The following is a 55,638-nucleotide window of genomic DNA, read 5'->3' on the forward strand; positions in this document are numbered from 1 at the left end:
GTGCTGCTGGCGGAGGCGAACCAGTGGCCGGAGGACGTGGTCGACTACTTCGGCGACTACGCCGCCGGCGGCGACGAGTGCCACATGGCCTTCCACTTCCCCGTCATGCCCCGCATCTTCATGGCGGTCCGCAGGGAGAGCCGCTACCCCGTCTCCGAGATCCTCGCCAAGACCCCCGCCATCCCCGCCACCTGCCAGTGGGGCGTCTTCCTGCGCAACCACGACGAGCTCACCCTCGAAATGGTCACCGACGAGGAACGCGACTACATGTGGGCCGAATACGCCAAAGACCCCCGCATGCGCGCCAACATCGGCATCCGCCGCCGCCTCGCCCCCCTGCTCGACAACGACCGCAACCAGATCGAACTCTTCACCGCCCTGCTGCTCTCCCTGCCCGGCAGCCCCATCCTCTACTACGGCGACGAGATCGGCATGGGCGACAACATCTGGCTCGGCGACCGCGACGCCGTGCGCACCCCCATGCAGTGGACCCCCGACCGCAACGCCGGCTTCTCCTCCTGCGACCCCGGCCGCCTCTACCTGCCCACGATCATGGACCCCGTCTACGGCTACCAGGTCACCAACGTCGAGGCGTCGATGTCCTCCCCCTCGTCGCTGCTGCACTGGACCCGCCGCATGATCGAGATCCGCAAGCAGAACCCCGCCTTCGGACTCGGCTCCTTCACCGAACAGCCCTCCTCCAACCCCGCGGTCATCGCCTTCCTGCGCGAGCACGAGGACGACCTGGTGCTGTGCGTCCACAACTTCTCCCGCTTCGCCCAGCCCACCGAACTCGACCTGCGGGCCTTCCAGGGACGCCACCCGGTCGAACTCATCGGCGGAGTCCGCTTCCCCGCGATCGGGGAACTCCCCTATCTGTTGACCCTGGCGGGCCACGGCTTCTACTGGTTCCGGCTCACCGCCAACGTCGCATCCCGGACCGGCCGACGCGGGTGAGCGTGCGGCCGACGAAAGGAGGCGTGACCATGCCGAAGACCGCGTCGCTGACGCCGAGTGCCAAGAGCCCGGCCGGGCCCTTGGCCTCGCTCGGCTCACTGCTGCGCGATTGGCTGCCGCGGCAACGCTGGTTCGCCGGCAAGGACCGGCCCGTCACCGATCTGCGCCTGCTGTCGATGACGGAACTGTTCCCGGGCTGTCTGCACCTGCTGGTCCACGCCGAGCACGCGGACGTCCACTCCGGTCCCGGCACGGTCCCCTCCCCCACCGGCACGCCCGCCGCGCCGCCCGCCGACTGCTACCAACTGCTGCTCGGCGTACGGCAACAGCTGGCCCCGCGCCTGCACCGGGCGTTCATCGGCCGTCCCGAGGACGGTCCGCTGGCCGGACTCGCGGTCTACGACGCGCTGTGCGACCCGCGTTCGGCACAGCTGCTCCTGGAGCGGATGCGCCACCCCGGCGCCTTCGGCCCGCTGCACTTCGAGGCGGACCCGTCCGTACCGATCCCCGGCGGCCTGGTGCCCAGGCTGCTGGACGCCGAGCAGTCCAACTCCTCGATCATCTACGGGGACGAGTTCATCCTGAAGGTGTTCCGCCGCATCCAGCCGGGCGTCAACCCGGACCTGGAGGTGCCGTGGGCCCTGGCCGGACAGGACTGCACCCGGGTCCCCGCTCCGGTGGCCTGGTTCCGCACCACGCAACCGGAACCGGCGACGCTCGGGGTGCTCCAGCCGTTCCTGCGCGACGCCGCCGACGGCTGGACGCTGGCCCTGCGGGCACTGGCCACCGGTGACGACTTCACCGCCCAGGCGCACCAGTTGGGGCAGGCGACCGCGGAGGTCCACCTGGCGCTGGCCGGCGCCTTCCCCACCGGCGCCCACCAGGACATCGCGCGCACCGCCACGACGATGACCGAACACCTGGAGGCCGCCGCGCACAGCGTCCCCGCGCTGCGGCCCTACGCGCCCCGGCTGCGCACCGCGTTCGCCGCGCTGGCCAGCTGCGACGCCGGGCCGCCCGCCCAGCGCGTGCACGGCGACCTGCACCTCGGCCAGGTGCTGCGGGCCGGGCGGGACTGGTTCGTCATCGACTTCGAGGGCGAACCGTCGCGTCCGCTCGCCGAGCGCCGCATCCCCGAGTCCCCGGTGCGGGACGTGGCGGGCATGCTGCGCTCCTTCGACTACGCCGCCCGCCAGCGCCGCCCCTGGCGCCCGGAGTGGGCGCGCCGCTGCCGGGAGGCGTACTGCGCCGGCTACGCCTCCCGGGCCGGCTGGGACCCCCGCAAGAAACACGCCCTGCTGCGGGCCTACGAGACGGACCGTGCCGTGTACGAAGTGCTGTACGAGGCCCGGCACCGCCCCAACTGGCTCGCCGTACCGATGGCGGCGATCGAACGTCTCGCCGTGAGAGGAGGCTGAACCGGTGGCACTGCGCGACACGTCACTTCCCGAGCCGTCCGGCCCCGTCCTGCCCGCCGCGGTACAGGGCCGAACGGCCCCGCCGCCGGCCCCCGCCGACCGTGAGCGCCTGCTGTCCGGCGCCCACCACGACCCGCACGCGCTGCTCGGCGCGCATCCGGTGCCGGGCGGCATCGCCCTGCGGGTGCTGCGCCCCTTCGCCCGCGCGGTCGACGTGGTCGTGGACGGCGAGCGCACCCCGCTCGCCTCCGAGGGCGACGGGCTGTTCTCGGCCGTACTGCCCCAGGCGGCGATCCCCGCCTACACCCTGGTGGTCGGCTACGAGCAGGACGAGTACGAGGTCCACGACCCCTACCGCTTCCTGCCGGCCCTCGGCGAGCTGGACCTGCACCTGATCCGGGAGGGCCGGCACGAGCAGCTGTGGCGGGCGCTCGGCGCGGAGCCGATGACCCACCAGGGCGTGACCGGCACCCGGTTCACGGTGTGGGCGCCCAACGCCCGGGGCGTGCGGGTGGCCGGCGACTTCAGCCACTGGGACGGGACCGCCTTCCCGATGCGCTCGCTGGGCGCGGCCGGCGTGTGGGAGCTGTTCCTGCCCGGGATCGGGGAGGGCGCGAGGTACAAGTTCGAGATCACCTCGCAGTACGGCGGCCGGTTCCTCAAGGCCGACCCGATGGCCCGCCGCACCGAGGTGCCGCCCGCCACCGCGTCCGTCGTGACGGCGGCGCACCACGAGTGGGACGACGCGGAGTGGATGGCCCACCGGGCGGACACCCCGGTGCACGAGGCGCCGTTCTCGGTGTACGAGGTCCACCTGCCGTCCTGGCGCCCTGGCCTGACCTACCGCCAGCTCGCCGAGCAGCTCCCGGCGTACGTCAAGGACCTTGGCTTCACCCATGTGGAACTGATGCCGGTCGCCGAGCACCCCTACGGCCCCTCCTGGGGCTACCAGGTCACCTCCTACTACGCCCCGACCGCGCGCCTCGGCTCGCCGGACGACTTCCGCTTCTTCGTCGACGCCTGCCACCGGGCCGGGATCGGCGTGATCATGGACTGGGTGCCGGCCCACTTCCCCAAGGACGACTGGGCGCTGGCCCGCTTCGACGGGGACCCGCTGTACGAGCCGGGGAACGCGCAGCGCGCCGAGCACCCCGACTGGGGGACGTACGAGTTCGACTTCGCCCGTACGGAGGTGCGCAACTTCCTGGTCGCGAACGCCGTGTACTGGTGTGAGGAGTTCCATGTCGACGGCCTGCGGGTGGACGCGGTCGCCTCCATGCTCTACCTGGACTACTCGCGCGACTCCGGTCAGTGGACGCCCAACGCGTACGGCGGCCGGGAGGACCTGGACGCGGTGGCGTTCCTCCAGGAGATGAACGCCACCGTGTACCGCAGGACGCCGGGTGTGGTCACCATCGCCGAGGAGTCGACCGCGTGGGGCGGGGTGACCGCGCCGACCGACCGCGGCGGCCTGGGCTTCGGGCTGAAGTGGAACATGGGCTGGATGCACGACTCGCTCCAGTACATGAGCAAGGAGCCGGTGCACCGCAAGTACCACCACCACGAGCTGACCTTCTCGATGGTGTACGCGTACAGCGAGAACTACGTGCTGCCGATCTCGCACGACGAGGTGGTGCACGGCAAGCAGGCTCTGGTGTCGAAGATGCCCGGCGACTGGTGGCAGCGACGCGCGAACCACCGCGCCTACCTGGGCTTCATGTGGGCGCACCCGGGCAAGCAACTGCTGTTCATGGGGCAGGAGTTCGCCCAGGGCGGCGAGTTCTCCGAGGAGCTCGGGCCCGAGTGGTGGCTGCTCGACGACGACTACTGCGCGGCGGGCGACCACCGCGGGGTGCGGGACCTGGTCCGCGACCTCAACAGGTGCTACCGGGCCACACCGGCCCTGTGGCAGCGCGACACCCGGCCCGAGGGCTTTCGCTGGGTGGCCGTGGACGCCACCGACGACAACGTCTACGCGTTCCTGCGCCACGACGCGGCCGGCGCCCCGCTGCTCGCGGTGTCGAACTTCTCCCCCGTGGTGCGCGAGGGCTACCGCCTGGACGTGCCGGGCGAGGTCACCGTGTGGCGCGAGGTCCTCAACACCGACGCCGCCCGCTACGGCGGCGGTGACGTCGGCAACCCCGATCCGCTCGTACCGGGGGGCCGGGCCGGGGACAGGCACCTCCGCCTCACCCTGCCACCGCTCGCGACGCTCTGGCTGACTCCGCACCCCGCCTGAGCGGACCGGGGCGGGGGAACCGGGGCCACTTCCCGGTTCGGGGCCCGTGCCGCGCTGACCTGGGCTACATTCGATCCGCGCCGACCGCGTCCCTCATCGGCGCGGTCACCTCCGTGCACCCCAGGAGCAGCGCATGCGCGACCTCGCCCTCGCTCCGTCCACGGTCGCCCCGCTGACCGGCGGGCTCGCCGACAGCGTCTTCGAGACCGCGAGGACCCGTCCCACCCTGCCGGTGCTCGCGCGCCGCGCCGATCCCTCCTCGCCGGTGTGGGAGGAGGTGACCGCCGCGCAGCTGCGGGACCAGGTGACCGACCTGGCGCGGGGACTGGTCACCGCCGGGATCGCGCCCGGCCACCGGGTGGCGGTCATGGCCCGCACCCGCTACGAGTGGACGGTCCTCGCGTACACGCTGTGGGCGGTCGGCGCCGAGGTCGTCCCGATCCACCCGACCTCCTCACGGGAACAGGTCGAGTGGATCCTGCGTGACTCCGAGTGCGTGGCCGTCGTCGTCGAGGACGAGCAGGGCGTGATGACGGTCGGCCCGATGTGCGCGACGCTGCCCCGGCTCCGGCACGTGTGGCAGCTGGACGCGGGGGCGCTGGAGCAGCTGGTGGAACGGGGAGCGCTGATACCGCCGGCCACGGTGGACTCGCTGCGCCGGATCGTACTGCCAGACGCACCCGCGGTGATCGCCTACACCTCCGGCACCACGGGCCGCGCCCTGGGCTGCGTGCTGAGCCACCGCGCGCTGGCGAGCCCCTGCGACACGCTGCTGGCCGGCTGGGGCCATACCGCCGCGCCACCCGGCGAGCAGGCGTCGGTGCTCGCCTTCCTGCCCTTCTCGCACGTGTACGGGCTGATGGTTCAGGGCCTGTGCGTCCGCGGCGGCATCCTGATGGGCCACGAGCCGGAGCTGGGCGAGGAGGCGCTGGCGTCGGCGCTGCGCACGTTCCGGCCGACGTACCTCCACGCCGTGCCCTCCGTCTTCGAGAAGGTCTACAAGAACTTCCTGCGCGCGGCCCAGCAGGCGAACCGCGGCACGTTGTTCGAGCGTGCGGCCGACACGGCCCGTGACTTCGCCGCGGCGCTGGAGCGGCAGCGGCTCGGCCGGGGTCCGGGCCCCGGCCTCGACCTGCGGCTGCAACACGCCCTGTACGAACGGACGGTGTACCGCGGGCTGCGGACCGCGCTGGGCGGCAGGGTGACCCGCGCCACCTCCGGCGGCTCCCCGCTCAGCCGCGAACTCTCCCTGTTCTACGAGGGCATCGGCATCCCCGTGCACGACGGATACGGCCTCACGGAGACCGGGGGCGGCATCACCATGCAGCCGCTGGGCCGGGAGAAGTCGGGGACCGTCGGCAAGGCCCTGCCGGGCACGGAGATCGAGGTGGCTCAGGACGGGGAGATCCTGGTGCGGGGGCCGTCGCTGTTCCAGGGCTACGTGGGCGACGAGGCCGCGACCCGGGCCGCGCTGCGTGGCGGCCTGCTGGCCACGGGGGACATCGGGAAGCTGGACGCCGAGGGGTATCTGACGATCACCGGGCGCAAGAAGGACGTCATCATCACCAGCGGCGGCAGGAGCGTGGCTCCGGCCCCGCTGGAGCAGCGGCTGCGGACGCACCCACTGGTCCACCAGGCGGTGGTCGTGGGCGACAACCGGCCGTGCGTGGGCGCGCTGATCATCCTGGACCCGGAGTTCCTGGCCCACTGGCGTGCCGCGACTGCGTCGCAGGGCGACGCGCCGGGACGCGAGGCACGCGAGGAGCACGCGTTGCGGGAGGAGATCGGGAGGGCGGTCGCCGCCGCGAACAGCGCCGTCTCCCGCTCGGAGTCCATCCGGGTCTTCCGGGTGCTGCCCGCGCCCTTCGACGTGGCCGGTGGGCTGCTCACACCGTCGATGAAGCCGCGCAGGGACGCCATCGTGCGGCACTACGCGGTCGAGATCGACGCCATGTACCGGGCGCGGAGCCACTCCCCGCGCCGGGACGGCCCGAGCGACCCGACGCCCGACCGGAACGACCGGGACGACCGGGATGACTCGGACAACGTGTTCCGCTGACGCGGGCCAGAGCGCCTTGGCCGGCCCTCCGCCGCCGCGCCGACCGCGCGTAGGGTCCGCGCCGCTGGGAACAAGAGAGTGGGACGCGAGGAAAGGCAAGGAAAGGACGGGAGCCCGGCCGACGGGGCCGGGCCGGAAGGCGAGATGGCATCCGAGCCGCGTGGGGACGACGCACTGGCCACCGAGGGCATTCCGAGCCGCACCGCCCGTTTCGCGGGCGCGTTGCACCATGTCACGGGTGCGCGACTCGCGGCGGAGGAGTTCCTCGACGAGGTCGCACGGCACGCGCGGCCGGCGGCGTCCGAGTACTGGGACGACATCCTGCTGGTCGTCACGGAACTCGCGGCGAACGCGGTGCAGTACGCGCCGGGGCCGTTCGAGCTACGGCTGCGGCGCACCTTCGACGGGGTGCACGTGACGCTCAGCGACACCAGCACCACCCGGCCGGCCCCGCGACCGTTCCGCCCCAGCCGGGGCGGCGGCGGCATCGGCTGGCACCTGATCCACACCTTGTGCGACCAGGTGAGCGTGGTGGTCAACGACCACGGCAAGGACGTGCACGCCTTCCTGCCGTGGTGAGCCCGGATCACCCGGAGCCCCGGCTGCGGACGGGGTCCGGGCTCGGTTCCGGTGTCAGGCCCCGCCGCGGGGGCCGCACCGGTTCACGCGCTGGTCGCCGCCCGCGGCGGAAGCCCGTCGTAGTAGGCACCCACCCGGGTCAGATAGGCCGGGTCCCTGGTCTCGCTGTCGGTCCTGAACGGCGGCGCCGCCTTGATCTGCCCGCGCGAACAGTCCACCGTGACCCTCCGCCCCGCGGAGTCGATGCCGGCGACCATCCCGACGGGCACCAGCACGCTCTTGCCGAACACCCACACGCCGGTCTCCACGACCAGGTGCCGCATCCCCAGGTGGCCGCCCTCCCGGTCCACGTGGCCCACGGTGCCGTCGGTGGCGACGACCGTGAAGCCGGTCAGATCCTCTCCCTCGGTACGAGCGACCTGCGGCGAATACGACCAGATTCTGTCTATGGTCACGCTGCTCCTTCCTCCCCGGGCTGACGTGTCACAAGCCTCGGGCCGACGGTCCCGGCGCGTCGGCTCCCACCGCACCAACTACCCGTCAGCGACCCCGGCATTCGACTCCGCGGGGTGCGCTCGAACGCATCGAGTGCCCATGCACCACGACGCCATGCACGGCCGCCGGGGCGCCGGGCGGCTGACGCCCGCCGGAGCGAACGGGCACCGGCCGGACGTGGGCGCTCCACGAAGGGGCCCATACGGCGCCGGATCCCGGGAACCCGCCGAGGCGGCCCCTGGCGTTCGGGCGGCGGGGACGGCGGCGTCCGGTGCGCGCACGGCCCTATGGGGGCATCGTGGTGCTCGGCGGACCCGACGGATCGCCGAGGTGCGAAGCAGCCGTCCACGGGCAGACGCAGAACGCAAGGACGTCGACGCAGCCGCCCGAAGCCCGCAGAAGGGATGAGACATCGTGACACGACCCAGGATCCTGGTGATCGGCGCAGGCTTCGCCGGTGTGGCGTGCGTCCGCCGTCTGGAGCGCAGGCTCGACCCCAGCGAAGCGGACATCACCCTGGTGACACCGCGTTCGTACCAGCTGTATCTGCCGCTGCTGCCCCAGGTCGCCTCCGGGGTGCTGACACCCCAGTCGGTCGCCGTCTCCCTGCGCCGCAGCAAGAAGTACCGCACCCGGATCATCCCGGGCGGGGCCGTCGGCGTGGACCTGCGGGCCAAGGTGTGCGTCGTCCGCAAACTCACCGACCACATCGTCGACGAGCCGTACGACTACCTCGTGCTCGCCCCCGGCAGCGTCACCCGGACGTTCGACATCCCGGGGCTGCTGGACCACGCCTTCGGCATGAAGACGCTGGCCGAGGCCGCCTACATCCGCGACCACGTCATCACCCAGCTGGACCTCGCCGACGCCAGCGAGGACCCGGCCGAGCGCGCCTCGCGGCTTCAGTTCGTGGTGGTCGGCGGCGGGTACGCCGGCACCGAGACCGCGGCGTGCCTGCAACGGCTGACGCACGCCGCCGTCCAGCGCTACCCGCGGCTGGACCCGGCGCTGATCAGGTGGCACCTGATCGACGTCGCGCCGGCGCTGATGCCGGAACTGGGCGACAAGCTGGGCCGCAGCGCCCAGGAGGTGATGCGCCGCCGGGGCGTCGAGATCTCGCTCGGGGTGTCCATCGCGAAGGCCGGACCGGAGGAGGTCACCTTCACCGACGGCCGGGTGGTGCCGACCCACACCCTGATCTGGACCGCGGGCGTGGTGGCCAGCCCGCTCATCGCGACCCTCGGCGCGGAGACGGTCAGGGGCCGGCTCGCGGTGACCGCCGAGATGCGCCTGCCCGGCCACGACGGCGTGTTCGCGCTCGGGGACTCCGCCGCCGTGCCCGACCTGGCCAAGGGCGGCGGCGCGGTGTGCCCGCCGACCGCGCAGCACGCCACGCGGCAGGGCCGGCGGGTCGCGGAGAACGTCATCGCGACGCTGCGCGGGCAGCCGCTGCGGCCGTACGAGCACAAGGACCTGGGCCTCGTCGTCGACCTCGGCGGCGCGGACGCGGTCTCCAAACCGCTCGGCGTGGAGCTGCGCGGCGTCCCGGCCCAGGCCGTGGCCCGCGGCTACCACCTGGGGGCGCTGCGCACGAACGTCGCCAAGACCAGGGTCGCGACCAACTGGCTGCTCAACGCGGTCGCCGGGGACGACTTCGTACGCACCGGGTTCCAGGCCCGCAAGCCCGCCAAGCTGAAGGATTTCGAGTACACCGACTCGTACATGACGCCCGAGCAGGTGCGGGACCACGTCGAGGGGGTCCGCCCCCGGCAGGTGTGAGACCGGGGCGGGGCCCCAGGGGCACGGCCGGACCGCAAACGGCGGTCCGGTCTGGACATGCCATGCTGGTCGGGCGGATCATTCGGGCGGATCATGACGGGAAAACGGGAGGGTGCGGCGGCGTGGGAGCAGCACAGAGGCCGGTCGGGTCGCGGCTGCGTGATCGCTTCACGGCGTCCGATCCCGGCCTGCTGCGGCTGGCCGCCGGATCGCGGACGGCGGGCTCGATCGCGCTGACGCTCGCCGTCCTCGGCGTGCTGCGCGTGCCCGTGACGCATCTGGTGGCCGGGGCGATCACGTCGATGGCGGCCACCTTCGCCATCCGGGAGAAGCAGCGTGCGCAGCAGGCGGTCACGCTCGCCCTCGGGCTTCCGGTGGCGCTGGCGTCCGTCTCGCTCGGCGCGCTGCTCAACCCGCTCGTGGTGGCCGGGGACGTCTTCTTCGTCGTGCTGATCTTCAGCGCGGTCTACAGCCGCCGGTTCGGCGACCGGGGCAACGCGCTCGGCCTGATCGGCTTCCAGCTCTACTTCATGTCCCTGTTCGTCGGCGCCACCGCGTCGGCGCTGCCCGGGCTCTACGGTGTCATCGCGGTCGCGTTCGCCTCCAGCGCCCTGGTCCGGTTCGTGATCGTGTACGAGACTCCGGCGGGTGTCCTGCAGCGCCTGCGCGAGGCGTTCCGGGTGCGTCTGGCGCAGCTGGTGTCGGCCCAGCTGGAGCTGCTGGACGCCGGTCCGGACGAGGTGGAGAAGGTCGTGCAGGCGGTGCGCGAGGGCACGGCCCGGCTGCACGACACGGCCATGATGATCCAGTCACGGCTGGCGGACGGCACCTCCGACGAGGCCGTGGCGCGGCTGGTGCAGCGGCGCATCGCGGACGCCGAGATCGCCGCCGAGCGGCTGGGGCTGCTCCTGCTCAACGCCCGCAGCGCGGAGCGGACGAACACGCTCACCCTCCACCTGCCCGGCGCGTCCGTCCCCTCGAGCGGCCGGCTGCCGGTGCGGGACGAGGCGACCGAGACGCTGCGCCGCGACCTGCGGGCGCTGGCCGTGCTCGTGCTGCGGCCCGTGGGCGAGGGCGGCGGGACCGCGCTGGCGCACGTCCGCAACCGGCTCCTCGGCTACCGCGACGAGGAGAACCTGCCGCCCGCGTCGCCGGCCGTGCAGGACGTCTTCCGCGGCATCGGCGAGACCGCGCGGGCCGTCATGGGTCTGCGGATCGCGCTGGACGGCCCGCAGGACGAGTCCGACGACACGCCCGCGACGATCCGCTCCCGGGAGGAGCTGGACGCGGAGAACGCCGCCATCGAGGGGGCCGAGGAGGCCGAGCGGGAGGAGCAGGTCCAGACCGGGTGGCGGCGGCCCACCACGCGGGCCGCGGTGCAGGTGGCGGTGGGCTCGTCGCTGGCCATCGTCGGTGGTGAGTTCCTCTCCAGCCAGCGGTGGTACTGGGCGGTGCTGACCTGCTGGATCGTCTTCATCAACACCTCGTCCACGGGCGAGATCCTGGTCAAGGGCTACCGCCGTCTGGTGGGCACCGTGCTCGGCGTGGTGGCCGGGATCGTGCTGGCGGGGCTGGTGGGGCCGCACACGTGGACGGCGCTGGCCCTGGTGCTGGTGTTCGTCTTCGCGATGTTCTACACGGCCCCGCTGTCGTACACGCTGATGTCGTTCTTCGTCACCGCGGCGCTGGGACTGCTGTACACGCTGCTGCACCGGTACAGCGCGGCGGTGCTCGTGCTGCGCGTGGAGGAGACGGCGCTCGGGGCGGCCTGCGGGATCATCGCGGCCGCGCTGGTGCTGCCGGTGCACACCGACCGCCGTACGAACGAGCTGCTCGGCAAGGTGCTGGAGCGGCTGACGGACGTCACGGCCGCCGCCGTCGAGCAGCTCAGCGGCGGCCCGCCGGTCGATCTGCTCGACCGGGCGCGCGACCTGGACCAGGCGCTGGGCGATCTGCGGGCGGGCACGCAGCCCCTGACGCATCCGATCACGCCCCTGCGGGCTCGGCGGAACACCGCCCAGTACGTCATGGCCCTGCTGGAGACGTGCGCCTACCACGCACGGTCGCTGGCGGCGACCGCCGAGCTGCTGCCCACCCATCCGTCGATAGCCGCGGACCCCCGGCTGCGCCTGGCCTGTGCCCGGATCACCCGCAACATCGAGACGATCCGCGCGCACGTGGCCGACGAGCCCACCGGCGCCGAGGTCGAGCGGGGCCCGAGCATCGCCTCGCTGCTGGAGCCGGACGGGGCGCCCGGCACCCCCCGGTTCGGGCGCATCACCGACCGGGTGCTGCGGCACCTCCAGCGCCTGGACGAGGCGGTGGTCGGCCTGGCCCGCCCGCTGGACGTCCCGCTGTCGAAGCCCACGTCGTGACGGGCCGGGGCGCGGTCCCCGGCCCGCCGCCGGGTCAGAAGTCGGTGGGCATGTCGCTGGCCTCGGCGATGCCCCGCAGCTCCTCGGTCTCCCGGTGCCGGTCGCGGATGTAGTCGGCGATCTCGGTCAGGCGCGCCGGGTCGGCGGCGGTCGCCGCGTCGGTGACCACCCGGACCGGGCCGGTCTCCTCGATGTCGAGGACGACCAGCTCGTTGTCCAGCCTGCCGGTGACCGCGGTGGCGATGACCAGGGCGGCCTCGTCCCGTATCTCCTGGGGCAGGCCCTGCGCCTGGGCGCCCTCCAGCGGGAAGTCGGCGGAGGGCACGCCTCGCTCGTCGATCGCCCGCAGCACCGGGTCGACGACGTCGAGCAGCAGTTCGTAGTCCTCTTCGGGCATCCGGACGCGGAGCAGATCGAGATACACCTCCACGGCCCGGCCGTCGGGCGGAAGCTCGTCTTCGTTCATTGGTTCCGTGTTCCCCGCGCACGCCCGCTCAGACGCGCACACGGTCCCTCACGTCGTGGGCCTGGTCGTCGGGGGCGGTCCGCCGGCGGAACGGTGCGCCCGTTCGGCCAGCACCTCGTCGCGCACGCGCGCGCAGCTGCGGCTGATCAGCCGCGAGACGTGCATCTGGGAGATGCCGAGCCGGTCCGCGATGCGGCTTTGTGTCATGTCCTCAAAAAAGCGCATGTAGAGAATGGCCCGCTCCCGTTCGGGAAGCCGGCGCAGCCCCTCCTTGGCCGACTCCCGGTCGACGACGGTCTCGTAGGAGGAGTCCGACGCGCCGAGACTGTCCGCGAGGCTGTAGCCGTCGCCGGCCGACAGTTCGGCGTCCAGGGACAGGGTGCTGAAGCTGTCGATCGCCTCCATTCCCGCGCTGACCTCCTCCTCCGTCAGTCCGGCGTGCGCGGCGATCGCCGCGACGGAGGGTTCGGGGCTGCCGGGGTTCTGGGTGAGTTCGCGCCGGGCCATGCGGACCTTGTTGCGCAGTTCCTGGACGCGGCGGGGCACCCGAAGCGCCCACATCCGGTCCCGGAAGTGCCGCTTGACCTCGCCGGTGATGGTCGGCACGGCGTAGCTCTCGAAGGCGCCGCGATCCGGGTCGAACCGGTCGATGGCCTTGACCAGCCCGAGTGCCGCCACCTGCCGCAGGTCCTCGATGGACTCGCCGCGGTCGCGGAAGCGGCCGGCGATGCGGTGGGCCATGGGCAGCCACGCGCTGACGAGTTCGTCGCGGACGGCCTCCCGTTCCGGGTCGTCCCGGGCGGCGGCGAGGCGTTGGAAGAGGGCGGTGGTGTCCGGGGCGTCGTCGTGCGGCCGGCGGGCGGGCGCCGCCTGGTCCGCGGGGGCGTCGGGGCGGCTTGTCGATATGTCGGTGAGCATGCGGCATGGCTCCTGAACGGTGTTTCAGGGACTGACCGCGGAAGCGTGGTGCCGTCCGGTCCGTCTGGAGACCTCCCGGAGCAGCAGGTACAGCTTCCGCTGACGCGCCTCCGGTCCGAAGCACGAGATTCCGTATGCCCGGGAGCGGGAGCGGCAAACTCCGCTTCGCGTGGTTCTTCTTCGTACCGGTCGCTTCGATGCGCCATCGCGGCCCCCGGGAGCGGGTAGGTGCAGGACATGACCGATGTGGTGCACTCGGACGAACTGCTGCGGCGGATCCAGCGGGCCAGGGCGTGTGCGGCGCAGGAGGAGCGCCGATGGCGGGACCGCCGCGACACCCTCGGGGCGAACGAGCCGGACGCCGCGCGCGAGGCGGCCGTACGCGCCCTGACCTACGAGGCCGTCCTGCGAGTGCTGGACGAGATCCTGGCCCCGGGCCGGCGGGCCGAGCGGGCCTGACGGGCGGAGTGAGTCCGCTCACGTGACCCGGTTCCGGCTGCACGGAACACCCCGGAATGCTTTACGGTTCATCCATACGCGGCGACGGGGTCGACCCGAGACGTCCTCCGTGCGTCGCCCTGTACGGCCCTGGCTGGTCTCCCCCGTCCAGCCAGGGCTTTTTCATGCCCCCTTCCGGAGACGCGCGAAAGGTCCCGGATCGGTCCGCTTCAGCCGCGGCCCGGTACCCGGCCATGCCGGTCGGCGTCGCCGCCGCGGTGAGCGGACGGCGGAAGGAAGTCGCCTCCGCCGAGGTGCCCGGGTGACTCGCAGCGGCTGAAATGGGGAGGAGGCACATGCGGGGAACCCATCGCCGGCGAGGAGCTTCGGGTCATGACCAAAGCGATAAAACTTCTGACCGCCCTCCCCCAGAAACAACGCGAGCGTCTGATGGAGGTCGCGCGGGAGGTCTCCTTCCCCGAGGACACGAGGATCTTCGAGGCGGGGGGTACGGCCGACCGCTTCTGGGTCATCCGCTCCGGCGCCGTGCACCTGGACCAGCAGGTGACGCCCACCCGCAAGGTGACGGTGGCCTCCCTTGGCGCGGGCGACCTGCTCGGCTGGTCCTGGCTGTTCCCGCCGTACCAGTGGGACTTCGGGGCGGAGGCGTACAGCCAGGTCCGCGCCTACGAGTTCGACGCCTCGGCGGTGCTCGCGCTGTCCGTGGAGGATCCGCTGCTCGGGCTGTCGCTGGTGCGGACCGTCGCCGAGGTCCTCGCCCACCGGCTGGAGCTGACCCGGGGCAAGCTCCTGGAGCAGTACACCATCCCCCGGCGCTCCCACTGAGCCGTCGGATCCGGCGGGGTCAGATCCGGTAGCGGCGCAGCGCCGGGACGGCCGCCGCCAGGCCCAGCATCAGGACGACCACCAGCAGGCCGCCGCCGGCCACCGCCGCGCGCGGGCCGAAGGCCGAGCCGGCCGTGCCGTGCAGGACGTCCGCCAGGCGCGGGCCGCCCGCGACGACGACGGTGAAGACGCCCTGCATCCGGCCGCGCATCTCGTCGGTGGCGGCGGACAGCAGGATGGCGCCGCGGAACACCATGGAGACCATGTCGGCGACTCCGGCGGCCGCCAGGAACACCACCGCGATCCAGAGGCCGCGGCTCAGCCCGAACCCGGTGACGGCCGCTCCCCAGGCGGTGACCGCGCCGATCACCATCCAGCCGTGCCGGCGCGCCCGGGAGAAGGTGCCCGAGAACAGCCCGCCGACCACCGCGCCGACCGGGATGGCCGCGAACAGCAGGCCGAGCGCGAGTCCCTCCCCGTAGGGGGCGTACGTCTCCGCGGCGAGCTGCGGGAACAGGGCGCGGGGCATGCCGAAGACCATGGCGATGATGTCGGCGAGGAACGACAGCAGCAGCACCTTGTGCCCGGAGATGTAGCGGAACCCGTCGGCGATCTCCCGCACCCCCGCGCGGCGCACGGCGGTTCCGGCCAGGGGCGGCAGCGCGGGCAGGCGCCACACCGCCCACACGGTGACGCACAGCGCCACGGCGTCGACGAGGTACAGCTCGGGCAGCCCGATGACGGGGATGAGCGCGCCGGCCAGCAGCGGCCCGGCCACCAGGCCGGTCTGCATGACGGTCGATCCGAGGGCGTTGGCGGCGGGCAGTTCCCCGGCCGGGACCAGCCGGGCGATGGAGGCGTTGCGGGCCGGGGAGTTCAGCCCGAAGAAGGCCTGCTGCACGGCGAGCAGCACCATCAGCACCACGACCGAGTCGAACCGGGCCGCCGCCTGCACCCAGAACAGCAGCGAGGTGACGGCGATGCCGCTGTTGGTGATCAGCAGCAGCTTGCGGCGGTCCATCGTGTCGGCGACCGCGCCGCCCCACAGCGCGAACACGACCATCGGGACCAGGCCGGCGAGGCTGGCGTAGCCGACCCAGGCCGAGGAGCCGGTGATGTCGTAGATCTGCTTGGGCACGGCGACGGCGGTGAGCTGGCTGCCGACCGCGGTCACGATGGTCGAGGACCACAGCCGGCGGAAGGCGGGGCGGCGCAGCGGCCGCGTGTCCATGGCCCAGCGGCGCCAGCCGCGCCGGCCGGCTCCGGGCGGGTCCGAGGCGTCGCCGCTCGGTCCGGTGCCGCCGTCGCTCGATGCGGTGCCGCCGTTCGGCGCGGTGCTGCTGTCGCTCGGCGCGGTGCTGCTGTCGCTCGGCGCGGTGCTGCTGTCGGTTCTCTCGCTGGAGTCCACGGGCTTCCTGGTTGCTCGCTACATCTACCGGTGCGGTGTTCAGTGTCGCAGTACCGGCCGGGTCCTCGGACCGCCCGGATCCAGACCGCCGCCGCGCACGCGCTCCAGGTGGGCGGCCGCGCTGTCGAGCAGCATGTCCAGGGCGGTCGGGTAGGCGCTGGTGACCATGCGGGCGGCGAGCAGGGGCGCCGCCTCGGCGATGTGCGGATGCGTGGTGGCGGGCAGCCGGGCGTAGGTCGAGTGCCACATCTCCTCGTCGGCGCGCAGCGCGGCGCTCGGCAGGGCCAGGGAGGCGGCGTCGAGCGCGGCGAAGGCGAGGGTCTGGTCGACGAAGGCGTGGTAGATCCGCACCGTGTCGGACAGCGGGAAACCGGCCCGCCGCAGCACGCCCAGGACGGCCTCGTCGGCGGCCAGTTCGTTGGCCCGGCCGGAGACGCGGTTGGCGGTGACCACCGCGGCCTGCGGATGGGCGACGTACGCGGAGTGGATGCGCAGGCCCGTCTCGCGCAGGTCGGCCCGCCACTGCCCGGTCGGCTCCCAGCCGGCCAGCGCCCGGCCGATGAGGGCGTCGCCGATGGCGAGGGTGAGGTCGTCCATGCCGCGGAAGTAGCGGTAGAGGGTGCTCGGGTCGCAGTCGAGCGCCAGGCCGAGGCGGCGGGCGGTCAGTCCCGCGCTCCCGTGCTCCCGCAGCAGGCGCAGCGCGGTGTCGACGATCAGTGTCTCGGACAGCACGGTGCCGCTCCGGGTGGGGCGGCGGCGCCGTCGCTTCTCCTCGGGGACCACCGGTTTCGGCATCCCGACCTCCTCGGACTCCTCAGGGCTGTTGCCGACGCTTACGCCAACACCATTGACCTTACGTGGTGGCGCGGCGTTGTATCGGCGCGGTCGGCACAGAGACCGAGAGGGAGTTCTGGTCATGCGTGTACTGCTCGTGGGAGCCGGTGGTGTGGGGACCGCGATCACCCGGATCGCGGCCCGTCGTCCGTTCCTGAAGGCGATGGTTGTCGCGGACTACGACCGGGGGCGGGCCGAGTCCGCCGTGGCGGCCGTCGGCGACGACGGCCGGTTCACCGCCGAACGCGTCGACGCGAGCGACGAGTCGGCGGTGGCGGACCTGCTCGCCCGGCACCGCTGCGACGTGCTGCTGAACGCGACCGACCCGCGCTTCGTGATGCCGCTGTTCCGCGCCGCCCGCACGGCCGGCGCCGGCTATCTCGACATGGCGATGTCCCTGTCCCGGCCGCACCCCGAGCGGCCGTACGAGGAGTGCGGGGTCAGGCTGGGCGACGAGCAGTTCGCGCGGGCGAAGGAGTGGGAGGAGGCCGGCGCGCTCGCGCTGGTCGGCATGGGGGTGGAGCCGGGCCTGTCCGACGTGTTCGCGCGGTACGCCGCCGACGAGCTCTTCGACGAGATCGAGGAGATCGGCGTCCGCGACGGCGCGAACCTGACCGTCGACGGCTACGACTTCGCGCCGTCCTTCAGCATCTGGACCACCATCGAGGAGTGCCTGAACCCGCCGGTGGTGTACGAGGCCGGGCGCGGCTGGTTCACCACCGAGCCGTTCAGCGAGCCGGAGGTGTTCGACTTCCCCGAGGGCATCGGCGAGGTCGAGTGCGTGAACGTGGAGCACGAGGAGGTGCTGCTGGTCCCGCGCTGGGTCGACGCGCGGCGGGTGACCTTCAAGTACGGTCTGGGCCGCGAGTTCATCGACACCCTCAAGACGCTGCACCTGCTGGGCCTCGACCGCACCGAGCCGGTCACCGTGCCGGGCCCGGACGGGCCGGTCGCCGTCTCGCCCCGGGACGTCGTCGCCGCCTGCCTGCCCGACCCGGCGACCCTGGGCGAGCGGATGCGCGGCAAGACCTGCGCGGGCACCTGGGTGCGCGGCACCAGGGACGGCGCCCCGCGCGAGGTGTACCTGTACCACGTCGTCGACAACGAGTGGTCCATGGCCGAGTACGGGTGCCAGGCGGTGGTGTGGCAGACGGCGGTCAACCCCGTGGTCGCCCTGGAGCTGCTGGCCACCGGCGCCTGGTCGGGAGCGGGTGTGCTGGGCCCGGAGGCGTTCCCGGCCCGTCCCTTCCTGGACCTGCTGACGGAGTACGGCTCCCCGTGGGGCCTGCGCGAGCAGTGACCGGGTCCGGCACCGTTCGGGTCATGCCGGTTCCCCTCGCCGTGAGGCGCGGCCGGGCCCGGGGCGTACCGCAGTACGCTCCGGGCAGGATTCCCCCGCACCCCAGAGAGGCCCGACCGTGACCGTCCGCGTGCGCCGCATCTACGATCCGCCCGAGTCCGACGACGGCGTGCGGGTCCTGGTCGACCGGCTCTGGCCGCGCGGTGTCTCCAAGGAGGACGCGCACATCGACGAGTGGCCCAAGGCCATGACGCCGTCCACCGAGCTGCGCCGCTGGTACCACGGCGGGGAAGGGTCCTACGAGGAGTTCCGGCGCCGTTACGAGGCCGAGCTGGCCGAGCCGGACGCGGCCGAACTCCTGGACCACATCAGGAAGTTGGCCCGCCGGGGCCCGGTGACCCTGCTGACCGCCTCCAAGGCGCCGGAGCAGAGCCAGGCCTCGGTGGTGGCCGGACTGCTGAAGAAGAGGTGAGCCCGCCCGCCCCCGCGTCCCACGGGGGCGGGCCGTGACGTGCGCTCAGGCGGTCTGCCGCGCGGCGGCCCGGCCCGCCGCACGCCCGGAGAACAGGCACCCGCCGAGGAAGGAGCCCTCCAGGGCGTTGTAGCCGTGCAGACCGCCGCCGCCGAAGCCGGCGACCTCGCCGGCCGCGTAGAGGCCGTCGATCACCTGTCCGTCGCGGCCGAGGGCGCGCGAGTCCAGGTCGGTCTGGATGCCGCCGAGCGTCTTGCGGGTCAGAACGTGCAGCTTGACGGCGATCAGCGGTCCGGCCGCCGGGTCCAGGACGCGGTGCGGGGCGGCCACCCGGCCGAGGCGGTCGCCGAGGTAGCGGCGGGCGTTGTGGATGCCCTGGATCTGGGTGTCCTTGCTGTAGGGGTTGGCGATCTGGAGGTCACGGGCCTCGATCAGGCGCCGCACCTCGGCGGCGTCCAGGAGGGGTGTGCCGGTCGACTGGTTCATCTTCTCGACCAGTCGCTCCAGGGTGTCGGCGATCAGGAAGTCCTCGCCGTGCCGCAGGAAGTCCCGTACGGGGCCGGGCGCTCCCTTGCCGAGCAGCCGGTCACGCAGCACCGCCCTGCGGTCCTTGGCCGTGATGTCGGGGTTCTGCTCGGAGCCCGACAGGGCGAACTCCTTCTCGACGATCCTGCGGGTCAGCACGAACCAGGAGTGGTCGTACCCGGCGATGTCCTCGGTGGTGCGCAGGTGTCTGAGGGTGCTGAGCGTGTCGTAGCCGGGCAGGCAGGGCTCGGGCAGCCGGCGGCCGAGGGCGTCCAGCCAGACGGAGGACGGGCCGGGCAGGATGCGGATGCCGTGGCCGGGCCAGATCGGGTTCCAGTTGCGCAGACCCTCGGTGTAGTGCCACATGCGGTCGCGGTTGACCAGCCGTACGCCGGCCTCGGCGCTGATGTCCAGCATCCGGCCGTCGACGTACGCCGGGACGCCGGTGACCATCCGCGCCGGCGGGGTGCCCAGGCGCTCCGGCCAGTGGCGGCGGACGAGGTCGTGGTCGGCGCCGATGCCGCCGGTGGTGACGACGACGGCCTGCGCGGTGAGCTCGAACGCGCCGGTCTCCTCGCGGTTGGAGGCGACGCCGCGGGGCGAGTCGTCCTGGACGAGGACCGTGCCCCGCACTCCGCGCACCGAGCCGTCCTGGACGACGAGTTCGTCGACCCGGTGGCGGTGGTGGAAGGTGAGCAGGCCGTCGCGCGCGGCCTGGAGGGCGTACGCGGCGAAGGGTTCCACGACGCCCGTGCCGGTGCCCCAGGCGATGTGGAAGCGGGGTACGGAGTTGCCGTGGCCGTCGGCGCGCAGATCGCCGCGTTCGGCCCAGCCGACCGTGGGCAACAGCGTGATGCCGTGCCCTTCCAGCCAGGACCGCTTCTCCCCCGCCGCGAATTCGACGTAGGCGCGCGCCCAGCGCACCGCCCAGGAGTCCTCGTCGTCCAGCCGGTCGAACCGGGCGCTGCCCTGCCAGTCGTTCCAGGCCAGCTCGAAGGAGTCCTTGACGCCGAGCCTGCGCTGCTGCGGGGTGTCGACGAGGAACAGCCCGCCGAAGGACCAGTACGCCTGCCCGCCGAGGTTGGCGGCGTTCTCCTGGTCGACGAGGGCGACCCTGCGGCCCCGGCTGGTCAGTTCGTGCGCCGCGACCAGGCCCGCGAGGCCCGCTCCGACGACGATGGCGTCGGCGTCCATGGCGACCGTCCCCTTCCTGTTCTCCTCGGGCTTCCTCAGTCTTCTTGCGGTGCGTGTGCGGTGCCGCCGTCGGTGAGCAGCGCGGTGAGCAGCTGTCCGAGCCAGGCGCGGGCGCCCTCGACGTCCTTGTCGAGCAGCAGCCGGGTGGTGACTCCGTCGTACGCGGCGACGACTGCGTGGGCGGCGCCGTCGGCGTCGCCGAGGACGGCGGGCAGCGGGGTGCGGGCGCGGGCGAGCCGGTCGGCGACGGCCCGGCGCAGTCGCGCGCGGTGCTCAAGCAACGTCTGCGCCACGGCCGCGTCGCGGGCGGCGTGCACCAGGAAGTCCGTCTTGACCAGGAGCCAGTCCAGGTCCAGCAGCAGCACGTCGGCGACCCGGTCGACGGCCGCGGGCACGTCGAGGTCGGGGCCGTCGAGGGCGAGCGCCCCGGCCACCTGGTCGGCGATCAGCTCGGCCTTGTCCCGGTAGAGGGCGAAGAACAGCTCGTCGAGGGTGGTGAAGTTGGAGTAGAAGGCGCCCCTGCTGTAGCCGGCGGCCTCGCAGACCTCCTCGATCGTCACCCGGCCGAAGCCCTTGGCGGCGAACACCGTGAAGGCGGCGTCGAGCAGGTCGGCCCGCGTGCGCTGCCGACGCCGGGTGACGCGCCTTTCCGTGCCCTCGTCCGCCATGCCGGACCTCCCGTTCGATACGCGAATGTATCCGATGCGTCGGTGTATCGAAAGGGCGATGCCGGTTCACGGCACGGATGCGGGACGCCTGGACGGCGGCCGCGCCGGTCCTGCTGCCCGGCACCGTGCCGCCGTACCTGCGGGTGGTGGCCCGCGGCACCACGGTGCGCCGTCTCGCCGGGGCGATGCCGTCGGCTCGGCGCCTTCCGCTCAGGACGGCCGGCCGCCGAACCGCCAGGCGTGGACCTCGACGTCCGCGTACCGGGCCGGGGCCAGGACGGCCCGTGCCGTGTCCGGGTCCGGCGCCCGGACCAGGGCCGCCGTGCCCAGCCGGGCCGCTCCGTCGTCGGACAGCAGCGGCCCGTACGCGATCAACTCGTCCCGGTCGGGCGGTGCGGCGGGGTCGGCGGCGTCCTGCCCCGCGCCCAGGCCCAGCACGAGGTAGCGGTCGCCGCCGGTACGGCCACCGGGGAAGTCCCACATCGTGCGCCCGAGCGTGTTGCGCCACCGCAGCAGCAGGACGTCCCGGTAGACGCCGGACTGGTAGTTGGGCTCGTCGAAGGCGAACGCGCGGGCGGCGGCCGGATCCGGCAGGTCCAGGATGTGCACGCTGCCGGTGGGCGTCTCGCCGTCCTCGGCGAGCGTCGGACCGCGGGCGATCATCTCCTTCGCGAACCGGTCCATGTAGGACCAGTGCTCCTCCAGTTTCTCGTGGCGCAACGGCAGGGAGCCGGGCCGGTCGCGGTGGTAGCAGAAGAACTCCATGTCCCAGACCCTTCCTCATGGCAGAACCCCGGAACCTCCTACTTGCACGATCACGCAAGTATGCGGCTATGCTGCTGAAGGCAGCAGGAGGCACCTGGCCATCCCGTCCCCCGCGTTCCAGCGCTCCGACGTGCGCACTGCCGGGTTCCTCGAAGGAGAGAAGGTAGTTGGTGATGTCGGTGATGAAAACTCTGCCTCACCCGCGCAACGGCGCCGGCACCGCCGTCCTCGGCGTGATCACCTTCACCACGCTGGAGATGACCGTCCTGGCCACCGCCCCGACGGCGTACCGTCCGGTCATCAGTGGCGCCCTGCTGGGAGCGGCCGTCACGGCGTTCATCCTGCTCGCAGCGGTGGTGCGCGCGGATCGCAAAACCAGTCGGCGAGCGCGGCGCCGCGTTCTGGAGGCGGTGGACGGGTCGTCGTTCACCTCCCGCACCCTGGAGGGCTTCCCCATGGAAGCGGTCCGGCCCCGTCTGCTGGGACCGAACGCGCCCTCCCTCAACCACCTCTACACCGCCTGGGCCTTCGCCTCCCGCGGCCATGACACCGCCTGGCTCGTACGCCACCTCGGCCTGCCCATGGATCTGGCCCGGTTGCTGGCCGACGCCGCGGCCGCCCGCCTGCGGGACTGACCTCGGTCACCGCTGTCCATCGCGAAGAACGATGCCGGAATCCGCTGCCCGTCAACGACGAAGACGTCAGGTGCCGCCCTGGACCAGCAGGGCGATCCGGTCGGAGTCGAAGGCCACCCAGCGTGAAGAGGCGCATCCCGGCAGCCTCAGTCGGCACAGGGTGTCCCCCTCGGGGCTGGTCCACCATCCGGTGACGGTGCCCGGCCGCGTCCATCCGGTCCCGTCGCACACCTCGACCGGACGATAGGTGGTCCGCACCTGCTCTTCCGGCGGCAGCGGACATCCCCTGGCCAGTTCTTCCAGCAGGCTCTCGGCCGTGGTCGTGTGCGGCACGGCTCTGTCCCTCCCGACTCTCTCGATTCTGTCGCCCTGGGTCGGGCGCTTGGTCACCTGTCACCCGAGAAGGTCGCCGCCCCGGGGCGATCACCCCCAGTCGCCGCCGAAGTCACCCCCGCCGTCCGACCCGAAACCACCGTCGAATCCCCCCGCGAAGTCGGAGGCCCGGAAGTCCGCCCCGGAGAACTCGCCGCCGTCCGGCAGATCGGGGGCGGACGAGGCGCCGTCGCCGGAACCGGCGAAGGCGGACGGCGCGCTGAGCATGCTGCCCAGCAGGGTGCCGGCGAGCAGGCCGCCGACCACCGCGCCCGCGCCGCCGAAGTAGCCACCCGCCCACGGCGCGTACGCCGGGCCGGCGTTCCAGTACGGCTGGGCGCCCTGGCCGGTGTCGACCATCCGCGTCATCGGCTGTCCGCCCTGGGTCACCCGGGCGGCGTCGTCCGCACAGGCGGGGACCATCCGCGGAGCGCCGCCTGGCGGGCACCAGTTCACGTCGTCGGCCGAGGGACCGTGACGGGGGTCGAAGAAGCAGGGCACACGACGCTCGGGCAGCGGGGTTCCGCCGCGGCGGGCGGCCAGGGTGGCCAGGGCGAAGCGGCCGTCGGCCAGCGTGGCGGTCACCGGCTGCACGTCCTGCGGCCGTGCCGCATCGGCCATCTGCTGTTTGGCCAGCTCATAGGCGTCGAGGGCACGGGAATAGTCGTCGCGCATCTCGTCGGTGGCGCCCGGCTCGGACGGGGAGAAGGCCAGACGGTCCAGTTCCTCGCCGAAGGCGGTGATGTCCTCGTCCACCACCACCCGCAGGGCCTCCAACTCCCTCTGCTCGGCCTCCCGCCGCTTCCTCGCCCGCCGCCACAGCGCATATCCGCCCCCGGCCGCCCCGGCCGCGAGCAGGCCGCCGACCATCAGCCCGCCGCCGCCAAAGCCGCCGTCACCGCTGTCCTTCCAGGACGCGGGGGCGTGCCCCTTCGCCTGCTGGACGGCCTGGTCGACGAACGCGTTCAACTGCGTCTCCGTGTCCGAGGCGTAGGAACGCTGCACGGCTCCCCGCAGGTTGTCGACGGCGCTCTGCGACATCACCTGATGGTCCGCCCTGGCGTTGAACAACTCGCCCAGGCGCACGGCGTACACCCCGCTGATGCCGGTGAGTGAGCGCAGGTCCGGCATCAGGGACGCCTGCGGGTAGTCGGCGGACCGGGGCAGTACCGCGACGAAGACCGGCTTGTCCGCGGCCTCGATCCTCGCCGCGAGCTTGTCGGCCGCGGACTTCGGCAACTCCCCCGCGGCTCGCGGATCGACGTACACCGGCCCCTTCTTGAAGGCTTCCGCCACGGCCCCCGTACCGGTGTCCGTGGCAGCCGTCGCACCGAAGGCCGGCGGGGCGAGTCCCACCAGAGCTGTCACGCCCAGGGCGGCGAGGGCCCGGGCGAAGCGAGACCGTGGCGAAGCGGGCATGAATGAGACCTCCTTGCGAGGGAACGTCCGCTCCCCCTCCAGGACAACTCCTGTGCGACGGAGGGAAGGAGCGGACAAACCCCAACGCTTGTTCAATTGCGCAATAAAGAAATTATGCCAGACGGGCTCACCTCCGGGCCGAGTTCGGCACGGGTGTCAGCGACTCAGTTGACGCACGGCACCCCGCCCGCCTTCACGGCGATGCCCGAGTCGGCAGGCGGCGACGGGGTCGGCTCCGTGGCGGCCGGTGACGACGGCGGTCCGCTGGGCAGTGCGTGGTTCCCGCCCAGGGTGACCACCACATGGCCGGCGGGCACCTGCGAACTGGAGACCGGGGCAGCGGCGTTGAGCCGGCCGGCGATCTGCCGCGCCGCCTGCTGGGCGCCTGGGCCGTAGACGACGGTGGTGGTGGGCTGCACGGCCGCGTTGCCGGTCGTGCCGGCCGTGTAGCCGAGTTCGACCAGGTAGGACAGCGCCGCGGAGGCCTCGCCCTCGGTGCCGTTTCCGTTGCGTACGTCGACGACGGCGGGCGCGGCCGGGGCGGTGGCAGCCGGTGACGGGTTCTGGCCGAACTCCTGCCGCACCATCGCCTTGATCTTCTCCGGGTCGACCAGGTTGACGTCCTGGCCGTTGCGGAGCGCGAAGCCCTCGATGGGCAGGGTGTGGAACACGACGTTCCCGCCGGTGAGGTTGGTGGCCTGCTGGGCGAAGTCGAGGACGTTCCAGGAGCTGTCCAGGACGATGTCCTTCTTCACCGTGTCGAACAGGCCCTGCAGCTTGGACGGGCTGCTCCACACTCCCTGGGACCTGAGCTGGTGGGTGACGCTGGAGATGAAGGCCTGCTGCCTGCGGGTGCGGTCCAGGTCCCCGGCGTCCAGGCCGTGCCGCTGGCGCACGAAGGCCAGGGCCTGCCGGGCGTTCAACTGCTGCACGCCCGCCGGGAAGTCCGCTCCCGAGTAGCGGTCCTTGACCGGGTGCTTGAGACATACCGTGATGGGCTGCAGGACCTTGGCGATGTCGTAGAAACCCAGCAGGTTGACCTCGGCGAAGTGGTCTATGGGCACCCCGGTGAAGTCCTGGACCGTCGCCAGCGTCGCCTCGCGCCCGGCCTCACGGCTCCTGGCCTCCAGGTCGGCACCCTTGACGCCCTGCTGGGCGTACTTGTCGCGGGCGCCGGTGTAGGCGTTGGCGTAGGCTTCCTTGATCTTGTAGTGGCCCTGTACGGACCCGTCGCCGTTGAGGGTCTGCACGTAGTCGTCGCGCGGTATGGAGAACGCCTGGACCCTGCCGCCACCGGCGGGGATGTGCATGAGGATCAGGGTGTTGGTGTTGTAGTAGCCGATACTGCTGGATCCGGCGTGCAGCTCCTTCTGCACGAACTGCCGGGGCAGGTCGTTGCCGTTCATGTCCTTGCGTGAATCCAGGCCGATCAGCAGCAGGTTCACGGCGTTGTCCAGGCGCGGTGGCGCCTTCTTGCGCACCACGTCCAGCGCGTCGGACGTGGTGAGCCCACTGATCAGGGTGTGGTACGCGTACCAGGTCGCCCCGCATCCCAGCAGCAGGGCCGACGACACCGTCCACACCACCACGCGCAGCGCGCGTATCCCCAACGAGCTTCGCCCGCTGCGGACAGCGGCGCGGCGCCGACGGCGCCCTGTGGACTCAGACACGGCGGGCCCTCCCCACGCCGAACCGGAGGACAGCCGCCGCCAGCACGACGACGAGCACCGCACACTCCGCGGCGGCCATCGCCGGGAACACCGCCACGGCCCACCGCGCCAGTCGTGTGGCAGGCGGACCGTCGGACGTCAGCGCCCATCCGGCCGTGACAGCGGCCACAGCCGGAACCGGCAGTGGGACCACCCACCCCAGGACGCGACCGCGGACCGCCAGCAGAGCCGCGAGGAATGCGCCCGCCGTCGCCCCGGACACCACGCCCCAGCCGGGACCGTGACCCGCGACCGCGTCCACCGCCGCCCCCAACAGCGCAGGGCCTGCCAGCGCCAGAACAGCGGCACCGGTCCCGGGCCCTCCGACCCGGGACGCGTCACCTGTTCCTCGCGGGCGCCGCCTGCGCGACGCACCCTGGGACGACGCGCGCCCCCCGGCACCGCGCTGCGCGACCACCCGCGCCTGGCCGGGCGGGCAGCCCCGCCCTTGCGTACCGACGCCACCGACGGTCCGTTCCTGCTGATCACGCATACGTCCGCTCTCGCTGATCCTTGAATGCGGCGACGGAGCCCGGTCGTCGTCGACATCGCCGCCCTGCCACCCGTGAGACGAAGAAGCAGCGCAAATAGTTGCACGGTCGCGCAAGTGAGCAATCATCAACGGGTCGCGGACGCCTTCAACTATGCCAAATAAAGGCATTTTCCGGACCGACCCACCGTCCTACTTGCGCTTATACGCAAGTAGTGGGCTACCATGGGGGTCGTTCGAAGGCAGCAGGCACCTCGTTCGGTGAGGCGTCTTCACGGACACAGGCCACTGATCCCACCCGTCGAGAGACGCTCCGGATCAGGACAGGTCTCCCCGAATTAAGGGGTGACCCCAAGTGGCTTCCCCGCAAGGGGATCACGCCGTGGAGTGCCAAAGCTCTGACGAGTTGGGGTGATCCGGGATCCGCCCGGTCGCTCCTTGCCGAGTCGTACGGCGCACCGCGCGCCCCGGCCGGAAGGAGGCGAGAGACATGGACTGCGACAGCAGTGGTCCGAGTAGCAGTCATACCGCCCCGGCGGCCTTCCCGTTTCCTGCCACGGCAGGTCTTCCGCCTGTCCGCACGCGCGCCTTCGCGGCCGTGTGAACCACCGCTGAGCTGACGCCCGCGGCCACCGCACGACGGGTCCGCGCAGACTCCGGGTGCGGCCGCGGTGTGCCTGCCTTCTCCTGCCCCACCCCTTTCTGATCCTTTCTGATCCCTTTCCGATCCTTCCGGCAACGGGGGTGCTTGTGCTGCCCCGGTGCCGTTGCGACTACTCCGCGCCACGGTCGGCTCTGCCGTGTGCTCACGCCTGCCGTCGTGCGCGGAGGGAGGTACGTCGATGACCGACACGATGACCCCTGAGCGCCTGGCTCCGCCGGGCCGTACCCGCCGCGAGCGCCGCACCGCCGAACTGGAGGCCCGCACCCGGGCGGCGGGCGCCCGGCTGGCCGCGATCAGCCGCCGTCCCGCCGCGCAGGTCCTGAACGACACGGCCGGCGACGGGCCGGGCCTGACGCACGCCGAGGCGGCGGCCCGACTGCAGCGGGACGGCGCCAACGTCGTCGCCCACGAGCGGACGCCCAGGTGGTACGTCCAGTTGGCCAAGGCCTACGGAAACCCCTTCATCGCCGTCCTGGTCTTCCTGGCCGGCGTGATGTACTGGCAGGACCCGGCCGACCCCGGCGTGCTGATCCTGTCGACGATGGTGCTGATCAGCGGCGTGCTCCGGTTCTGGCAGGAGTACCGGTCCGCGAGGTCGGCCGCCGCGCTCAAGGCGCTGGTCACCACGACCACCAGGGTGCGGCGTTACACGGCGGAAGGTTCCGCTTCCTCCTCACTCGAAGTGCCGATGGAGCAGGTCGTCCGGGGCGATGTGATCCAGCTCGCAGCCGGCGACCTGGTGCCCGCCGACCTCAGGCTGCTGACCGCCAAGGACCTGACGGTCGGCCAGGCCGCCCTGTCCGGCGAGTCGCTGCCGGTGTCCAAGGCCGACACCCGCGCGAGCGACCTCGGACAGCAGGAGACCGACGACCCCGTCGAAGCCGACAACCTCTGCCTGATGGGCACCTCCGTGACCTCCGGCACCGCCACCGGCGTCGTGGTGGCCACCGGGTCCGACACCTACTTCGGGTCGATGGCCGGTTCCCTGGTCGGAGCGCGCCCGCAGACCAACTTCGACAACGGCGTGCGCAGGGTCAGCTTCCTGCTGATCAAGTTCATGCTGGTCATGGTCCCGGTGGTGTTCGCGGTCAACGGCCTGACCAAGGGCGACTGGAACGAGGCGTTCCTGTTCGGTATCGCCGTCGCGGTCGGGCTCACCCCCGAGATGCTGCCCATGGTGGTCTCGGCCAACCTGGCGCGCGGAGCGGTGGCCATGTCCAGGCGCAAGGTCGTGGTCAAGCGGCTCAACGCCATCCAGAACTTCGGCGCGATGGACGTGCTGTGCACGGACAAGACCGGCACCCTGACCGAGGACCGCATCGTCCTCGACCGCCACCTGGACGCGCACGGCCAGGAGGACGACGAGGTGCTGCAGTACGCGTACCTCAACAGCCACTTCCAGACCGGCCTGCGCAACCTGATGGACCAGGCGGTGCTGGACCGCGTCGACGAGGCCGAGGAGATCGTCGTCGACGCCCGCTTCACCCTGGTCGACGAGATCCCCTTCGACTTCGCCCGCCGCCGTATGTCCGTGGTGCTGAGCCGCACGACGTACGCCGACGCCGAAGCCGCCCGCTCGGCCGAGCACACCCTGATCACCAAGGGCGCGGTCGAGGAAGTCCTCGCGCTGTGCACCCACATGACGGACCGGGGACAGCGGATCGAGCTGACCGCGGAACTGCGCGAGCAGGTCACCCGTACGGCTCAGGACCACAACCGGGAGGGCCTGCGGGTCCTGGCCGTCGCCACCCGCTCGCTGCCCGCCACCCGCGACACCTACACCGTGGCCGACGAGGACGAGCTCACGCTGGCCGGCTTCCTCGCCTTCCTCGACCCGCCGAAGGCCGACGCCGCCCAGGCGCTGCGCGCCCTCGCCGACAAGGGGATCACCGTCAAGGTCGTCACCGGCGACAACGAACTGGTCGCCGCCCGGGTCTGCGCCGACGTCGGCATCGACGTGGGCAAGGTCGTCACCGGGGCCTCCGTCGAGGACCTCGACGACGACGAGCTGACCGAACTGGCCGCCCGCACCACCGTCTTCGCCAAGGTCAACCCGGTACAGAAGGCGCGCATCGTCCGCGCCCTGCAGCGCGGCGGACACACCGTCGGCTTCCTCGGCGACGGCATCAACGACGCCGCCGCGCTGCGGGACGCGGACGTCGGGATCTCCGTCGACACCGCCGTCGACATAGCCAAGGAGTCGGCCGACATCATCCTGCTGGAGAAGGACCTCACCGTCCTCGAACAGGGCGTGCTCCAGGGCCGGCAGACCTTCGGCAACACCATCAAGTACATCAAGATGACGGCCAGCTCGAACTTCGGCAACGTCTTCTCGGTCCTGGTCGCCAGCGCCTTCATCCCGTTCCAGCCGATGCTGCCGCTGCACCTGCTGGTGCAGAACCTGTCCTACGACATCTCGCAGCTCGCCACCCCCTGGGACCGCATGGACCCGGAGTACCTGCGCAAGCCGCGGAACTGGGACGCACGCGGGATCGGCCGCTTCATGGTGTTCATCGGCCCGATCAGCTCGATCTTCGACATCACGACGTTCCTGCTGATGTGGCACGTCTTCTCCGCCAACACCGTCGGCAGCCAGAGCCTGTTCCAGTCGGGCTGGTTCATCGAGGGCCTGCTCTCCCAGACCCTGATCGTGCACATGATCCGGACCCGCAAGATCCCGTTCATCCAGTCCAGGGCCTCCGTGCCGGTGATGGTCATGACCGCGGCCGTGATGGCCTTCGGTATCGCACTGCCCTTCACCCCGCTCGGTGCGTCCATCGGCCTGCAGCCACTGCCCATGAGCTACTTCCCGTGGCTGATCGGCACCCTGCTGGCGTATTGCGTCCTCACCCAGCTGGTGAAGGTCTGGTTCATCCGGCGTTTCCACAGCTGGCTGTGACCGACACACGGGGCACGTCCGCGCTTGCACCGCACCCCGACGCATCTGGTTGGCTGTCCCCGTCGGACAACCGCCCCGGGATGCGAGGAGAGCGATGCGCGCGGACGTGCAGCAGGTCGCCGACGGCACCTATCTGGTGCACGGCAGCAACACGAACTGGGTGATCCTGACCGAGGGCGACGCCGCCACCCTGATCGACACCGGCTACCCCGGTGACCGGCAGCAGTTGCTCGACTCGTTGGCGGCGGTGGGGAGTTCGCCCCGGGCGGTGGCGGCCGTGCTGGTCACCCACGCGCACAACGACCACCTGGGCTCCGCCGAGTACCTGCGCCTCGCCCACGGCACCCCGGTGCGGCTGCACGAAGCCGAACTTCCGCACGCGCGGCGGGAGTTCCTGCACCAGGTGACCGTCGGGCAGGTGCTGCGCAACGGCTGGCGGCCCGGCGTGCTGCCCTGGGCGGTGCACGCGCTGCGCCTCGGCGGCACCGCACACGTGCCGGTCGCCGCGCCGGAGCCGTTCCCGGCCGCCGGCCCGCTCGACCTGCCGGGGCGGCCCGTGCCCGTGCACACGCCCGGCCACACCCAGGGCCACACCGTCTTCCACCTCCCGGACACCGGCGTGGTGGTCTCCGGCGACGCCCTGGTGTGCGGCCACCCCACCTCGCGCCTGACCGGTCCGCAGCTGCTGCCCGACATGTTCCACCACCAACGCGCCCAGGCACTGGCCTCGTTGGGCAGGATCGAAGCCCTGGAGGGAGACCTGCTGCTGCCCGGGCACGGCCCCGTGCACCGCGGTCCGGTGCGGCAGGCGGCACTGCGGGCACGGGAGCTCGCCCTCTAGGCCCTGTCGTCAAACTCCCGCCTGCCCCGCGACGCCATGCACGCATTCTCGCCGCACCGGGCCCTGACCCAAGTACATCCAGTACGAGGGCCAGGGCCCGGCACGCCAAGAGCACGCACCTGACGCCGCAAGGCCCGCCCTCCGGGCGGACGACGGGAGTTTGACGACAGGACCTAGCACCTGCTGCCAAAGTCCCGCCTGCCGCGCGATGCCCTGCACGCCCTAGGCTTCCTGCCATGGGCTTGCAGATCAGCGCCACCAACCCGGAGCACCCCGCGCTCCTGTTCGAGCTGCCGTGGCGGACACCGCTGGCCGAGTGGCCCGAGGAGTACCTCGTGCCGCTGCCGCGCGGCATCTCCCGGCACGTGGTGCGCTACGCCCGCGCCGGCGACGAGGTGATCGCCGTCAAGGAACTCGCCGAACGCCCGGCACTGCGGGAGTACGGGCTGCTGCGCGACCTGGACCGGCTCGGCATCCCCGCGGTGGACCCGCTGGCCGTGGTCACCGGCCGCACCGACCACGCCGGCGAGCCGCTGGAGCCGGTACTGATCACCCGGCACCTGGGCGGGTCGATGCCGTACCGCTCGATGTTCGAGACCACCCTGCGCCCGGCCACGATGCACCGCCTGATGGACGCCCTGGCCGTGCTGCTGGTGCGGCTGCACCTGGCCGGGTTCGCCTGGGGCGACTGCTCCCTGTCCAACACGCTCTTCCGCCGCGACGCCGGCGCGTACGCCGCCTACCTGGTCGACGCCGAGACCGGCGAGCTGCACCGGAGGCTGAGCCCCGGGCAGCGGGAGTACGACCTCGACCTGGCCCGCGTCAACATCAGCGGCGAGCTGCTGGACCTGGAGGCCTCCGGCGCGCTGCACCCCTCGGTGGACCCGATCGAGTTCGGCACCGAGATCTGCGCCCGCTACGACGGACTGTGGCAGGAGCTGACCCGCACCTCGGTGTACCCGGCGGGCAAGTACCACTACATCGAGCGCCGGATCAGACGGCTCAACGACCTCGGCTTCGACGTGGCCGAGATGCAGATCGAGAGCTCCGCCACCGGCGAGACGGTCACCTTCGTGCCCAAGGTCGTCGACGCCGGCCACCACCAGCGGCAGTTGCTGCGCCTGACCGGCCTGGACACCGAGGAGAACCAGGCGCGGCGGCTGCTGAACGACCTGGAGAGCTGGATGGCCACCCAGGACGACTACGCGCCGGGCGGCGGTCACCCGCACGCCGCACGCCCGGAGGTGCTGGCGCACCGCTGGGTGCGGGAGGTGTTCCGCCCCGCCGTGCGGGCGGTGCCGCGCGAGCTGCACGGCACCATGGACCCGGCCGAGCTGTACCACGAGCTGCTGGAGCACCGCTGGTACCTGTCCGAGCGGGCGCGGCACGACATCGGCCTCGACACCGCCGTGCAGGACTACGTCAGGACCATCCTGTCCCAGGCGCGCGAGACGCCGGAGGCGACGTCCGGCTGACTCACGGGTGCGGGACGACGACGACCGGGCAGCCGGCGTGGTGCAGCATCCCGCTCGCGACGGAGCCGATCCGCGCGCCCACCGCCGTACGGCGCACCCGGCGCCCCACGACCAGCAGCTGGGCGTGCTCGGCCGCGGCGAGCAGCACCTGGCCCGCGCTGCCCATCTCCACGTGCTCGACGACGGGGACGTCCGGGAAGCGCTCCCGCCACGGCTGGAGCGCCGCGGCCAGCGCCTTGCTCTCGTAGGGCTCCAGGCCGCCGGCCTCGTCGAGCAGCTTGAGCGAGCCGGGGCTGTAGGCGAACACCGGCGGCAGCGTCCAGGCACGCACCGCCCGCACCCCCGCTCCGCGTGCGGCGGCGGTCTCGAACGCGAACTCCAGGGCCGCGGCGCTGTCCTCGGGGGCGCCCTGCTGCCCCACGACGATCTCCCGGCCCGCGACCTCGGCGGCCGGGCGGTCCTCGGCGCGCACCAGGACGACGGGGCGTTCGGTCCCGGCGATCACCTGCTGTCCGACGGAGCCGACGAGGAACCCGACGAGGGCGCCCCGTCCGCGCGAGCCGAGCACCAGTGCCTGGGACCGCGCCGCGGCGCCGAGCAGCGCCGGCACGGCGTCGTCCTCCACGGCGTCGGCGGTCACCTTCAGGCCCGGGTGGCGCTCGGTGACGGTCCGGGCGGCCTCGGCGACCGCGTCGCGCACCCACGCCTGCTGGCTGTCCCGGTCGCCCAGGTCGAAGGCGTCGTGCACCTCGTGGCGCCAGGCCCGCACCACGCGCAGCGGCAGCCCGCGGCGCTCGGCCTCCCGTGCGGCCCACGCCAGTGCGGCGAGGCTCTCCTCCGATCCGTCCACCCCTGCCGTGATCGGGCGTGTCATCCCGTGTGCCTCCCTGTGTGGTGAGCCGTTCCCGGTCCAGTCTCCCCCACCGGCCGGTCGCCGCGGCGGCCGGCCGGTGCGGTCGCCTGCCACGTACTCGGGCGCGGCGGGACGGACGCCCCTACGATGGACAGGAGCCGGCGCGGTGACGACGGGGGCGCACCGGGCCGCCGATCCGACCACGCGGGGTGACAGCGGCATGGCACAGGCCGTGGAGCAGGCACGGACCGTCATCATGACCGTGGACGACGATCCGGGGGTGTCCCGCGCCGTCGCCCGGGATCTCAGGCGGCACTACGGCGGGTCGTACCGGATCGTGCGCGCGGAGTCCGGCGAGTCCGCGCTGGACGCGCTGCGCGAGCTGAAGCTGCGCGGCGACCCCGTGGCCGTCATCGTGGCCGACTACCGCATGCCGCGGATGAACGGCATCGAGTTCCTCGAACAGGCCCTGGACATCCACCCCGGCGCCCGGCGGGTGCTGCTGACCGCGTACGCGGACACCGACGCGGCGATCGACGCGATCAACGTCGTCGACCTCGACCACTACCTCCTCAAGCCCTGGGACCCGCCCGAGGAGAAGCTGTACCCGGTCCTGGACGACCTGCTCCAGGTCTGGCGGAGCAGCGATTACCGGCCGGTGCCGAGCACGAAGGTGGTGGGGCACCGCTGGTCGGCGCGGTCCTCCCAGGTACGGGAGTTCCTGGCCCGCAACCAGGTGCCGTACCGCTGGTACTCCTCGGACGAGCCCGAGGGGAGGCGGCTGCTGGCCGCGGCCGGGCAGGACGGTCAGCGGCTGCCGCTGGTGGTCACCCCGGACGGCACCACGCTGCTCGAACCGGAGCCGGCCGAACTCGCGGCCCACGTGGGGCTCGCGACGACACCGGCCGCCGACTTCTACGACCTGGTGGTGGTCGGCGGCGGCCCGGCCGGGCTCGGCGCGGCCGTCTACGGGGCCTCCGAGGGGCTGCGGACGGTGCTCGTGGAGCGCTCGGCGACCGGCGGGCAGGCGGGGCAGAGCTCACGGATCGAGAACTACCTCGGGTTCCCGGACGGCGTCTCCGGTGCCCAGCTCACCGACCGGGCCCGCCGGCAGGCGACCCGGTTCGGCGCGGAGATCCTGACCGCGCGCGAGGTGACCGGCCTCGAGGTCTGCGGCGCGGCGCGGATCGTACGGTTCTCCGACAGTTCGGCCGTCGCCGCGCACAGCGTGATCCTGGCGACCGGCGTGTCCTACCGGCAGCTTCCGGCGGCCGGCGTGGAGGAGCTGACCGGGTGCGGGGTGTTCTACGGTTCGTCGCTGACCGAGGCGTCCTCCTGCCAGGGGCAGGACATCTACATCGTCGGCGGCGCCAACTCCGCGGGGCAGGCCGCGATGTACCTGTCCCGGGGCGCGAAGTCGGTGACCCTGCTGGTGCGCGGGGCGTCGCTGGCGGCGTCGATGTCGTACTACCTGATCCAGCAGATCGAGGAGGCCCCCAACATCACCGTGCGCACGGGCACCGTCGTGGACGCGGCACACGGCTCGGGCCACCTGGAGAAGCTGGCCCTGCGCGACACGGCCACCGGGGAGAGCGAACTCGTCGACGCGCAGTGGATGTTCGTGTTCATCGGCGCGGCGCCGCGGACCGACTGGCTGGGCGGCACGGTGCTGCGGGACGGGCGCGGGTTCATCCTGTCCGGGCCCGACCTCACCGCCGACGGGCGGCCGCCGCCGGGGTGGGAGCTGGACCGGCCGCCGTACCACCTGGAGACCAACGTGCCCGGCGTGTTCGTCGCCGGTGACGCGCGGGCGGAGTCCGCCAAGCGGGTCGCGTCCGCCGTCGGAGAGGGAGCCATGGCCGTGCTGCTCGTGCACCGTTACCTGGAGCAGTCGTGAGCGGCCGGCGGATGCCGTGCAGCCCCGGTGAGATCGGCTCGCTGTTCCTGTTCGAGAAGCTCCGGCCCGAGCAGTTGGGCCGGCTGTGCGCCGAGGGCCGGGTGGAGAGTTTCGACCCCGGCCCGGTGTACACCGAGGGCGAGCCGGCCACCTGCTTCTACGTGATGATCGAGGGCACGGTGGTGCTCTCCCGCCGGGTCGGCGGCGACGACGTGGAGGTCAGCCGGACCTCGCAGCGCGGGGTGTACTCGGGTGCCATGCAGGCGTACCTCGGGGACCGGCTGCGGCAGGTCTACATCAACTCGATGCGGGTCACGGAGCCGACGCGGTTCTTCGTGCTGCCCGCCGACGCGTTCGCGGACATCATGCGGGAATGGTTCCCGATGGCGGTGCACCTGCTGGAGGGGCTGTTCCTCGGGTCCAAGAGCACCCAGGCGGCCGTCGGACAGCGTGAGCGGCTGCTGGCGCTCGGCTCGCTGTCGGCCGGACTGACCCATGAGCTCAACAACCCCGCGGCGGCGGCCGTACGGGCCACCGCGGCACTGCGGGAACGGGTGGCCAGGATGCGGCGCAAGCTCGCCGTGATCGCCGAAGGGCCGTTCTCCCGGGAGCAGTTGACCAACCTCATCGAGATCCAGGAGCGTACGGCCGAGCGGGTCGCCAAGGCCCCGGAGCTCAGCCCGCTCCAGGCCGCCGACCGCGAGGACGCCCTCACCGACTGGCTGGAGGACCACGGTATCGACCCGGGCCCGCAGCAGGCGCCCACCTTCGTCCAGGCGGGGCTGGACGTCGACTGGCTGGAGCAGGTCGCGGCGGCCGTCGACGAGGAGATCCTGCCGGGTGCCGTGGGGTGGCTCAACTACGCGGTGGAGACCGAACTGCTGATGGACGAGATCACGGACTCCGCCACCCGGATCTCCCGTCTCGTGGACGCCGCCAAGCAGTACTCCCAGCTGGACCGCGCCCCCTACCAGGTCGCCGATGTACACCAACTCCTCGACAGCACCCTGCTGATGCTGTCGGGCAAGATCGGGCCGCGCATCGAGGTCGTCAAGGAGTACGACCGGACACTGCCGCGGATCCCCGCCTGTCCGGCCGAACTCAACCAGGTGTGGACCAACCTGATCGACAACGCGGTGTCCGCCATGAACGGCGCGGGCGGCGAGGGCACACTGACCGTGCGGACCGCGCTCCACCACGACCGGCTGCTGGTCGAGTTCCGGGACACCGGACCGGGGGTGCCGCCGGAGATCCGGGACCGCATCTTCGACCCGTTCTTCACCACCAAGCCCGTCGGCCAGGGCACCGGCCTCGGTCTTGACATCTCCTGGCGGATCGTCGTCAACAAGCACCACGGCGCCCTGCGCGTGGAGTCGGTGCCGGGCGACACCCGGTTCCAGGTGCTGCTGCCGCTGACCGCCGGGGAAGGCGACGGACCGGCGGCGGCCGGACCGCCGCTCGTCGCCGAGGACCGTCCGACATCCGAGGAGCCGACATGACCCGTGACACCGGAATCGACCCCCGCGTGCCGCCCAGCGGCGCCGGCTGCGCCGAGTGCGACGCGGCCGGCGGCTGGTGGTTCCATCTGCGGCGCTGCGCCCGCTGCGGCCACATCGGCTGCTGCGACGACTCCCCCGGCAAGCACGCCACCGCCCACCACCGGGCCACCGGGCACCCGGTGATCCGCAGCTACGAGCCCGGCGAGGACTGGTTCTGGAACTTCGACACGAACGAGTTCTACGAGTCCGGCCCCGAGCTCGCGCCGCCCGTGAGCCACCCGGCGGACCAGCCGACCCCGGGCCCGGCGGGACGGGTCCCGGCGAACTGGGCGGACTCCCTGCGCTGAACCGCGCCGTGGTGGTCGCGCAGCAGGGCGTCGTGGGCCCACGGGCAGCGAGCGAGGCCGTCGACGCCGGTCACGGCGGCCACCGCGCCTCCTCGGGACCGGTGAGGCCGGTGACGCGCATCGTGATGTTCAGCCGGCCGGAGTCCAGGCCGCGGGCGGGACCGGGCCACCGGCCCAGGCGCGGCAGGCGGCGACCGGTTCACGCTGTTCGCCGAGGGCGAGCCGGCCCGGCACGTGCACGGCGCCGGGCGCGACCTCCGTGGCGGGCCGGGGAATCAGCGCGCTCACGCAGTCACCCCGCCCGGCGGGTAGGAGGTGACCCACGCCCCCCGTGCGTCCCAGGTGCCGCCGTCGGCGCTCGCACCGCGCAGCCCGCTCAGTGTGCCGGGGCCGGCGAGCGCGGTCAGGCGGGAGGTGTTCAGTGAGGAGAACGCGACGGTGCGCGCCGGGTCCATATCGGTGGACTGGCGCAGGCGGCGCGCGAGTTGGGCGAATCCCAGCACGGCGGCGGCGATCACCCAGGCGTCGGGGGTCTCGGCGGTCAGACGCCTCGCCGGGCGCAGCCAGGAGGCGGCCGTCTCCGGCCAGTCCACCACCGTGAGCACCCGTCCGCCTCGGGCCGTCCACGCGTTCGCGAACGCCTGGGCGGCGGCGCGGGAGGCGTCGTCGCGGCTGTGTCCGATCGCGACCGTCTCGATCCGTGGCTTCGGCCCCGTCAGCAGGCCGAGGAGCGAAGCGAGTTCGGCGCCGGTGTGCGGCCGGGGCAGGGGCAGGTCGCCGGCGTGGGTGGCGAGGTCGGCCGGGCTGATGAGGGGCGAGCGGGAGTCCTCGCCCTGCTCGGTGAGGGGGTTCATGGGGTGGTGGTGCCTTCTCGTTCGGCTTTCCAGCGGGCGTACGCTCTCGGCAGGCACACGGCGCAGGGCCGGTATCCGGCGGCGACCGCGGCGGCCTCGTCGGCGAAGAACACCCGGTGTGTGACGTAGTGGCCGCAGGCGATGGCCCGCAGCGCGGACGGGCAGTCCAGCCGACCGTACAGCCGCCCGCGGCGGTGTCCGCCGAGCGTGCCGGGTACCGGGCTCTGGTAGGGCCGTCCGTCCCCGCCGAGCAGGGTGTAGGTGCGTGCGGGTTCACCGGGGGCGGGGGTCATGCGGCGTCGTGGAAGACGAGGCCGAGGGTGTGCCGGCGGCCGGAGCGGACGGTGCTCACACCGTGCCGCATCGGCCCGTTCGACCAGCCGCGTCGGGTGGCCACCGGCCGGTCGCGGGTGGTGAAGACCAGGCCGTGGCCCTGGGGCAGGGTGGTGGCCGAGCCGCGGGACTGTGCGCGGGGGCGCTGCTCGGTCATCAGGAACTCCCCGCCGGTGAAGTCGGTGCCGGGGGCGTCGAGGCCGATGACGACCTGCAGGGGGAAGAGCATGTCGCCGAACACGTCGCGGTGCAGGGCGTTCCAGTCGCCGGGCCCGTAGCGCAGGAGGATCTGCGCGGACTTGGCCTGCCCCGCCTCGTGGCACATCCGGAGCCATTCGGTCAGGGCGTCGGGCCAGGGTGCGGGCTTGCCGAGCCTGGCGGCCCAGTCGCGTGCGATGGGCAGCAGGCGGGGGTAGAACGCCTCGCGCAGATCCCGCACGAGGTCGGGCAGGTCGTGGGTGAAGTAGCGGTACTGGCCGGATCCGAAGCGGTGGCGGGCCATGTCCACGGTCGTACGGAAGCGGTCGGGCCGGTCGTAGAGGGCGGTGATCTCGCGGCACTCGGCGGGGGTGAGGATCTGCCCGGTCAGGGCGTTGCCGTGCTCGTCGAGTTCGCCTGCGAGGGCGGCCCAGTCGGTCTGTGCGACCCGGCCGGCGACCGGGCCCGCGAGTCGGGTGGTGCAGGTCATGACGGGGATTCCTCGGATCGGTGAGAGGGGTGCCGCCCGGCCCCGTTCGCCGCGCGGAGACGGCCGGGGCCGGGGGCCGGTCAGGCGGCCTGGTGGACGTTTTCGAGGTCCAGGAGCTGTTGCTTGCGCGCCAGGCCGCCGGCGTAGCCGGTCAGCCGCCCGCCGGCGCCGATCACGCGGTGGCAGGGGCGCACGACCAGCAGCGGGTTCGCGCCGATCGCCGTGCCCACGGCGCGCACCGCGGCCCTCGCCGCGCCGATCCTGTCGGCGATGTCGCCGTAGGTGAGAGTGGTGCCGTACGGGATGGTCTCCAGTGCCGTCCACACCCGCTGCTGGAAGTCCGAGCCGCTGGTGACGTACTCGATGTCGAAGCGGGTCCGCCGGCCCTCGAAGTAGGAGCGCAGCTGGGCGGCGATCTCGGTGAACGCCTCCGGCTTGCTGATCCAGCCGTCCTGGACGACGGCCCCGTACTTCTGGCCGGGCACGGACAGCGAGGCGAGCGCGGTGCCGCCCGTCGCGGTGGCCGACTCCTCGCCCACCAGCAACAGTTCGCCCAGCGGGCTGTCCATCGTCGTGTAGACCGTCATCGGTCCATGTCCTTTCGTGCAGTCTCGAAGTCCTGGTGTCACCATCCACTTTGCGGCTTGTCAGCCATAATGTCCGGCGGGATTCGGCCGTCGCTCTGTGAGGTGGCGGGCAAGGGGCGCGGTCCCCGGGGGCCGTGAACTGTGTGTGACACCGAACAGCGGCAGGATGTCGCGCGCCGGTGGTCGCTCAGCCTCACGCCGGGATCGGAAGGCGCGGATCAGCGGGCGTTGTGGAAGATGAGGCCGAGGGTGGTGCGCTGCCCGGACTCGACGGCGTTGGTGCCGTGGCGCATCGGGTGGCGGCGAAAGCCGTTCCTGGCGCTGATCGGGCGGTGCCGCACGGGGAAGATCATTCCCTGACCGAGCTGGGGCTTGACGACGATCGCGCGGGACTGGAGGCGGGGCCGCTGCTCGACGAAGACGTTCTCGCCGCCGGTGAAGTCCTCACCGGGCTGGTTGAGCATGATCGCGATCTGCAGCGGGAAGACGATCTCGCCGTAGATGTCCTGGTGCAGGCATGCGTAGTCGCCGGGGCCGTACTGGAGGATCAGCGGAGTGGAGCGGTGCTGCCCGTTGTCCGCGCACTCGGCCAGCAACTCGTCCAAGGTGAGGGGGAAGGTACGCTCGCTCAGCCGCGGCGCCCATTGGTTGGCCATCCACGCCATCGGCGGATACAGCCGCTCCCGCAGGGTCTGGATCAGCGGCACGGCCGCCGGGTCGGCGTAATACCTGTAGGTGCCGCGGCCGAACTGGTAACGCTGCATGACAACGGTGGAGCGGAACAGGCCGGGCTCGTCGAACGTGTCGATGACCTCCTCGCACTGGGCGCGGGAAAGCAGTGGCGGGGTGAGGGCCACGCCCTCTTCGTTCAGCCGCGCATACAGCTCCTCCCAGTCGAGTCCGCTGAGCGCGGGCAGGCCCGGAGTCATGGGGATCCGGGGCGCTCGACCGGCCGGTGCGGCGGGGGCGAACAGGGCGTCGGCGGCAGACGCGGGCTGGTTCATGGGGAGGTCTTTCGCGGGTCGTCGTGGCGGGGCGGGCCGTGTCCGGCTCCCGCGAGGACGTCGGACTCGGGGCGACCATGCGGCACCGTGATCGATGCTCGCGCCGGGGCGACCCACGTGCCGGCGATATTCGGACGTCGCGCTTGCATGCCGGCCACTCGTATTCATCAGGACCCGGCGCCGGCCGTGCCGATGGAGATATCCCCTGCCCGGCACGGCCGTGGAAAACGACCTCGCTGAGTGATCTTGGCGGAACGGGCGCCTCCGGGCCAGGATGCCCGCATGAAGGGTGACCTGTTCTCCAGTCAGTACGTGGTGGGCCCCGCGAGCGCGCCGGGCATGTCCGTCGAGAACGCCAAGTGCGTCAGGTACACGGTGGACGGCGAGATGGTCGCCCGCCAGGGTTCGATGGTGGCCTACCGCGGCGACCTGCGGTTCGAGCGCAGGGGCCAGGGCGTCGGGGGCATGCTCAAGCGGGCGGTCACCGGGGAGGGGCTGCCGCTGATGACGGTGCGCGGGCAGGGCGAGGCCTGGTTCGCGCAGGAGGCCCGGAACTGCTTCGTCGTCGAGGTCGACCCGGGTGAGGAGTTCACCGTCAACGGCCGCAACGTGCTGTGCTTCGACGCGACGCTGTCGTACCGGATCACGACGGTCAAGGGTTCGGGCATCGCGGGCGGTGGTCTGTTCAACAGCGTGTTCACCGGGCAGGGCCGCCTCGGTCTGGTGTGCGAGGGCAGCCCGCTGGTCCTACCGGTCACGCCGCAGCAGCCGGTGTACGTCGACACGGACGCGGTCGTCGGCTGGACCGCCCGCCTCCAGACGTCGCTGCACCGTTCGCAGTCGTTCGGCTCGATGCTGCGCGGTGGGTCCGGCGAGGCGGTGCAGCTGCTGCTGGAGGGCGAGGGCTACGTCGTCGTCCGGCCCAGCGAGGCGCCGGCGTACCGGCCCCAGCAGCACTGAGGAGGCCGACCCTGGTCGAGGGACTCCGCTAGACCTGTTGACCTGTGCGCCCCCGGCAGGTGAGGGTCGGGACGGCGCGGATCATCACCCCGCGCCGGAAAGGTGGACTGCCGTGATCGGCATCTCGGAGATCGAAACCGCGGCCGAGCGGATCGCCGGACACGTCGTGCGCACACCGACCGTGCCGAGCCCCGGCCTGTCCGCGCTGCTCGGTGCCCCGGTGACCGCGAAGCTGGAGCTGTTGCAGCGCACGGGCTCCTTCAAGGCGCGCGGCGCGACGGCGCGACTGCTGACGCTCGACGCGGCGGAGCGGGCCGCGGGCGTGGTCGCGGTCAGCGGCGGCAACCACGGGATCGCGCTCGCCGTCATGGCCGCCGCGCTGCATGTGAAGGCCACCGTGGTCATGCCGCACTCCGCGCCCGCGCGGTCCGTCGCGGTCGCGGAGGAGGCCGGGGCGTCGGTGCGGCTGACCGACGGCATGGACGAGGCGTTCGCCCTGGCCGCGCGGCTGCGGGACGAGGGGCTCACGCTGGTCCATCCCTTCGACGACGAGGTAGTGGTCGCCGGGCAGGGCACCGTCGGCCTGGAGCTGGCCGCGGACGCCGGTGAGCTGACCGACGTGCTCGTCAGCATCGGCGGCGGCGGGCTGATCGCCGGCGTCGCCGCGGCGCTGCGCGCGCTGCGGCCCGGGGTGCGGGTCTGGGGCGTGGAGACCGGGGGCGCCCAAGCCATGTCCGAGGCGCTGGCCTCCGGCGGCCCCGTGCCGGTGGCCCTCTCCTCGATCGTGACGACGCTGAGCGCGCCGACGGTGTCCCAGCTGACGTACGACCATGTCCGCGCCCTCGTCCACGAGGTGCTCGTGGTGCCCGACCGGGAGGCCGTACGAGGCTGCCTCGACCTCGCCGAACACGGAAGAGTCTGGGCCGAGCCCGCCGCCGGCTGTCTGCTGCCGGCCGCCCGGCTGGTACGGGAGCGGATCGGCCCCGACGTCCGGCTCGGCCTGGTGGTGTGCGGCGGCAACGCGGCGATCGCCGACGTCATGTCCTGGGCGGACCGGTTCGCACTGCGCTGAGCCGCGACACCGGTGCCGGCCGGCGTCGGCACCGTCCGCATGCCGTGCTGGCGCCGGGCGAGGAGGAGACCGTAATCACGGCCTCATCCTCGCGGTGGTGCTCGCGGGGAGCTGGGCGAGGCCGCCGCCGTCGCCTGGGCGGGTGCCGTGGCCCGGGCCGGCCCGCGCCCCGGGCCGGCCCCTGTGTCCTGCGGGTTTCCCGGCGAGCGGTCCTCGACCCGCCGCTACCAGCGGGCCTCCACCTGGTCCTTGATCCGGCGCTCGTAGAGGTCCCGGATCGCCGCGAGGGTCTCCTCGCCCAGCGGGGGCAGCTTCGCGGCGGCGGCGTTCGCGCGTGCCTGTTCCGGCGAGCGGGCGCCCGGGATGACCGTGGTGACGCCCGGCTGCTGGATGATCCAGCGCAGCGCGAGCTGGGCCGGGGTCCAGCCCTCGGGGGCGAGCGCGGCGAACTCGGCCGCGGCCTCCACGCCCGTGGCGAAGTCGATGCCGGAGAAGGTCTCGCCCTGGTCGAAGGCCTCGCCGTGCCGGTTGTAGGTGCGGTGGTCGTCGGCGGCGAAGACGGTGTCCTTGGTGTACTTGCCCGACAGCAGCCCGGAGGCGAGCGGGACCCGGGCGATGATGCCGACGCCCGCCTCCCGCGCCGCGGGCAGCACCTCGCGCAGCGGCTTCATGCGGAACGGGTTGAGGATGATCTGCACGCTGGCCACGTTCGGCCGGGCGATCGCCGTCAGCGCCTCGGCGCAGGTCTCCACGCTGACGCCGTAGGCGGCGATCCGCTCCTCCTCCACCAGGGTGTCCAGCGCGTCGAACACCGCGTCGCTGGAGTACACGGGGGTGGGCGGGCAGTGCAGCTGCACCAGGTCGATACGGTCGACGCCCAGGTTGCGCCGGGAACGGTCGTTCCAGGCGCGGAAGTTGTCCAGGACGTAGTTCTCCGGGATCTGGTCGACGCGCCGGCCCATCTTGGTGGCGACCAGCACATGGTGGTCCGGCCGGCTGCCGAGGAAGGTGGCGATGGCCGACTCGCTGCGCCCGTCGCCGTAGACGTCGGCCGTGTCGAAGAAGGTCACCCCCGACTCGGCGGCCGCCTCCAGCACGGAGAGGGCGTCCTTGTCGTCCACGTCGCCCCAGTCGGCGCCCAGTTGCCAGGTGCCGAGCCCGACGACCGACGCGTGCTGGTGCGACCTGCCGAATTCACGTTCGTCCATGGCGACAGTCTGTCATCAGCCGCCCCACGGCGCCGGATCGGGCCGCTCCGGGCGCTCACCCGTACAGAGGCGCCGACCCGTTCGCGTCGAGGCGGCTATCCGGCGGCCGCCGCACGGCACTCGGGGTGGCCCCAGCCCTGGTCGTTGCGGGCGATGGACTCGCCGGCCGCGTAGGAGCGGCCGCACACGCAGTGGCCGGGGAACTTCGCCTTGATCGTGCGGGACGACGCGCCGCCGCCGCGCGGCCGTGCCGCCGACTTGGCGCCGTTCGCGCGGCGGCGCGGGGAGGCCGAGGCGGGGGCGGCCGGCGGGGGCTCCGGCGAGCCGAGGGCACTGCCCGCGGACTGCTGCACGCTCGCCGCCTGGCTGGCCGCCCGGTCGGCGAAGTCGTTCAGCGGGTCGCCGTCGACCTGGTGGGCGGGCACATAGCGGAAGTCGACCGAGCGGCCCTGGAGCAGCTCGTCGATCCGCACGACCAGTTCCTGGTTGGCGACCGGCTTGCCCGCGGCCGTCTTCCAGCCGTTGCGTTTCCAGCCGGGCAGCCAGGTGGTCACGGCCTTCATCGCGTACTGCGAGTCCATCCGCACCTCGAGCGGCACGTCCGGGTCGGTCGCCGTCAACAACCGCTCCAGCGCGGTGAGTTCCGCGACGTTGTTGGTGGCGGTGCCCAGCGCTCCCGCCTCCCAGCGGGCGGGACTCACCGCGTCGTCCGAGACGACCCACGCCCAGCCCGCCGGACCCGGATTTCCCTTCGACGCCCCGTCGCAGGCGGCCACCACACGTTCACGCATGGGCTCGATCATGCCACGGCCGGACGGGCCCTTCGAACCGCCGGCCGCGGGGGCCCGTGGTAGGGCGGCGGCGCGTACCAGGCCGCGCCGCGCGCCGAACGGTCCGGCCTGTTCCACACTGGGGACGAACGGGGGGACCGGGCGGCCACGGCGGACGGGGCGCGAGATGACGGACGGCACGATGCGGGCGTGGACGGTGACCGACCCCCGGCCGGTGGAGGAGGGCCCGCTGCGGCTGACATCGAAGCCGGTCCCCGTGCCGGGTGACGACGAACTGCTGGTGCACGTGCGCGCGTGCGGGGTGTGCCGCACGGATCTGCATGTCACCGAGGGTGATCTGCCGGTGCACCGGCCCGGGGTCACCCCCGGCCACGAGGTCGTGGGCGTGGTCGCGGACCGGGGACGGGCGGTGAACGGCTTCGCGCCCGGCGACCGGGTGGGCGTGGCCTGGCTGCGCCGCACCGACGGCACCTGCGCGTACTGCCTGCGCGGCGCGGAGAACCTGTGCCCGGCCTCCCGGTACACCGGCTGGGACACCGACGGCGGCTACGCCGAGTACACGACCGTCCCGGCCGCCTTCGCCTACCGGCTGCCCGGCGAGGTCGAGGACGTGGCGCTCGCGCCGCTGCTGTGCGCGGGCATCATCGGCTACCGGGCACTGCGCCGGGCCGCGCTGCCGGCCGGCGGGCGCCTCGGCCTGTACGGGTTCGGCGGCAGCGCCCACCTGTGCGCCCAGGTGGCACTCGCCGACGGCGCCCGGGTGCACGTCATGACCCGGGGGGCGGACGCGCGGCGACTCGCGTTCGAGCTGGGCGCGGCCTCGGCCCAGGACGCGTACGCGGTGCCGCCCGAGCCCCTGGACAGTGCGATCCTGTTCGCCCCCGTGGGCGACCTGGTCCCGGTCGCGCTGCGGGCCCTGGACCGCGGCGGCGTCCTGTCCGTGGCCGGCATCCACCTGAGCGACACACCGCCCCTGCACTACGAGAGCGAACTCTTCTACGAGAAGGAACTGCGCAGCGTCACCTCGAACACGCGCGAGGACGGCCGGGACTTCCTCGCCCTGGCCGCCCGGCACGGGGTGCGCGCCACCACGCACACCTATCCGCTCTCGCGGGCCCCGCAGGCGCTGGAGGACCTCAAAGCCGGCCGCTTCGACGGGGCCGCGGTGCTGGTGAACGACCTGTCCTGACCGGGGCGCGCGCGGTCGCCCCGGCGCGGGCGACAGCGGGGCCGGTCCACTCCCCCGGATGGGTGGACCGGCCCCGTCGCCCGCCGTCACTCGCCCGCGTACGCCCTCTCCAGGGCCGCGATGTCGAGCTTGCCCATGGCGAGCATCGCCTGCGTGGTGCGGGCCGCCTTCTCGGCGTCGGGGTCGCTGATCAGCTCGATGAGCCGGGCAGGGACCACCTGCCAGGAGACGCCGTACCTGTCCTTGACCCAGCCGCAGGGGCCGGGCTCGCCGCCGTTCTCGGTGAGCCTGGTCCAGTAGTGGTCGACCTCCTCCTGGTTCTCGCAGTAGATCTGGAAGGAGATCGACTCGTTGAACGTGAACTGCGGGCCTCCGTTGAGCGCGACGAACTTCTGGCCGTTCGCCACGAAGTCGACGGTGATCACGGATCCGGCCGGACCCGGTCCGGCCTCGTTGTAGCGGCTGATCCTCCCGATGGCGGAGTTCTTGAAGATCGAGACGTAGTACTGGGCGGCCTCCTCGGCCTGGCCGTCGAACCAGAGACAGGTGGTGAATCCTTCGGTGGCCACGGGTTCCTCCTGGAGTTCGGGACGCGGGTCATGTGTATCGACCGGCCCGCGCCGCGAAACTCATCGGCGCGTGGGAAAAACGGCGGGGCGCTCCGACGGCCCGGAACTAGCATCGCGGGCATGACGACGTCACCGCCCGCCGACGGCATCCGGCCCTTCCGGCTCAGCGTCCCGCAGAGCGACCTCGACGACCTGCACGAGCGCCTCGACCGCACCCGCTGGCCGGACGAGCTGCCAGGCGTGGGCTGGGACTACGGCGTTCCCCTCGGCTACCTGCGCGAGCTCGTGCGGTACTGGCGGCACGACTACGACTGGCGGGCGGCCGAGGCGCGGCTGAACCAGTTGCCGCAGTTCACGACCACGATCGACGGGGCGCAGGTGCACTTCGCCCACGTCCGCTCCCCGGAGCCGGACGCCACCCCGCTGGTCGTCACGCACGGCTGGCCGGGCTCCGTCGTCGAGTTCCTCGACATCGTGGGCCCGCTCACCGACCCGGCCGCGCACGGCGGCGACCCGGCCGACGCCTTCCATGTCGTCCTGCCGACCATTCCGGGCTTCGGACTGTCCGGGCCCACCACCGAACGGGGCTGGGAGGCGGGACGGGTCGCCGACGCGTGGGCCGAGCTGATGCGGCGGCTCGGCTACGAGCGGTTCGGCGCGCAGGGCGGCGACTGGGGCGCGGCGATCTCCCGCGAGCTGGGCCGTGCCCACCCCCGCCGGGTGATCGGCGTCCACCTGAACCTGCTGCCGGGCGCGCAGCAGTCCACCGAGCCGACCGGGGAGGAGCTGGCCGTGCTCGGCCCCGAGGAGCGGGAGCGGACGCTCGCCTCGTGGCGGCGCTGGGACGCCTGGCAGCGGGAGGGCACGGGCTACGCGGTGCTGCACGCCACCCGCCCGCAGACCCTGGCGTACGCCCTCACCGACTCGCCCGTCGGCCAACTCGCCTGGATCGTGGAGAAGTTCCGCGAGTGGACGGACTGCGACGAGCTGCCCGAGGAGGCCGTCGACCGGGACCGGCTGCTCACCGACGTGATGCTGTACTGGCTGACCGGGACGGCCGGTTCCTCCGCACGGATCTACTACGAGCGGGCGCACGCCTCGGGCCGGGCCGCCGCGCCCGCCGAGCCGTCGACCGCGCCGACCGCGCTCGCCGTCTTCCCGGCCGAACTGCAGCTCCCGCTGCGGCACAGGGCGGAGCGCACCGAGAACATCGTGCGCTGGACGCGGTTCGACCGGGGCGGGCACTTCGCGGCGATGGAGGAGCCGGATCTGCTGGTCGCGGACGTGCGGGCGTTCTTCCGGCAGGTGCGCGAGAAGGGCTGACGGGTGCCGCTCTGCCCGTGGCGGATCTGCCACGGGCAGAGAAACCGGACGCGGCGGTGACACCGGGCCGACAGTGGGGTGGCATCCGTGCCACGACAAGGAGACCCGATGGCCCCATCGACCGCACTGCTCCCGGCCGGCGCGCTCGCGCCGCGCGCCGAGGAGCACGACACCCCGCCCAGCCGGTTCGACGACCACCTCGCGGCCGGGCTGCTGGCCCAGCGGATCGTGTTCCTGGGCACCCAGGTCGACGAGGTGTCGGCCAACCGGGTGTGCGCCCAACTGCTGCTGTTGTCGGCCGAGGACCCGCGCACCGACATCGCTCTCTACATCAACAGCCCCGGCGGATCCGTCACCGCGGGGCTCGCCGTCTACGACACGATGCGGCTCATCCCCAACGACGTGTCGACGCTGGCGATGGGGTTCGCCGCCAGCATGGGCCAGTTCCTGCTCGCCGTGGGAGCGCGCGGCAAACGGTTCGCGCTGCCGAACGCGCGGATCATGATGCACCAGCCGTCGGCGGGCATCGGCGGCACCACCGCGGACATCGAGATCCAGGCGGAGAACCTGGAGCACACCAAGCGGACCATCGAGCGGATCACCGCCGAGCACACCGGGCAGAGCGAGGAGACCATCTCACGGGACGGCGACCGGGACCGCTGGTTCACCGCCGTGCAGGCCAGGGAGTACGGGATGGTGGACCGGGTGGTGGACTCGCTCGCCGACATCCGCCCGGCCGACTCGCGCCGACGGATGGGGCTCTGACATGGGGTCGTACACGGTTCCCTACGTGGTGGAGCGCACCGCGCAGGGCGAGCGGTCCTACGACGTGTTCAGCAGGCTGCTGAACGAGCGCATCGTCTTCCTCGGCACCGAGATCGACGACAGCGTCGCGGGCGTCGTCATCGCCCAGCTGCTCCACCTGGAGTCGGCGGCCCCGGACCGGGAGATCGCGATCTACCTCAACTCGCCCGGCGGCTCGTTCACCTCGCTGATGGCCATCTACGACACGATGACCTTCGTGCAGGCGCCGATCTCCACGTTCTGCGTGGGGCAGGCGGCCTCGACGGCGGCGGTGCTGCTGGCGGGCGGGGACCCGGGGCGGCGGTTCGTGCTGGAGCACGCCCGGGTGCTGCTGGGGCAGCCGGCCGCCGGCGGCCGGCAGGGCACGGTCTCCGACCTGGCGCTCCAGGCCAGGGAGATGAGCAGGATCCGCTCCCAGGTCGAGGAGGTGCTGTCCCGGCACACCGGCCACGACCCGGCGACGCTGCGCGCGGACATGGACCGCGACAAGGTGTTCACCGCCGAGGAGGCGGTGGCGTACGGGTTGGCCGACGAGGTGCTGAGCCGGCGCCTCGCAGGGGTCTGACGGGAGCGGGCAGGCGCCCCGCGCGGGTGCGGACCCTCGGTCCGAGGCGCCGGCGCGGGCGTCAGGCGGCCAGGCACATCCCGTCGTAACGGGGGACGGACGTGCCGCGGTCGTGAACGGCGCCGCGTGCCGCGGTCCGCACCAGTTCGTCCTGGGCGCGTGAGAGCAGGTCGCCGAGGCCGATGCCCAGCGCCCGCGCCGCGGCCGCGAGGACCTCCGAGGAGGCCTCCTTGCGGCCGCGTTCGATCTCCGACAGGTACGGCATCGAGATCCTCGCCGCGTCGGCGACGTCCTTGAGCGTGCGCTCCTGCGCCTGCCGCTCGCGGCGCAGGACGTCGCCGACGAGGTCGCGCCAGAGGGGTTCCCTGGGCGCCGCGGCCGGGGTGCGGCCCTGCGCGGGACGTCCGGGTTCCGGACGGGACGGCCCGGGGCGCGCGGCCGGCGGGCGCAAGGGGATGACGCGGGCTTGGTTCGGCGCTCGTTCGCTCATCCCCTCAGCGTAGGAGTCCCGGACGCGGGTGGAAGGGTGGGCGGTTGCGCCCTCGGAGAATTCGCGACCGGGGTCCCCGAGGTGGGGTGCACGGCGCGGTGCACGCCCCGCCGAGGCCGGCGGCGCGCATACCGCACGGCGGGCCGGGTACCCGGGGGTCGCGCAACCGCTCGGTGCCGGAGCGCCGGTACGGACGTACGCGGGCCGACGAGGCGGACGGGATCAGGGCGGCATCGCGTCGCGCACCGGTCACTCGCCGCCGAGTTCGACCAGCGCGCGGATCCGCTTGCCGACCGGGACGCGTTCCACGGTCACCTCCAGCGCCAGCGCGTGCACGATCTCCAGGCCGTGCCGGCCCACGCGCCGCGGATCCCGGGGGAAGCGCCGGGGCAGTACGGCGCTGCTGTCGTACACGCACACGTTCACCGCGCTGTCCGTTCCCTCCAGCTCCAGGATGTACGGCCCGTCGCTGTGCCGGTCGGCGTTGGTGACCAGCTCGCTGACCACCAGCAGGAGCGCGTCGCCGCAGCGGCGGCCGATCTCGGCGCACCACTCGGTCCTGAGCTGGTCCAGGAAGTGCGCGGCGAAGTTGCGCGCCTCGGCGATGCAACCCGGTTCGCCGGTGTAGTGCGTCGCCCGCCGGAGCGGTTCCACGGGAACGTCGAAGCCAGTCGCTATCACTGCCCCGTCCAGATAGTCGGTCATGCGTGTCTCTCTCGGAAGCCGGCCGGGCCGGACACTGCTGCACCTGTGCTGTTACCCCGAGCCGCGCCCGGCAGTCCCAGCCCGCCCGCGGACGCGGACGGGCCTTCCGGCGGGCGCGGCGCCGGGGCCCTGCATAGCGTGACGGTGTGAGCCCCGCGAGCCCCACGGTCCCGCCGCCGACGGCCCGCCACGGCTGGGCACAGGCCCTGACCACGGTACTGGCCGCCGTGGTGGGCATGGGCGTGGTCTCCGCACTCGGGCTGTGGGCGGCCGGTGCGGCGCGTCTTCCCGGCAACGCCTTTCCCCGGGTGGTCGCCGCGACCGTGGTGACGGCGGTCGGCGGCAGCGTGGACCTGTCGGGCGACGCGGGCGCCCTCGCCCGGACCCACGCGGGGATCACGGTGATGCCGCTGTCCGTCACGCTGGTCGGCGCGCTCGTCGTCGCCGCGGGCTTTCTGCGGCCGCTGCGCCACCGCGCGGTGGCCGGGGCGCGGGAACTGGCCGGGTGGGCCGCCCGGATCGCCGTCCTGTGGCTGCTCGCGCTGATCGGTCTGGCGCTGGCCGCCCGGCAGACCTTCGCCGTCGACCTCGGCAACGGCGCGCTCGGCGTCATCGGCGGCCTGTTCGGCGTCGCGCCGGAGGTCGGCTTCGCCGCCCAGGTGCCGTTGACCGCGGTCTTCGGGCTGCTGTGGCTGGCGGGCGTGCTGGTGCTGGCCCTGCTGGTGGCGCCCGGGGCGCCGTTGCCGACACGGCTGCTGCGGCGGCGGGAGCCGGTGCGTCCGGCGGCGTACGCCATGGTGGTCCTGCTGCTCACGTGCGTGGTCGTGGGCCTGGTCGTCGCCCTCGTGACGGCGGCCACCCGCGGGGATCCGGCGGAGCACTTCGCCGTGATCCTGCTCGGGCTGCCGAACGTGGTCTGGCCGGTGTTCACCATCGGCCTGGGCGCCACCTGGGACGGGCGGGTGGACGGCCCGTTCGGGCTGCCGATGCCGCGGCTGCTCGACGAGGTGCTGCGCACCCCGGACGTCTCCACGCTCAACCTGGGCACGCTCGCCGAGCACGACGGCCGGGTGTGGTGGCTGGTGGTCGTGGACGCGGTGCTGCTGCTGGGTGCCGCGTACCTGATGGCGGCGCGTACCCCGGCCGGGACGCGGGCCTGGCGGCACGCCCTGCGCATGGCCGTCGCCCTGGTCCTGACGGTTCTGACGATCTGTGTCGTGGGCCGGATCTCCGCGTACTACGGTCTGTCGCTCCTCGGCCTCTCAGACGTCGGCGGCAACCTCTCGGGAGAGCTGCTGCTGCGTCCCCGGTTCTGGAGCGCGCTGGGCCTCGCCGCCCTGTGGGGTCTGGTCACGGGCTTCCTGGGCGCCCTGGCGGCACGCCGGTCACGTCACCGTGCGGTCAGCCCATCGGCATGACGAGCGCGGGCAGGGTCCGGTGCATGCGCAGGGCGTCCACCGACTCGGCGAGCAGTTCGTACTCCGTGGTCTCGTCACGGGCGGCGACGCGCACCAGTCTCCCCTCGGTCAACTCGTCGGCCATGAGCTCCTGCTGGGCCACGTCGGCGCACCAGGCGCGCAGGATGCCGGGGACGTCGGGCACGGACTCCGGCACCGGGACCAGCGCGCCGGGCGGGACATGGGGGGTGTCGGGGCCGGGGTCGAGCCGCTCGGCGATCCAGGAGGCGCGGTCGCGCAGCCACCACAGGGCCAGGGCCAGGGTGGGCGCCCGGTAGGTACCGAGCGGTACACCGATACGGCGGCCGTCGCACACACCGTACGCGGTGACATGGCACAGGAATTCGTCGTGCACTGCTCCTCCCCCGTAGCGTCGCCGCCCGGCCGGCCCGCCTCGCCCTGCGTACGGCTTTTATGCGGTGAAGTGCCCCTGAATTCGAGTATGTTCACCGCTGAACCACTGTCACCACGACTTTCCAGCCAGTCTCCTGGCATATTCAGCACGCCGCGTGGCCGAAACGCGGCGCTGCGTGACCATGGGCATGACCCGCGCGGTAATCGACCCCGGCGGCAGGTGCGCGGCAGGGTGGACCCATCGGGTCGCCGATCACCGGGACCCGGCTCCGACCAGCGTTTACGACCTCGATGGAGGCTGATTCAGCATGTCCGCGCAGTCCGACCGGTACACGATCGCCGTCACCCGCTACTTCGAGGCCTGGAACGCGCCGGACGCCCAGGCCCGGGCCAAGGCGGTGGCCGACGCCTGGACCCCGGACGGCAGCTACACCGATCCTCTCGCCGACGTCGGCGGCCACGAGGGGATCGCCGCCGTCATCACCGCCGCCCGCGAGCAGTTCCCCGGGTTCGCCTTCCGGCTCACCGGCGCCGTCGACGGGCACCACGACACGGCACGCTTCTCCTGGGAGTTGGTGAGCGAGGTCGACGGCTCCGCGCCGGTCGCCGGGTCCGACGTGGTCGCCCTGGACGGCGACGGCAGGATCCGCACGGTCCTCGGCTTCCTCGACCGGGTGCCCGCCGGGGCGTGAGATCCGGCCCCGCAGGGCGTGAGGTCCGGCCCCGGCGGAGCGCCCGCCGGGGCCGGTACGCACGGTCCGGCCCGCCTCGCGGGCCGGACACGTCCTGAGAGGCGACGACCTACGAGGCGACGACCTCGTCGATGCGGGCCAGCTCCTCCGCGTCGAAGTCCAGGGACCGCGTCGCGGCGACGCTGTCCTCCAGCTGCCGCGGGCTGCTCGCGCCGACCAGGGCGGAGGTGACCCGTCCGCCGCGCAGCACCCAGGCCAGCGCCATCTGCGCCAGAGACTGGCCGCGGGACTTCGCGATCTCGTCCAGGGCGCGCAGCCTGCCCACCAGTTCGCCGGTCACCGCGTCGGAGTCGAGGAAGGGGCTGTCGCTCGCCGCCCGGGAGTCCTCGGGGATGCCGTCCAGGTAGCGGGCGGTGAGCAGGCCCTGCTCCAGCGGGGAGTAGGCGATGGAGCCGACCTGGAGCTCGTCGAGGGTGTCCAGGAGGCCCTCCTCCTCGGGGCGCCGGTCGAGCATCGAGTAGCGGGGCTGGTGGATCAGCAGCGGGGTGCCGAGTTCACCCAGGATCCGGGCGGCCTCGCGGGTCTGTTCCGGGGAGTAGTTGGAGACGCCGACGTAGAGCGCCTTGCCCTGCTGGACCGCCGAGTGCAGGGCACCCATGGTCTCCTCCAGCGGGGTGTCCGGGTCGGGGCGGTGCGAGTAGAAGATGTCGACGTACTCCAGGCCCATCCGCTTCAGGCTCTGGTCGAGCGAGGACAGCAGGTACTTGCGGGAGCCCCATTCGCCGTACGGGCCGGGCCACATCAGGTAGCCGGCCTTGGTGGAGATCACCAACTCGTCGCGGTACGGCGCGAAGTCGGCCCGGAGCGCGTCGCCGAGGGCGGACTCGGCGGCACCGGGCGGCGGGCCGTAGTTGTTGGCCAGGTCGAAGTGGGTGACGCCGAGGTCGAAGGCGCGGCGCAGGATGGCGCGCTGGGTGTCGACCGGGCGGTCCGGGCCGAAGTTGTGCCACAGGCCGAGCGACAGCGCGGGAAGCTTCAGGCCACTGCGTCCGGTGCGCCGGTAGGGCATGTCCGCGTAGCGGTCGGGGTGGGCGGTGAACAACGCGACTCCATCAGGGTTGGCACAGGGGTGAGCGGTTCCGGCGGAACCGGTGTCCCCCACTCTCGCGCGCCCCGGGGGCAGCGGTCCAACAGGAGAATCCGATGGGATTCAACGGCTACGCTTCTCAATCATGGAACTGCGTCATCTCCAGCACTTCGTCGCGGTCGCCGAGGACCGCCACTTCACCCGGGCGGCGGAGCGCCTGCTGGTCTCCCAGTCGGGGCTCTCGGCGTCGATCCGGGCCCTGGAGCGGGAGTTGCAGACGTCCCTGTTCGTGCGCACCACGCGCCGGGTGACACTCACCGAGGCCGGGCGCGCGCTGCTCGGCGAGGCACAGCGGATCCTGGCACAGGTGCGGGCGGCCCACGAGGCGGTGGCGGCGGTGCAGGGCGTGCTGCGCGGCACGCTCTCGCTGGGCACCGAGCAGTGCATCGCCGGGGTGCATGTGGCCGGACTGCTCGCCGCGTTCCGGCGGCGCCACCCGGACGTGGAGATACGGCTGCGGCAGACGGGTTCGGGCGCCCTCGCCGAGGAGGTCGCGGCCGGCCGGCTCGACCTGGCGTTCGCCTACCGGACCCGGGCGGACACCGACCAGCTGCGCTCCGTGTCGTTGGCCGGCGAGCCGATGACGGTGCTGTGCCACCCGGGGCACCGGCTGGCGGCGGCCGAGGCCGTCCTGACGCCGCGGGACCTGGACGGCGAGGTCTTCGTCGACTTCCACCCGGACTGGGGACCGCGCAGGACCACGGACGCGGCCTTCGCCGCCGCGGGCGTCCGGCGCACGGTGGCCCTGGAGGTCAACGACGTGCACAGCCTGCTCGACCTGGTCGACGAGAACCTGGGCATCGCCGTCGTCCCCCGCCACTTCCGGCACAAGCGGCCTTCGCTCACCGCGCTGCCGCTGAAGGGCGCCACGGAGACCGCGTACGAGACCGTCGCCCTGCTGCCGCCCGAACAGGCCACGAGTCCGGCGGCCCGCGCCCTGATCGCCCTCCTCGAACAGGAGGAGCCGGACCTCCCCTGACGGAAACCGCCTGACGGACACCGCCTGACACCGCCTGACGCAGGACGGTTCCGGACGCGGGACGCAGAGCGATACGCCAAGGTGGACGTATGCATGCGAAGGACATCCTCATCGACGGCTACGACCGCATCCGGGAAGAGGTCCACGCCGCCGTCGACGGCCTGCCGGCCGACCTGCTCAACACCCGTCCCGCCACCGGCGCCAACTCGGTGGCCTGGCTCGTCTGGCACCTCACGCGCGTGCAGGACGACCACGTCGCCGACGCGTTCGGCCTCGACCAGGTGTGGCTCGCCCGGGACTGGCACAAGCGCTTCGCACTCCACCTGAACCGCCACGACACCGGGTACGGGCACGGTCCGGCGAAGGTCGCCGAGGTGCGGGTCGACTCCGGTGACCTGCTGACCGGCTACTACGACGCCGTGCACGAGCAGACCCTGACGGCGCTGCGGCAGCTGACCGCCAAGGACCTGGAACGCGTCGTCGACGAGGGCTGGGACCCGCCGGTCACGCTGGGCGTGCGCCTGGTCAGCGTCCTGTCCGACGATCTCCAGCACGCCGGACAGGCCGCCTACGTCAGGGGACTGCTTCAGAGCGCGGACTCGTAGCCCGGCAGCACCACGTCCCGGATCAGGCGCACACGCTCGTCGAAGGGGATGAAGGCGCTCTTGAGGGCGTTGACCGTGACCGTGCGCAGGTCCTCGACCGTCCAGCCCGCCTGCTCGACCAGCAGGGACATCTCGCGGGTCATCGTCGTGCCGGACACCAGGCGGTTGTCGGTGTTGAGGGTGACCCGGAAGCCGAGGTCCTTCAGCTCCGTGATGGGGTGCTCCGCGATCGAGGTGGCGGCGCCGGTCTGGAGGTTGGAGGTGGGGCACATCTCCAGGGCGATCCGACGGTCGCGCACCCAGCCGGCCAGCCGGCCCAGCTTGCCGTCCACGATGTCCTCGGTGATGCGCACGCCGTGCCCGACGCGCTGGGCGCCGCACACCTGGAGGGCCTGGTGGATGCTGGGCAGACCGTGCGCCTCGCCGG

53 protein-coding genes, 1 pseudogene and 1 riboswitch (1 of these 55 only partly in view) are annotated in these 55,638 nt (G+C 72.7%); of the genes and pseudogenes, 28 read left to right on the top strand and 26 right to left on the bottom strand.

Annotated elements, in window-relative coordinates:
• The 5 genes from ACTYVM_RS22295 to ACTYVM_RS22315 all read left to right on the top strand — a co-directional run.
• On the top strand, positions 1-957 hold a 957-nt coding region (locus tag ACTYVM_RS22295; RefSeq protein WP_445527628.1), incomplete at its 5' end, for an alpha-glucosidase C-terminal domain-containing protein.
• Between the two features lie 29 nt (positions 958-986).
• The gene (locus ACTYVM_RS22300) at positions 987-2,375 is read left to right on the top strand and encodes a maltokinase N-terminal cap-like domain-containing protein (protein WP_445527629.1); all 1,389 of its coding nucleotides are present in this window, start codon (positions 987-989) and stop codon (positions 2,373-2,375) included.
• 4 nt (positions 2,376-2,379) lie between these two features.
• Positions 2,380-4,614: a 1,4-alpha-glucan branching enzyme gene (gene glgB / locus ACTYVM_RS22305; RefSeq protein WP_445527630.1), complete on the top strand. Its 2,235-nt coding sequence runs from the start codon at positions 2,380-2,382 to the stop codon at positions 4,612-4,614.
• 133 nt (positions 4,615-4,747) lie between these two features.
• Entirely contained in the window at positions 4,748-6,673 is a 1,926-nt protein-coding gene (locus ACTYVM_RS22310; protein WP_445527631.1) for an AMP-dependent synthetase/ligase, read from the top strand.
• Positions 6,674-6,817: 144 nt separating this feature from the next.
• On the top strand, positions 6,818-7,252 hold the full coding sequence (locus ACTYVM_RS22315) for an ATP-binding protein (RefSeq protein WP_445527632.1): 435 nt from the start codon (positions 6,818-6,820) through the stop codon (positions 7,250-7,252).
• A gap of 83 nt (positions 7,253-7,335) precedes the next feature.
• On the opposite strand, the gene ACTYVM_RS22320 is transcribed toward ACTYVM_RS22315, so the two are convergent.
• Positions 7,336-7,707 (bottom strand): PRC-barrel domain-containing protein, encoded by a 372-nt coding sequence (locus tag ACTYVM_RS22320; protein ID WP_445527633.1) that lies wholly within the window; start codon positions 7,705-7,707, stop codon positions 7,336-7,338.
• Positions 7,708-8,161: 454 nt separating this feature from the next.
• Between ACTYVM_RS22320 and ACTYVM_RS22325 the strand changes: the two genes are divergently transcribed.
• Complete coding sequence (locus ACTYVM_RS22325) at positions 8,162-9,526, top strand: NAD(P)/FAD-dependent oxidoreductase (protein ID WP_445527634.1); 1,365 nt, start codon at positions 8,162-8,164, stop codon at positions 9,524-9,526.
• A 122-nt stretch (positions 9,527-9,648) separates the two neighbouring features.
• Positions 9,649-11,901, top strand: a complete 2,253-nt coding sequence (locus tag ACTYVM_RS22330) for an FUSC family protein (RefSeq protein ID WP_445527635.1) — start codon at positions 9,649-9,651, stop codon at positions 11,899-11,901.
• A gap of 34 nt (positions 11,902-11,935) precedes the next feature.
• Here ACTYVM_RS22330 and ACTYVM_RS22335 read toward each other — a convergent pair whose 3' ends face one another.
• On the bottom strand, positions 11,936-12,367 hold the full coding sequence (locus ACTYVM_RS22335) for a hypothetical protein (protein WP_384441570.1): 432 nt from the start codon (positions 12,365-12,367) through the stop codon (positions 11,936-11,938).
• A 48-nt stretch (positions 12,368-12,415) separates the two neighbouring features.
• A complete protein-coding gene (locus tag ACTYVM_RS22340) occupies positions 12,416-13,285 on the bottom strand; it encodes a SigB/SigF/SigG family RNA polymerase sigma factor (RefSeq protein WP_445527636.1) in 870 nt (289 codons plus the stop codon).
• Between the two features lie 237 nt (positions 13,286-13,522).
• Here ACTYVM_RS22340 and ACTYVM_RS22345 point away from each other — a divergent pair, with 237 nt between their 5' ends.
• Both ACTYVM_RS22345 and ACTYVM_RS22350 read left to right on the top strand, forming a co-directional pair.
• The gene (locus ACTYVM_RS22345; RefSeq protein ID WP_445527637.1) at positions 13,523-13,744 is read left to right on the top strand and encodes a 3-deoxy-D-manno-octulosonic acid transferase; all 222 of its coding nucleotides are present in this window, start codon (positions 13,523-13,525) and stop codon (positions 13,742-13,744) included.
• A 372-nt stretch (positions 13,745-14,116) separates the two neighbouring features.
• Positions 14,117-14,569 carry a cyclic nucleotide-binding domain-containing protein gene (locus ACTYVM_RS22350; RefSeq protein WP_400035185.1) on the top strand — a complete coding sequence of 151 codons (453 nt, stop codon included), beginning with the start codon at positions 14,117-14,119 and terminating at the stop codon, positions 14,567-14,569.
• 19 nt (positions 14,570-14,588) lie between these two features.
• On the opposite strand, the gene ACTYVM_RS22355 is transcribed toward ACTYVM_RS22350, so the two are convergent.
• Together ACTYVM_RS22355 and ACTYVM_RS22360 are read right to left on the bottom strand one after the other, a co-directional pair.
• Entirely contained in the window at positions 14,589-15,977 is a 1,389-nt protein-coding gene (locus ACTYVM_RS22355; protein ID WP_445527638.1) for an MFS transporter, read from the bottom strand.
• 39 nt (positions 15,978-16,016) lie between these two features.
• Positions 16,017-16,772 (bottom strand): TetR/AcrR family transcriptional regulator, encoded by a 756-nt coding sequence (locus ACTYVM_RS22360; protein WP_445527639.1) that lies wholly within the window; start codon positions 16,770-16,772, stop codon positions 16,017-16,019.
• 121 nt (positions 16,773-16,893) lie between these two features.
• On the opposite strand from ACTYVM_RS22360, the gene ACTYVM_RS22365 reads away from it, so the two are divergent.
• Together ACTYVM_RS22365 and ACTYVM_RS22370 are read left to right on the top strand one after the other, a co-directional pair.
• On the top strand, positions 16,894-18,111 hold the full coding sequence (locus ACTYVM_RS22365; RefSeq protein ID WP_445527640.1) for a saccharopine dehydrogenase family protein: 1,218 nt from the start codon (positions 16,894-16,896) through the stop codon (positions 18,109-18,111).
• A gap of 118 nt (positions 18,112-18,229) precedes the next feature.
• Positions 18,230-18,583 (top strand): DUF488 domain-containing protein, encoded by a 354-nt coding sequence (locus ACTYVM_RS22370; protein WP_400035177.1) that lies wholly within the window; start codon positions 18,230-18,232, stop codon positions 18,581-18,583.
• A 45-nt stretch (positions 18,584-18,628) separates the two neighbouring features.
• Here the strand turns inward: ACTYVM_RS22370 and ACTYVM_RS22375 are convergent, their stop codons facing one another.
• From ACTYVM_RS22375 to ACTYVM_RS22385, 3 genes are all read right to left on the bottom strand, one after another.
• Positions 18,629-20,302 carry an FAD-binding dehydrogenase gene (locus tag ACTYVM_RS22375; protein ID WP_445527641.1) on the bottom strand — a complete coding sequence of 558 codons (1,674 nt, stop codon included), beginning with the start codon at positions 20,300-20,302 and terminating at the stop codon, positions 18,629-18,631.
• A 35-nt stretch (positions 20,303-20,337) separates the two neighbouring features.
• Entirely contained in the window at positions 20,338-20,970 is a 633-nt protein-coding gene (locus ACTYVM_RS22380; RefSeq protein ID WP_445527642.1) for a TetR/AcrR family transcriptional regulator, read from the bottom strand.
• Between the two features lie 210 nt (positions 20,971-21,180).
• Positions 21,181-21,735, bottom strand: coding sequence for a YciI family protein (locus ACTYVM_RS22385; RefSeq protein WP_445527643.1), 555 nt, complete (start codon positions 21,733-21,735; stop codon positions 21,181-21,183).
• Positions 21,736-21,917: 182 nt separating this feature from the next.
• Here ACTYVM_RS22385 and ACTYVM_RS22390 point away from each other — a divergent pair, with 182 nt between their 5' ends.
• A complete protein-coding gene (locus tag ACTYVM_RS22390) occupies positions 21,918-22,370 on the top strand; it encodes a hypothetical protein (protein WP_445527644.1) in 453 nt (150 codons plus the stop codon).
• A 66-nt stretch (positions 22,371-22,436) separates the two neighbouring features.
• Here the strand turns inward: ACTYVM_RS22390 and ACTYVM_RS22395 are convergent, their stop codons facing one another.
• From ACTYVM_RS22395 to ACTYVM_RS22405, 3 genes are all read right to left on the bottom strand, one after another.
• Entirely contained in the window at positions 22,437-22,703 is a 267-nt protein-coding gene (locus ACTYVM_RS22395) for a hypothetical protein (protein ID WP_445527645.1), read from the bottom strand.
• A gap of 90 nt (positions 22,704-22,793) precedes the next feature.
• The gene (locus tag ACTYVM_RS22400; RefSeq protein ID WP_445527646.1) at positions 22,794-24,161 is read right to left on the bottom strand and encodes a hypothetical protein; all 1,368 of its coding nucleotides are present in this window, start codon (positions 24,159-24,161) and stop codon (positions 22,794-22,796) included.
• A 164-nt stretch (positions 24,162-24,325) separates the two neighbouring features.
• Positions 24,326-25,831: an LCP family protein gene (locus ACTYVM_RS22405; protein ID WP_445527647.1), complete on the bottom strand. Its 1,506-nt coding sequence runs from the start codon at positions 25,829-25,831 to the stop codon at positions 24,326-24,328.
• 775 nt (positions 25,832-26,606) lie between these two features.
• Positions 26,607-26,778, top strand: a riboswitch (M-box (ykoK) riboswitch).
• 424 nt (positions 26,779-27,202) lie between these two features.
• Between ACTYVM_RS22405 and mgtA the strand changes: the two genes are divergently transcribed.
• From mgtA to ACTYVM_RS22420, 3 genes are all read left to right on the top strand, one after another.
• Positions 27,203-29,923 (top strand): magnesium-translocating P-type ATPase, encoded by a 2,721-nt coding sequence (gene mgtA, locus ACTYVM_RS22410; RefSeq protein ID WP_445527648.1) that lies wholly within the window; start codon positions 27,203-27,205, stop codon positions 29,921-29,923.
• A 94-nt stretch (positions 29,924-30,017) separates the two neighbouring features.
• Positions 30,018-30,764, top strand: coding sequence for an MBL fold metallo-hydrolase (locus tag ACTYVM_RS22415; protein ID WP_445527649.1), 747 nt, complete (start codon positions 30,018-30,020; stop codon positions 30,762-30,764).
• 236 nt (positions 30,765-31,000) lie between these two features.
• Entirely contained in the window at positions 31,001-32,239 is a 1,239-nt protein-coding gene (locus ACTYVM_RS22420) for a DUF4032 domain-containing protein (RefSeq protein ID WP_445527650.1), read from the top strand.
• Between the two features lies 1 nt (position 32,240).
• Here ACTYVM_RS22420 and ACTYVM_RS22425 read toward each other — a convergent pair whose 3' ends face one another.
• Positions 32,241-33,113 (bottom strand): universal stress protein, encoded by an 873-nt coding sequence (locus tag ACTYVM_RS22425; RefSeq protein WP_445527651.1) that lies wholly within the window; start codon positions 33,111-33,113, stop codon positions 32,241-32,243.
• A gap of 199 nt (positions 33,114-33,312) precedes the next feature.
• On the opposite strand from ACTYVM_RS22425, the gene ACTYVM_RS22430 reads away from it, so the two are divergent.
• Genes ACTYVM_RS22430 through ACTYVM_RS22440 form a run of 3 tightly spaced genes read left to right on the top strand, consistent with a single transcriptional unit; the run spans position 33,313 to position 36,835 of the window.
• The gene (locus ACTYVM_RS22430; protein WP_445527680.1) at positions 33,313-34,989 is read left to right on the top strand and encodes an NAD(P)/FAD-dependent oxidoreductase; all 1,677 of its coding nucleotides are present in this window, start codon (positions 33,313-33,315) and stop codon (positions 34,987-34,989) included.
• Positions 34,990-35,000: 11 nt separating this feature from the next.
• Entirely contained in the window at positions 35,001-36,488 is a 1,488-nt protein-coding gene (locus tag ACTYVM_RS22435) for an ATP-binding protein (RefSeq protein ID WP_445527681.1), read from the top strand.
• On the top strand, positions 36,485-36,835 hold the full coding sequence (locus ACTYVM_RS22440) for a UBP-type zinc finger domain-containing protein (RefSeq protein WP_445527652.1): 351 nt from the start codon (positions 36,485-36,487) through the stop codon (positions 36,833-36,835). The genes ACTYVM_RS22435 and ACTYVM_RS22440 overlap by 4 nt, the downstream gene beginning before the upstream one ends.
• A 156-nt stretch (positions 36,836-36,991) precedes the next feature.
• Here ACTYVM_RS22440 and ACTYVM_RS22445 read toward each other — a convergent pair.
• The 6 genes and pseudogenes from ACTYVM_RS22445 to ACTYVM_RS22470 all read right to left on the bottom strand — a co-directional run.
• Positions 36,992-37,123, bottom strand: a pseudogene (locus tag ACTYVM_RS22445) (alpha-ketoglutarate-dependent dioxygenase AlkB); the annotation flags it as partial.
• Entirely contained in the window at positions 37,120-37,689 is a 570-nt protein-coding gene (locus ACTYVM_RS22450; protein ID WP_445527653.1) for a hypothetical protein, read from the bottom strand. The pseudogene ACTYVM_RS22445 and the gene ACTYVM_RS22450, both read right to left, overlap by 4 nt.
• The gene (locus ACTYVM_RS22455; protein WP_445527654.1) at positions 37,686-37,982 is read right to left on the bottom strand and encodes an Ada metal-binding domain-containing protein; all 297 of its coding nucleotides are present in this window, start codon (positions 37,980-37,982) and stop codon (positions 37,686-37,688) included. Before ACTYVM_RS22455 ends, ACTYVM_RS22450 begins: the two co-directional genes overlap by 4 nt.
• Positions 37,979-38,710 (bottom strand): 2OG-Fe(II) oxygenase, encoded by a 732-nt coding sequence (locus tag ACTYVM_RS22460; RefSeq protein WP_445527655.1) that lies wholly within the window; start codon positions 38,708-38,710, stop codon positions 37,979-37,981. Before ACTYVM_RS22460 ends, ACTYVM_RS22455 begins: the two co-directional genes overlap by 4 nt.
• Before the next feature lie 80 nt (positions 38,711-38,790).
• Entirely contained in the window at positions 38,791-39,297 is a 507-nt protein-coding gene (locus tag ACTYVM_RS22465) for a methylated-DNA--[protein]-cysteine S-methyltransferase (protein ID WP_445527656.1), read from the bottom strand.
• A 218-nt stretch (positions 39,298-39,515) separates the two neighbouring features.
• Entirely contained in the window at positions 39,516-40,301 is a 786-nt protein-coding gene (locus ACTYVM_RS22470) for a 2OG-Fe(II) oxygenase (RefSeq protein WP_445527657.1), read from the bottom strand.
• Between the two features lie 282 nt (positions 40,302-40,583).
• Here ACTYVM_RS22470 and ACTYVM_RS22475 point away from each other — a divergent pair, with 282 nt between their 5' ends.
• Together ACTYVM_RS22475 and ACTYVM_RS22480 are read left to right on the top strand one after the other, a co-directional pair.
• Entirely contained in the window at positions 40,584-41,261 is a 678-nt protein-coding gene (locus ACTYVM_RS22475; protein ID WP_445527658.1) for an AIM24 family protein, read from the top strand.
• Positions 41,262-41,373: 112 nt separating this feature from the next.
• Entirely contained in the window at positions 41,374-42,333 is a 960-nt protein-coding gene (locus ACTYVM_RS22480) for a threonine/serine dehydratase family protein (protein ID WP_445527659.1), read from the top strand.
• Between the two features lie 224 nt (positions 42,334-42,557).
• Here ACTYVM_RS22480 and ACTYVM_RS22485 read toward each other — a convergent pair whose 3' ends face one another.
• Together ACTYVM_RS22485 and ACTYVM_RS22490 are read right to left on the bottom strand one after the other, a co-directional pair.
• Positions 42,558-43,541 carry an aldo/keto reductase gene (locus tag ACTYVM_RS22485; RefSeq protein ID WP_445527660.1) on the bottom strand — a complete coding sequence of 328 codons (984 nt, stop codon included), beginning with the start codon at positions 43,539-43,541 and terminating at the stop codon, positions 42,558-42,560.
• 95 nt (positions 43,542-43,636) lie between these two features.
• A complete protein-coding gene (locus ACTYVM_RS22490; RefSeq protein WP_445527661.1) occupies positions 43,637-44,344 on the bottom strand; it encodes a ribonuclease H family protein in 708 nt (235 codons plus the stop codon).
• Between the two features lie 169 nt (positions 44,345-44,513).
• On the opposite strand from ACTYVM_RS22490, the gene ACTYVM_RS22495 reads away from it, so the two are divergent.
• Positions 44,514-45,521, top strand: coding sequence for a zinc-binding alcohol dehydrogenase family protein (locus tag ACTYVM_RS22495; protein WP_445527682.1), 1,008 nt, complete (start codon positions 44,514-44,516; stop codon positions 45,519-45,521).
• An 86-nt stretch (positions 45,522-45,607) separates the two neighbouring features.
• On the opposite strand, the gene ACTYVM_RS22500 is transcribed toward ACTYVM_RS22495, so the two are convergent.
• A complete protein-coding gene (locus ACTYVM_RS22500; RefSeq protein ID WP_445527662.1) occupies positions 45,608-46,090 on the bottom strand; it encodes a VOC family protein in 483 nt (160 codons plus the stop codon).
• 120 nt (positions 46,091-46,210) lie between these two features.
• Between ACTYVM_RS22500 and ACTYVM_RS22505 the strand changes: the two genes are divergently transcribed.
• From ACTYVM_RS22505 to ACTYVM_RS22515, 3 genes are all read left to right on the top strand, one after another.
• The gene (locus ACTYVM_RS22505; RefSeq protein ID WP_445527663.1) at positions 46,211-47,413 is read left to right on the top strand and encodes an epoxide hydrolase family protein; all 1,203 of its coding nucleotides are present in this window, start codon (positions 46,211-46,213) and stop codon (positions 47,411-47,413) included.
• A gap of 108 nt (positions 47,414-47,521) precedes the next feature.
• Positions 47,522-48,178, top strand: coding sequence for a ClpP family protease (locus ACTYVM_RS22510; RefSeq protein WP_445527664.1), 657 nt, complete (start codon positions 47,522-47,524; stop codon positions 48,176-48,178).
• 1 nt (position 48,179) lies between these two features.
• Positions 48,180-48,782, top strand: coding sequence for a ClpP family protease (locus ACTYVM_RS22515; protein WP_400035132.1), 603 nt, complete (start codon positions 48,180-48,182; stop codon positions 48,780-48,782).
• Between the two features lie 61 nt (positions 48,783-48,843).
• On the opposite strand, the gene ACTYVM_RS22520 is transcribed toward ACTYVM_RS22515, so the two are convergent.
• Positions 48,844-49,272, bottom strand: a complete 429-nt coding sequence (locus ACTYVM_RS22520) for a helix-turn-helix domain-containing protein (RefSeq protein WP_445527665.1) — start codon at positions 49,270-49,272, stop codon at positions 48,844-48,846.
• A gap of 249 nt (positions 49,273-49,521) precedes the next feature.
• Positions 49,522-49,977, bottom strand: coding sequence for an ATP-binding protein (locus tag ACTYVM_RS22525; protein WP_400035128.1), 456 nt, complete (start codon positions 49,975-49,977; stop codon positions 49,522-49,524).
• 236 nt (positions 49,978-50,213) lie between these two features.
• Here ACTYVM_RS22525 and ACTYVM_RS22530 point away from each other — a divergent pair, with 236 nt between their 5' ends.
• Positions 50,214-51,395: a streptophobe family protein gene (locus ACTYVM_RS22530; protein ID WP_445527683.1), complete on the top strand. Its 1,182-nt coding sequence runs from the start codon at positions 50,214-50,216 to the stop codon at positions 51,393-51,395.
• Here the strand turns inward: ACTYVM_RS22530 and ACTYVM_RS22535 are convergent.
• Entirely contained in the window at positions 51,379-51,789 is a 411-nt protein-coding gene (locus tag ACTYVM_RS22535; protein WP_445527666.1) for a hypothetical protein, read from the bottom strand. The two genes, ACTYVM_RS22530 and ACTYVM_RS22535, sit on opposite strands and share 17 nt — an antisense overlap.
• Before the next feature lie 307 nt (positions 51,790-52,096).
• On the opposite strand from ACTYVM_RS22535, the gene ACTYVM_RS22540 reads away from it, so the two are divergent.
• Entirely contained in the window at positions 52,097-52,480 is a 384-nt protein-coding gene (locus ACTYVM_RS22540; protein ID WP_445527667.1) for a nuclear transport factor 2 family protein, read from the top strand.
• A 109-nt stretch (positions 52,481-52,589) separates the two neighbouring features.
• Here ACTYVM_RS22540 and mgrA read toward each other — a convergent pair whose 3' ends face one another.
• On the bottom strand, positions 52,590-53,582 hold the full coding sequence (gene mgrA, locus ACTYVM_RS22545) for an L-glyceraldehyde 3-phosphate reductase (RefSeq protein WP_445527668.1): 993 nt from the start codon (positions 53,580-53,582) through the stop codon (positions 52,590-52,592).
• 130 nt (positions 53,583-53,712) lie between these two features.
• On the opposite strand from mgrA, the gene ACTYVM_RS22550 reads away from it, so the two are divergent.
• On the top strand, positions 53,713-54,606 hold the full coding sequence (locus ACTYVM_RS22550) for a LysR family transcriptional regulator (protein WP_445527669.1): 894 nt from the start codon (positions 53,713-53,715) through the stop codon (positions 54,604-54,606).
• 89 nt (positions 54,607-54,695) lie between these two features.
• Positions 54,696-55,211, top strand: a complete 516-nt coding sequence (locus ACTYVM_RS22555; protein ID WP_445527670.1) for a mycothiol transferase — start codon at positions 54,696-54,698, stop codon at positions 55,209-55,211.
• Here the strand turns inward: ACTYVM_RS22555 and ACTYVM_RS22560 are convergent.
• Positions 55,193-55,638: the 3' portion of an adenosine deaminase gene (locus ACTYVM_RS22560; RefSeq protein WP_445527671.1), read on the bottom strand. Its footprint extends 625 nt past the window's final position; the window shows 446 of its 1,071 coding nt (coding positions 626-1,071); its start codon lies off the right edge, out of view; the stop codon is at positions 55,193-55,195. The genes ACTYVM_RS22555 and ACTYVM_RS22560 overlap by 19 nt on opposite strands.

The organism is Streptomyces cyslabdanicus, from assembly GCF_052663305.1.

Coding starts and splice junctions, on each gene's coding strand:
- ACTYVM_RS22385 (WP_445527643.1), bottom strand. CDS start 21,735: ATGGAGTTCTTCTGCTACCACCGCGACCGGCCCGGCTCCCTGCCGTTG.
- ACTYVM_RS22555 (WP_445527670.1), top strand. CDS start 54,696: ATGCATGCGAAGGACATCCTCATCGACGGCTACGACCGCATCCGGGAA.
- ACTYVM_RS22520 (WP_445527665.1), bottom strand. CDS start 49,272: ATGAGCGAACGAGCGCCGAACCAAGCCCGCGTCATCCCCTTGCGCCCG.
- ACTYVM_RS22310 (WP_445527631.1), top strand. CDS start 4,748: ATGCGCGACCTCGCCCTCGCTCCGTCCACGGTCGCCCCGCTGACCGGC.
- ACTYVM_RS22460 (WP_445527655.1), bottom strand. CDS start 38,710: ATGACCTGCACCACCCGACTCGCGGGCCCGGTCGCCGGCCGGGTCGCA.
- ACTYVM_RS22425 (WP_445527651.1), bottom strand. CDS start 33,113: ATGACACGCCCGATCACGGCAGGGGTGGACGGATCGGAGGAGAGCCTC.
- ACTYVM_RS22350 (WP_400035185.1), top strand. CDS start 14,117: ATGACCAAAGCGATAAAACTTCTGACCGCCCTCCCCCAGAAACAACGC.
- ACTYVM_RS22365 (WP_445527640.1), top strand. CDS start 16,894: ATGCGTGTACTGCTCGTGGGAGCCGGTGGTGTGGGGACCGCGATCACC.
- ACTYVM_RS22345 (WP_445527637.1), top strand. CDS start 13,523: ATGACCGATGTGGTGCACTCGGACGAACTGCTGCGGCGGATCCAGCGG.
- ACTYVM_RS22300 (WP_445527629.1), top strand. CDS start 987: ATGCCGAAGACCGCGTCGCTGACGCCGAGTGCCAAGAGCCCGGCCGGG.
- ACTYVM_RS22525 (WP_400035128.1), bottom strand. CDS start 49,977: ATGACCGACTATCTGGACGGGGCAGTGATAGCGACTGGCTTCGACGTT.
- ACTYVM_RS22400 (WP_445527646.1), bottom strand. CDS start 24,161: ATGCCCGCTTCGCCACGGTCTCGCTTCGCCCGGGCCCTCGCCGCCCTG.
- ACTYVM_RS22435 (WP_445527681.1), top strand. CDS start 35,001: ATGCCGTGCAGCCCCGGTGAGATCGGCTCGCTGTTCCTGTTCGAGAAG.
- ACTYVM_RS22475 (WP_445527658.1), top strand. CDS start 40,584: ATGAAGGGTGACCTGTTCTCCAGTCAGTACGTGGTGGGCCCCGCGAGC.
- ACTYVM_RS22550 (WP_445527669.1), top strand. CDS start 53,713: ATGGAACTGCGTCATCTCCAGCACTTCGTCGCGGTCGCCGAGGACCGC.
- ACTYVM_RS22490 (WP_445527661.1), bottom strand. CDS start 44,344: ATGATCGAGCCCATGCGTGAACGTGTGGTGGCCGCCTGCGACGGGGCG.
- ACTYVM_RS22430 (WP_445527680.1), top strand. CDS start 33,313: ATGGCACAGGCCGTGGAGCAGGCACGGACCGTCATCATGACCGTGGAC.
- ACTYVM_RS22470 (WP_445527657.1), bottom strand. CDS start 40,301: ATGAACCAGCCCGCGTCTGCCGCCGACGCCCTGTTCGCCCCCGCCGCA.
- ACTYVM_RS22485 (WP_445527660.1), bottom strand. CDS start 43,541: ATGGACGAACGTGAATTCGGCAGGTCGCACCAGCACGCGTCGGTCGTC.
- ACTYVM_RS22335 (WP_384441570.1), bottom strand. CDS start 12,367: ATGAACGAAGACGAGCTTCCGCCCGACGGCCGGGCCGTGGAGGTGTAT.
- ACTYVM_RS22515 (WP_400035132.1), top strand. CDS start 48,180: ATGGGGTCGTACACGGTTCCCTACGTGGTGGAGCGCACCGCGCAGGGC.
- mgtA (WP_445527648.1), top strand. CDS start 27,203: ATGACCGACACGATGACCCCTGAGCGCCTGGCTCCGCCGGGCCGTACC.
- ACTYVM_RS22315 (WP_445527632.1), top strand. CDS start 6,818: ATGGCATCCGAGCCGCGTGGGGACGACGCACTGGCCACCGAGGGCATT.
- ACTYVM_RS22390 (WP_445527644.1), top strand. CDS start 21,918: ATGAAAACTCTGCCTCACCCGCGCAACGGCGCCGGCACCGCCGTCCTC.
- ACTYVM_RS22465 (WP_445527656.1), bottom strand. CDS start 39,297: ATGACGGTCTACACGACGATGGACAGCCCGCTGGGCGAACTGTTGCTG.
- ACTYVM_RS22360 (WP_445527639.1), bottom strand. CDS start 16,772: ATGCCGAAACCGGTGGTCCCCGAGGAGAAGCGACGGCGCCGCCGCCCC.
- ACTYVM_RS22375 (WP_445527641.1), bottom strand. CDS start 20,302: ATGGACGCCGACGCCATCGTCGTCGGAGCGGGCCTCGCGGGCCTGGTC.
- ACTYVM_RS22510 (WP_445527664.1), top strand. CDS start 47,522: ATGGCCCCATCGACCGCACTGCTCCCGGCCGGCGCGCTCGCGCCGCGC.
- ACTYVM_RS22450 (WP_445527653.1), bottom strand. CDS start 37,689: ATGAACCCCCTCACCGAGCAGGGCGAGGACTCCCGCTCGCCCCTCATC.
- ACTYVM_RS22415 (WP_445527649.1), top strand. CDS start 30,018: ATGCGCGCGGACGTGCAGCAGGTCGCCGACGGCACCTATCTGGTGCAC.
- ACTYVM_RS22495 (WP_445527682.1), top strand. CDS start 44,514: ATGCGGGCGTGGACGGTGACCGACCCCCGGCCGGTGGAGGAGGGCCCG.
- ACTYVM_RS22540 (WP_445527667.1), top strand. CDS start 52,097: ATGTCCGCGCAGTCCGACCGGTACACGATCGCCGTCACCCGCTACTTC.
- ACTYVM_RS22455 (WP_445527654.1), bottom strand. CDS start 37,982: ATGACCCCCGCCCCCGGTGAACCCGCACGCACCTACACCCTGCTCGGC.
- ACTYVM_RS22440 (WP_445527652.1), top strand. CDS start 36,485: ATGACCCGTGACACCGGAATCGACCCCCGCGTGCCGCCCAGCGGCGCC.
- ACTYVM_RS22530 (WP_445527683.1), top strand. CDS start 50,214: ATGGGCGTGGTCTCCGCACTCGGGCTGTGGGCGGCCGGTGCGGCGCGT.
- ACTYVM_RS22505 (WP_445527663.1), top strand. CDS start 46,211: ATGACGACGTCACCGCCCGCCGACGGCATCCGGCCCTTCCGGCTCAGC.
- ACTYVM_RS22340 (WP_445527636.1), bottom strand. CDS start 13,285: ATGCTCACCGACATATCGACAAGCCGCCCCGACGCCCCCGCGGACCAG.
- ACTYVM_RS22420 (WP_445527650.1), top strand. CDS start 31,001: ATGGGCTTGCAGATCAGCGCCACCAACCCGGAGCACCCCGCGCTCCTG.
- ACTYVM_RS22380 (WP_445527642.1), bottom strand. CDS start 20,970: ATGGCGGACGAGGGCACGGAAAGGCGCGTCACCCGGCGTCGGCAGCGC.